Below are 54713 nucleotides of genomic sequence, written 5' to 3' on the forward strand. Positions count from 1 at the left end.
ACTACAAACAATCTCTCTCGCAGTGAAGTATTCTTGAAAAGTGATATGGGAAAAAGAGTAAATGCCTCTAGCTCTTTCCACTAGTAATCCGTGTTGAGCTTCTATTGACTTTAGCACCTGAACGCTATCCATTTGCAATTCCCAATCGGAGGTCTTAACGTCAAAGAGGTTGCAAATATAGATAGTAATTTGCTCTTCAACTTCTTTCTGCTTGAAAAAGTATTTACCTTTCTCAAAGGTATTGAAGGCTATTTGGCTAAGTAAATCTTCTTTGCGCTGTAAAGACATTTTTCTGTAAACTCGATCGCGCTCAATGTTGCGCTTGACATCCCATTTCTTGAATAACACATCTAATCCTTCTTTATAAAGCTCCGATCGATTTGTCGGAAAATCAGCTCTCTCCTCAAAAACTAGACATAGCAAAGTCAATAGTAGGGGATTAGTTGCTAGCTCTTTGATTGGTTGGCTATCTTGCAACTTTTGCATGAAGAGTTTTGCTTTAACAGCATCTTCTTGTACTTGAAACCATTTGTTGACAAAGTCTGAAATCTGTTCATTATTAAAATCAGCTACTTCAACTTCAACGAACTGTTCAAAAGTGTATTCTCGTGCTGCAATTCGGCAAGTAATGACAAACTGGTTGTTGTAATATTGCTCAGAAAATTGCTGAATTTGACTGATAACTCGGCTACTATCTTCCTCCCTAACTTCATCTAAACCATCTAGTAAAATCAAAAATTTGCCATAATTTATAAGTTCAATTATTAAATCATCTGTTATAAAATTGTTATATAGCTTAAGTAATTGCTGAATAATAAATTCTTTTAAGTCAGGTTGTTGAGGGGTTTCAGCAAATTCTTTGAGAGTAATAAACAAGGGAATCCGAGCGCTTTGAAACTCACCGTTTATACATCGGATAGCTAAATACTTTAAAAAAGTTGTTTTACCTGCTCCCGGTTTCCCCAAAACCATTAACGCTGAATGATGTTCTACCACCTCTAATGCTAGAACGCGCTCTTGAGTTATCTTGCTGAGTCCAGAGCGATCAAAGCTATCTGATTCCGGATCGAAGTTTTGCAGTAGTTCCTCAATTTCTAACCACTTACATCCGGTGATTTTCTCTAAAATATTTACATTAACGTAGATGCTATTTAATTCCATAGGCTTAGTCATATCTAGTACCCGTATAGTACCGCAGCGTTTTTGGATACTAGGTTTTATTTTTTCACGAACCTCTTGCACTAAAGTGTCAATATCAGTATGAGCAAATGCTTGAGAAATAAAAAAGGAAATAGGGGGTGTTTCTAGTAGCAACAATTCTTGGGCAATAGCTGCTAACTCAGAATTTCCAGAATTTTCTTTCCGTGCAGCTTGAACTAAGTCAACAAGCCATCCCTGAGCCTGCGCTATTTGTATCAATTGGTAGATAACGGTTTGTAAATTACTATCTTGAGTGATTTGGTTAAGTTTTTTGTCTAGATCTAAATCTAACAATTGTTCTAGTGATGAATAATTAGGAAAAGCACTGATTAAGGCATCTCTTAATCTTTTACGTTGCTGACCAGATAAGTTCATATTTTTCAGATAAATTACTTAAATATAAAAGCTAGAGTCAGTTGAGAATGTTGTTGCTGAGTTCTTTTTTAGTGCTGAATCCCCCTTGACCGAATAATTCGTAATTCGTAGTTCATAATTGTAATTTTAATTACGAATTACGAACTACGAATTACAACTTTTGAGAATCGACTTGACTACTTTGTCTTTAACACCATGAGCCGAGACCTCAGATAAAGAAGTATCATGAGCTTTCCCCCATTGCTCAATTAACTCTGCTACGACTTGGCTCATCTTCAGCCCTTTGAGAGCGCAAGCTGCATGAAATTGTTTCTTGAGGTCGTCTGCAATACTAATGTACATAGCTTTTACAGAGATGGCGATATAAAAATAGTACTTGTAAAAATCTACAAATGTATAAATTATTATTCCGGATAAGTGTTATCAAATAAGCGCGATTAAACTTGCAATTGCCGTGCAGTTGTAGGCAGAGCGATCGCTTTGAGTGGGTTGTCGAAGCTGATATTCGACCAACTACTCTCAACTTAACTTCACAAGAAGGCAAGCAAGTCTACTTTTTACACTTCTGGGCTCTTGACGGTACTAATTTAAGCGCAGCAGCTCGTGTACGTACAGATAGTTCGGGGTCAATTCTAGCAGGGATTGCAGCTGAGCAACCGGATAGAAGCAGGGGCGGTAATAGTACGTTCGTGATTGTGCCTTTAAGTTGTCGTCATTGGAAACTCCATCTGCGGCGCGTCGGTACGAGGGAGACAACAGCGGAGCTTTATCTAGACGATGTTGAAGCAGCACGGCTCTTGTGGAATCCAACAACTACGTATGAACCGCGTCAGGTGCGCGTTGGAATTGGTCGGAGCTTTTCACAGGTGAAAGCCACTCTTAACACGGATAATGTTTTGGTATCTGAAAAGACTTTCTAGAAGGTTGCTGTCAAATCATCAAGCAGTGAAAAAGGTGCAGTTGTCGCAACTGCACCTTTTTCTCTTCTAACTGTCAACTTGTTAATTAACACTTGTCAATATAAGTATTATCGAATCAGGAAACCTGTTGAAGAGTGACCCCTTTTTTGAGTACCCGTCTTCCTGTCACCTTCGGCGAAATTCGTTCTTGGTCTGTGCCAAAATAACAGGAATCCATATCAAACAATCATAGTGCATATTAAGATATGAGTCAAACACAACAAATCATTCCCACTGTGCGCCCTTGCAAAATCGACAGCGCCACAGCAAGCGAGCCTGTGGATTTGGTAGTCGTTATCGATACTAGCCCTTCAATGAAAGATGAAGCGAACGACCTTAGCAATGCTGCAACAGCAGCTATTGCTAGCGCCTCTTCTAGCTGTCCAAGCGATTTGAGAGTCATTTGGCTTGGAATTGAAGGTACTTGGAAAGGGACAAATTTTCATCGCACAGTAAGGGATTATCTCTTGACAGAGTGCCAAGTTTCCAAAGGAGACCTGCGAGCCAGAAAACGAGGACAATTACCTGATGCGGGAGCGCAGGAAGATGCGGCTCGGACTGTAGAAGATATCTCAACTCATTTTAATTGGCGACCGGGTGCAGCCCGAGCGATTTTCTATTTGGGAGATGAAGCCCTCGAAGCAGGAGGAGATAGAACGGAAGAGAAAGATATTATTGCTGCAAATAAGGCGATCGCAAAAGCTCAGCAGGCATTCGTGAAGGTTCATACTTATTTTGGTACCACCAAGAGCAAGTTTAAAGATAGTTTGGAGCAAGAATACGCCAGATTAGCTAAAGAAACAGGCGGACAAGCGTTTAGCGATCGCGATTCTATTGGTGGCTTTACAGAGATTCTTCAAAAAATAATTTGCAATAGCCGTCCAGTTGGGATTCAGTTAGAGATTCAGCAGCCACTACCATGTTTCGAGTTAAGGAGCAATCGTCAGCCATTAGCGATGCAGGGATCGGAAACTATTGCGATCGTAGCGTCTAACTGTTACTCAAATGTCACCTTTAGAAGTTTAACCGCCGTGGTATCGGCAGTGCTAAAAACCGATGGAACTCCCATTCTCAATTTAGCCGATGGAACGCCAGCTGTTACGATTAAACCATCCATAGAAATAGCCTTTGGTGACTTACTGCCCATTGGTTCTCATAACTCTGAAGCTTCTGGAGAAATCTTGAGGGAAATAGTAATAGAAACCAATAGTCCTAATAGTGCAGACTATACACTGAAAATTGAATATTCCTATCGGGCAGAGTTTAATTTTAAAGGTGGTGATGACTTTGCGTTAGAAATTTCCTCTTGAAGAAAGAAGAAGGAAGAAGGGGGCATATATATGGTGATTCTGACTCAAGATAATGCGAGCAACGCATAGGCTTTGGGGTTTTCCCCTATTTGAAGAAGTTTGTTCGTGTAGCGTGGCGGAGGCATAGAAATTCCTACTTCGGTCTTTTCTTCAAACTTCTTCCTTCAGATAAAATCAGATGAATCTGTAGGGACGGTTTTGAATTAGTTAGATAATCCTAATTCAAAACCGTCCTGGCAACAGTGGTTTCGATGGGTGAGGCTTACTTAACTCACAAACAAGGAAATCGCATCAAATACAAAGACTTACGATAAAGTAGAATTAATCTTTGGTAGCTGATGAGTACAAATAGCATTTTGAGCCAAACCGAACGCCAACGAGTGAGTGATGGAGCCGTTGTATATATTTTGAGCGGTTGCGAATCCTCACTAAAGCAGCTGGTGCTAATACTGCCACAATTAGGAGATTTCGACAGTCTTGAATATGCTTGGTGGTTGCGACGAGATACCAAACGCCTTCAAGCACAAGGGATAGCAATCCGAGCCGTGGGAATTGGGAATCGCACTTCTGGTGAGCGATTCTGTAGTTATACTGGATTTCCGGCAGATTGTTTGTTTGTCGATCCCACCGCCCAACTGCATCAAACGCTCAACCTGTATGAAGGTCTATCCCTCAAAATACCTGGTTTATCGTCCGGAGTGAATGCTTGGCTCAACCTCATGTTGATGTGTGCTGGAATTGGTAGCCCTGGTACTCTAGCAGAGTATTTCGTGGATATAGGGGCGATGCAAGATCGCCTCAGTTAATTGGCGATGAAGAAATCGTTCAGGCTCCCCCTTTGCCGCTCAATAATGTCTACCCAAAATTACCCACAAGTGGATAAATCTGGTCAAACCGGAGGAATAGCGGTCAATTCCTCCTACCCTGAAGGATTCACACCTTCACTAACTGACGGAGGTAGAAGCCTCGTCCTTGTGCCTGAGCTTTGGTTATCTCTTGAAAACCTGTGTCAACCAAGGCGTCGCCAGTAGAACCTGTTAGATTGGGTGAAAGCTAACAATACCAATGCTTACACTAGTATTGCTATTAAACCTTGACTTGTATGCAAAGACGTGTTTACGAGTATTTGGTTTGACCCAAAATCTGCAAAGCGTTTCTCGCATGTCTTGGTTCAGAAAAGATTATAAATTAATCGCTGACAGAAAGTCAACTTTTCGTCCGTTAACAAATATTAAGGTTGGTTCAGAAGCTGGTTTGACCCTGATGTTAACGAGGTCAACGAACCTTCTCAAAAAGGGGAGTATTGGGTAAATGTGGGTAGTAATTAAGTGACAGTTACCAGCCCCCACTGAAAGGTTCATTCTTCAAATGGGCAGGTGGTAAAGGTTTTCAGCGCCCGTTTGAGTTAGCAACTTTGCGATTGCGGAATATGGGAGAAGTGCTGAGTAACTGGAAGACATATGTTCCCAATTCTGCCTATCTTACCCAACGAGGAGCAACTTTCCTGTTTGATGCTCAAGGAGAATTGCTTTACGAACATCGAGATCGCGCCATCCTTGGTTTTGCTGCTGATATGAGTCATCCCCTATCTTTTCTCCAAAGTCTGTAGAGGAAAGCTGAAGAAATGTAGCAATCTTATTGGCGTATTGAGTCAATTTTACGGCACGACTGGTCAATGAGTTTTAAGGATGCACTGCGTATTCTTGAAGTGTGAGTTGAAACGCAAATGAAACCAAACGCTGAATACGCAGGGAGCTTTCTCATGACCTTTACAAAACTAAATTCTACAACAAATGTAATTGTGACCCCCGAAGTCATCACCAACCCAGTCACAGGTGACCGCATGACAATTACGCATTCCTCTCTCCGCAATCACCACGAGAACTTTCAGTGTTGTTTTGACTTGCCACCTGGGGCGCACGGTGCTCCACTTCACTATCATAGAGGCATGGCAGAGACGTTTGAGGTGTTGGATGGCGAATTAGAAATGGAGTTGGGAGCAAAAGGCAATGTTAAAATTTTGCGCCCCGGAGAAGTGGTTTACGTTCCACCTAGAATGCTTCACAGTTTTCGCAACTCCTCTGACAATTGGACGACCTACAGAACTGAAGTGCGATCGGGTGCATCCTTCGAGCAGTTTATCAGAGGGATGTTCGGTTTGGCAATTGATGGTAAGGTTAACTCTACTGGAATGCCATTGAATCCTCTGCAATTTGCTTTATTGATTGAAAAAGCAGATTTGGTGATGGCTGACGTACCTGGGTTTGTAGAATCAATGGTCAAAAGACTGGCTCAAATGGCTAAGTGGCTGGGTGTGGAAAAATCCTTGGTCAAGTATTGGTAAATCCGAGCTGCTTTGTAGAATTTGGGTGGTTCTCAATTGTATTCTTATGATGACAATACGGATGCAGGCGATCGCAATCTTTGTCCCAATTTTTTGTCATAATAAGCACACAGATGCAATGGTGACTCTCGAAGTCATCACCAACCCAGTGACAGGTGATCGCCATTTTTGAACTAGCTTTGTAATAATAAGCACTTTGCTTCGGAATAATTCTCAGCAGTCTTGTTTCTACCACAGCAATACCGAATTACACTTTGCTCATTTCAGATATAGTCTCTGTACGCTTAGTCTTTTAGCGGTGATGTGAACTGAACAAAATAACAGCCGTTCCAAGCAGGGAGATTGTAATGCCAAGTAAGTCCCACTTATCTGGTTTCACCCCTTCAGCCAACCACAACCAAACTCCAGATGAGAGAATGTAGATCCCACCGTAAGCAGCGTATACTCTTCCAGCATTTGAAGCGTCTACTCGAGTGAGAACAAAAGCAAAGACGATTAGAGCTAAGACTCCTGGAATAATCCACAAGATACTATGACCAAGTCTCAACCATGCCCAGAAGCTGTAGCAACCAGAGATTTCTCCTAGAGCAGCAATGAAGAAGAAAACAAGTGTTTGCATTTTTAGCAAAGATTTAAAATAGCTCCCTACAACTATTACCCCGCTTTTTGTTGTAACAATAGGCACAATGTAGGACATCGTATACCAACGTTATGTCAAGTTTTGTAAGGAGCACCTTCTTAACATATAGCTAAGGGTGAGCGATAAGCGAGCGATTACGGCTTTAGCCGTATCGCATCACTGTCATAAGCGCTGGCTCGATCCAAAAGCTGGATCGAGGCTGAGTCAAGTTTAAGATCGACCGCTTTGATAATTTCCCCTAGTTGCTCGAGATTTGTCGCACTGACGATGGGAGCCGTGATGCTCTGACGCTGGATGAGCCATGCGAGTGAGATTTGGGTGGGAGTCGTATTATAAGTTTTTGCTAACTCATCGATTGCCTCTAAAATTCGGAAGCCACGAGCGTTTAAATATTTCTTTACATAACCTCCACGGGAACTCTTGGATAAATCTTTTTCCGAACGATATTTCCCGGAAAGGAAACCACTGGCGAGCGAGAAATAGCTAATAACGCCAATTTCCTGTTCGATACAAAGCCCTTCGAGGTCTTTTTCATAGTCGGCTCGCTCATACAGGTTGTAGAGGGGCTGAAGGCTCTCATAGCGAGGATAGCCATGCTGTTTGCTAATTTGCAATGCTTTGACAAGACGATCTGCGCTATAATTCGAGGCACCGATCGCACGCACTTTCCCTTTACTGAGTAACTCTGCATAGGTTTCAAGGGTTTCCTCAAGTGGAATACTTTCATCGTCGATATGTGATTGGTATAAATCGATGTAATCAGTTTGCAACCTGTGTAGCGAGTCATCAATAGCTTGCAGGATGTGCGAACGAGAAAGCCCTTTACCGCGAGCGCCCATATCATTACCAACCTTGGTTGCGATTATCACCTTGTCACGATTACGGCGCTGCTTCATCCATTTCCCTAAGATCGTCTCGGATTCTCCGCCTTCATTACCCTCAACCCACCTAGAATAGACATCGGCGGTATCAATGAAGTTACCCCCTGCCGCAACAAAGGCGTCTAGAATTTCAAATGAAGTGGCTTCATCAATCGTCCATCCAAAGACGTTACCGCCAAAACATACAGGTGATACTTCTAGTTCAGAACGTCCGAGTTTACGTTTGTCCATAGTCCATACAATATTTACTTTACTCGTTCTTTACTTCTTTAATTTAGACGAAGGATGCACCGTCGTTACTTGATTCGGACGAGAGATTTTTATCGTTCGGATGTGATATCAGTGACTTGCATTGTACTTGGGGGAATGAGGAACGATGCACGAAGACGTGCCGAAGAGCGATCGCCCCCCCTGAACGGATACCTTTATGAAGTCTTATGCGATACGGTAGTAAGCGTTGTAATCGAAAATCTTGCTTGCAGATGATTATACTTTGCTTTGTGAAGGTGATAATCTCCCTTGAAGAATCTTCCAACGCGCTTACCGATGAGGAATTATGAGGGCGATACGGCTTCAGCCGTTAGCTTTGCTATCGTATCATTCTCCCAGTGCAGCCCCAGTATTATCCGCGTTTGTCAGCACTACAGTGGCACAGGGAAAATGTGTTTGGGGAAGCTTGAAGTGTAGGACTGGGGGAATGCAAAGATGCAGTATGAAGAGCGATCGCCATTCGCGCAAAGTGCTATGACCCTACAGTGAAATGCTGATTTTATCCTGGTCAGAGGTGCTGTTACAAATATTAATAAAAATCAGAAAGCTTTATATATTACAATTTACAATTCTCCACGCGAGAGAAGAAAAATGAAAAATAGATAATATCATCAAAAAAATCTAAACAATCATCGGACTCTACACCCAATTGGAACATATAATAATAACCTGTTAGGACAGGGAGATGCCCATGGGGAGCAGTAGTATTAAATGTAACCTGTTCATCAATATTAATCCAGCTTTCTTTCACTCTCCACCCCACGCGATCGCCAAATTTTTTCCATGCTTCTTCATAGTATTTGCCGTCGGGTAACCCTCTGACTTCAAGGTAGATTTGTTTTTGAACGCTAAAGCCAAAGTGTCCATTGCTATATTTTACCCAAAGTTGGTCAATAGTGCGTAAGTCAGTGCAAGGAAAATTTTCGATATCTTCGACATCTAGCCAGCCTTCTTTTTCTCTATCAGTCACTTTAAGCATAACAGCGAGAGTTTCGTCATCTGCTTCTTTCCACTGTCCTGCTTTCAGGAAATCTTGGAGTTTGGTGTAGTCTATGTTGCGATCGCTCGACAGGTCATGCGGGGGTGCGGGTTGTGGTCGAAGTTTTACATCTTCAAGTTGTTCGGCTTCCTTAAATAGAAGAGCTATATCCTCATCTTTAAGCTGATAATGTTCTTGTAGTTTTTTCAAATCAGCTTTAGCCTTATTTTTCGCTCTTTCCTCCATTTGAATTACCCGGCGTATTAATGGCACATCATCAGCGCAGCCCAGGTAATGTGCCAAAGCATCAATCATGACCTTAGTTTTCGTTGTGCCAGCTTGCGAGTGCATAAGCATTAAGCCGTTCATCCAGTTCTGGTGGGATTCGGACGCTAAATTGAGGTGAAGCCATGGAGTGTATAGCAGTACATTCAGTGAATGACAATTATTATTGTGTACTCAAGAGCAAGAAATTTGCAACGCAGAAGAAAAGCTGTTGAGCGTGTTGTAGTCTGATGAGAAACTGGCATTTCCCCACGGTTAAGAACCTGCCTTTGATAGACTAAACCACAAGCAGTTCATTTGAACTATAAAAACCGTGCGATACGGCTTGAGCCGTTAAGCCAAGGGTTTATCGCTCTCCCTAATTGGTTCAAGTCGAAAACAATCTATGCTCTTGCGCGGAAGGATCGGTCACCAGATTAGGAGATATAGTAATGAAAAGTGTTAAAATTTCCATGGCTAGTTTTGAGATTAGTATTAAATTAAAGTTATCTGCAAATAACAATAATTAAAGATGGCAACACGTAAAAAAAGCGAAATTCCAATTATTCAAGTGGGAACTTGGATTGTCGTTCAGTGAGAGATCGGCATTGCTTCACAATTAATAACCCTGCTTTGATAAACTAGAGCCTGCATACAATCCCTGCTTAAACTATGGAAACTTCAGATCGCATTGACCGCATTGAAAGACAACAAGGGACAACTGACTTCCGTGGTCACTGAGCTGACAACGAACGTCAGAGGGAATACGGTGATCGATCGCACGAGCTTTGAGAGTCTCTCGATCTAGCCAATGACCGGATTATCAATAATGTACAGCAGTTGGCTGGGTTAATGGCAAGAGCGAGCCAACGCACACAGGGGATAGAAACCCAGATGCAACAGATGCAAGCGAACATTAACCAAATACTCGAATATTTATTTCGTCAGTCACAGAACGGTAGTAACTAGTGCAAGGAGCGATCGCCAGCCGCTTGGCTACCTGCTGGTATCTCGTCGTTCCTAGGCTTAGGCCACTCTGCAATAAATGTCACTATAACTGGACCAGTAGAGCCTTGTTGAAATTTCACATTCGTACTTGGAATTGGCTCAAGAACAGTAGCAGTTGTGCGACACACGCGATCGTTTCCAGTCGTTGTTGCTGTGGTGCTACCCACATTGGACGTGACGCTATCCGCACTGGCCGTAGTAGTGACAGCGTCAACAACGGTCAAACAAGCGTCAGAATCCGGCGGTAATGCCCATGACCACCCATCTTCGTTTGTTAGCAATCATTCTATCTCGCCTCCTGAAAGATATCTTGGTTGCAAAGTGAATAACGATGCCGTTTTACTGGATAAATTTAAAAGATTGATACAGCGCTATTGAGATTTCAGGGTTAAATTCATGGATTATTCATTTCTTAATAAAACTTAACAGCTTCGACCCACTGTTAAACAGCTTCTGCGCCACAAACAACTCAACTTTCTGTTAGATAAAAAACTGAACTAAAGACTAGGGACAAAAGCAAGGTTTTAGTTGTAAATTATACCTTGCTATTTGGTGGGAATTTTGCACGGATATATACTGATTGCTACAAGACTTGGTAATCTAAAAACACTATAAATTCCAAGTTGACCGACACTGCTTTGATTGAAAAAAATACGTAGGAGAAGTGAGTATGACCGGAGTGCTGAGGCGTCGTCAATTTCTTCAGGGTACGGTAGCAGCTGCTGCAAGCGTTGGTGTGGCTAGCCTGAGGGCATCCGCAAGTAAGTCTGATGAATACGTTGAAGCGCTCGTCATTGGTAGCGGTTTTGGTGGAGCCGTTGCATCATTACGCTTGGGTGAGGCAGGAATTGAAACTCTCGTATTAGAACGCGGGCGACGGTGGACTATTACGGACGCAGGTAATACTTTTAGTACGTACCAACAACCAGATGGTCGTTCTGCTTGGCTGAGTCCGACGACAGTCATATTTAACCAAGTTCCTATCGATATCTACACTGGTGTCCTTAATGAATACTGTCTGCGACACATATGGGCAAGTCTACGGATACCGTAACTTGTTTGTTGTTGATGGTTCCCTGATTCCTGGCTCCACAGCCTGTGTTAACCCCTCACTGACCATTGCGGCTTTAGCCGAACGCAGTATGGATCGTTTTCTCAATGAAATAAGTAAGTATAAAAAGGTATAAGTAGAAAAACGAAACATTTTTCCATCTTGAAGTTGTAGCCTACGTATAGCAATACCGTGCGTAGGCAAAGTTTCTTCGTACTGTATGAAGAAAACTTGAGTAAATTTCAATAGACTGGTTGGAACATAACCGCTGTGCAAGTTGCACGGGGAATAGTGAAGTTTTGTAGCTAGCGATACGCCTTCAGGCGTTAAGCCTCCCTTGGGTGCTTCGTTCCATCAGATATTTGTAGCCACCTCATGTTTTCATGCGAGAAATTTCTTGTCAAATTCTCATCGTCTACTGGAAAACTAAAACGGTTGAAGTGCATATTCTTTCAACTTCTCCGATCCCAACCTTTGAGCAGTAGAAAGGGACATAGTTTTCCCATTACGGAATAATATGTATTCAAACCCGGTTTCATCTGAATTGACATCCGCAATTATTTCATTTCTCACATCTGCTCCCCAATTTTTCTTTGCTGACTCCCAAAAAAGTTCGCAAGGGCTTTTAAAGTTAGGATTGTTCAAGTACTCATCTTTCCAGTAACGGGAATCCCATTGCTCGCGTATTGCTTGAATGATGCAAGGGTTAGGGTAAAAAGGTTTAGAGTTTTCTTCTAGCCAATACCAATATGCAATTGTGGCACGTAGAGCATCCTCGAAACCATCAACACAATTAAGAAGCGCTTCTTGAACGTCTTGTTGAGAAAAATCCACGCCGATATATGTCAAAGCGTACTTATATTTACTGAAGATTTCGTCTAAGGCTTCGAGTTCAAGAGCATCAAATTCATCAGATCCATCAAATGACTTTAAGCAGATCATTTATACATAGACTGCCACACTTATCTGTAATTATACAGCTTTTGGGACGCGGGTGTAACTCATGCTCGATGTTTTCATGAGGCGATCGCATCTAATGTACCTATGCGATAAGCGAGCAGTGTCAATTATCCCACTCAACTTCTGGATCTTCTAACTCTTGACTCATCACCCACCAAAGAAACTCAGTTTTTAAATCTTGAGGCAGGTACTGACGATATCCGGGTTCTATTGAAACCAGCGCCCACAGGTCAACCCAGATACCAACGTCTCTGGCACACCGATAGATTAATGGGCGCTTTAACGCTTCTAAAAAGCAGGTGTACAAATGATTGGCCGATTTGCGACTCCCCGTCTCTTGTAGTTTTTTAGCATGATAATAACCCGCGTTTAAGTTGCTTTTAATTACCGATTCTGCAACGAATGGTAACAACTGATAAGCGTATTTCTGTGCCGATTCCTGACACGCTTGACGTAACTGTTTAAGGATTTCTTTTCTTTCTGGGTTCATCTGGGAAAACCTCTCTGGTAGAAGATGAGCGATTCGGCAGTATAGCCGTAATCGCTCGCTTATCGCGTGACTACTGACTCAACCTATTCAACAACTTTCTTTGTTCCCGAATGCAGTTGTTGCCATTTTTCCCACAAAGGATGCACATCCTCTGGCTGCCCCTCATAATTAAGCATGGAGCCTGAAATTGTTACCCAAGGTTGGGCGCTACGAGTCCATAAGTTGCCTACTGGATGTAACCAACTTGTATCATCTAACGTTCCGGCTTTGATATTGATAGTTTGTTGATTATAACTCCGCTCGTGGAATAATCGCGTCCCACAATTGTTGCAAAATAAGCACTTCACCTCACGTCCGCTATCTGCTCCACGAGTCCAAGCTTTGGGGCTTCCTCGGACAATAACAACAGCATCTCTTGGCACAGTCAAAGACATACCAAAAGCACTTGATGATTGCTTCTGACATTCAGTGCAGTGGCAAAGGTAAAGCGTTAACGGTTCGGCACGAATTTCATAACGAATACTGTCACATTGACAGCCCCCAGTGTAAATCACGGTACAGGTGTCCTCCTTTTTGGTGCTTAAAGATTGTAACAACACTGTTATTGCTATGGAGTTTATACCCACGGCTTAAGAGTACCTCGTTTCACCAACACTTGCTTGCCGCTTGGTAATTCCACCCACACTTGTTTGCCATTATCCTTCCACCCTGTAATCTCTACTTTTTCACCACCATAGTCTGCATATCTCCCCACGGCGATCAGCCTGCGGCACAAGCCGCACTCGATCGTGAAGATTTTGGCGATGCTAGTGGTCTGTCAAGTAAAGCCGATAAGTTCCAGTTGGTTGAGGTGAATTCGCGTATTGTCAGATTAAGAAAATGCAACTTAGATCCGTTTGAGGTTGAAATCCTGCTCCTACTAGATAGACCCGTGGTATTTACGCCAATCGAGTTGGAGTATCTTGCCCATATCGAGCGGCGTTATGGAATCATTTAACTAGCTGACAAATTGAGGAGTGCAATGTTTTTTAGGCATTAAAACGAGATGCCTAAAAACCAAACAATTTGATGGTAGTATCTATGTAACACGCCGTCAGCACATAATGTCTCTATGCGAATTGAACCATACGATCCCTGCCACCAAGATGCTGTTATTCGTCTTTCGCTTCGAGCATGGACTCCAGTCTTTGATTCGATTCAAAAAGCGATGAACGTTGATGTGTACCGGGCATTCTATCCCGACAATTGGCGTGTGAGCCAGCAGAAGGCTGTGGAGGATGTATGCGCTTCTCCAGACACAAATGTATGGGTTGCGATCGATGCCAGTTCTACTGTGGGCTTCGTAGCCGTGAAATTACACTCAGAGGACAGCATGGGTGAAATCTACATGGTCGCTGTCGATCCAGACTATCAACGTCGAGGCATTGGCAGCGCTCTGATAGAATTTGCTCTCTCATGGATGAAAGATGCTGGTATGTCCGTTGCTATGGTCGAGACCGGAGGAGATCCCGGCCATGCTCCGGCACGTCACACCTATGAAAGGGTGGGCTTCGGGTTGTTTCCTGTCGCCAGATACTTCAAGAAGCTGTAAAAGGCATTGCTTACAAGCAAAGGGCGCATCGTGATTCAACTTTCACCGGAATTGCAGAACATTTAACTCCTGTCCTGAAGAAAAAATACTCGCTAAGTGAAAAATGCTCTTGAGAGAGTATCAATAATCAGCGTAAAGCAGTTAAGTATGAGCTACAACTATGGAGCAGCGTTACAGAATTTAATGAGGAGGTGCGATCGGCTCCGCTTAACGGCTATACTGCCGTATCGCTTTGTCGCTTTTTGCTGACAGTTGGCGATCCGGTTGTACTCCGCAATCGCTCGCTTATCGCCGAGTCAAATTCCGCGATATGACTTACCTTGAAGATGCAGCCCGCGCTCACTGAGAGCACCTTCATCGTTAGGTTGAGGCTTCGCGCAAGAAATACTTTAAGGAGTCATCAATGGAATTGCTTTTTCAGATTTCGTTTTTAATTCTTTCTTCTCTTTTTACTGGAATCGTACTATTTCTTTCTACAGTTCTTCTTGAAACATTTAACGCATTAACAGAAGAACAGTATTATTCCGTTTATTCGGAAATTATTGTAAGAGGAAGAAAATCGATTGTTATTAGCACGATTGTGCTAGTGCCAATTTTGATATTTTCAACATACATTATTTATGGCTTTAGAAACTTGTTCTTTCTTATTGGAGCATTGCTATACATATTAGGTTCTTTTGTCTCATCAAGATTCATAAATGAACCAGCATATACAAAATTACTCAAAATGGATACAAATGATCGAGCAGCAATGATTGAAATTCGTGACTTACTCAATAAAGGTAATATAACCAGAACCGTTTTCTCTCTTTTTGGTATACTATTAGTCGGAATCTCAATTTATTGGAATGGGCAATGAAAGCAGAACAACTCAAAAATCTGATTATTAATATTCTGAACGAGCGACCAAGATTTTTTGATGGTGTTTGTGCTAAAGATATTAAAAAATTGCTTCTAGAGCATGATGATATTTCTGTCAGTGAAAGAACCATCATTAAAGTGATGATGGAAATAATAGAAGAGGGTCAAAACAAATTTGGTGGCAATGTTTATGTTTGTGGTGATGGTAGTACGCTAACCTAGTCGGATGAACGCGGAAACGCGGATTCAAAAATGAAAGGACTACATAAGTATTGGTGGTTCAATATGTAACCCAATTTGCTGGTGTGTTATTAACCCCCCTTCCGCACCCCCTACTGTCATAATCGGTTTTTTCGGATTTTTACTAACTATAAAGGCTGTATTTTATACAAAAATGGGAAAATGGCGATGGCGATCGCTAACCCCAAATCCTCAAACGTTCAAAATTCGTAGTGTGACAATGCGCGGGTGCGGAAGGTAGGTTAATATCGTGGCGAGTGGTAAGCGCTCGGTTCAGAAGGCCGCATTGAAGTGATGGATAACTTTGTAATTGCGATCTTGCACTCAACAATGTAGAGTATTTGCGCTCGGATTGTACAATTGCTTTAAATTAGAATGAATTAATAAGTGTAGAAGTTCCCACTTTATGTACTGCCCAATGGGTTTAAATTGTCGAGAGATGGTAGGAGTCTCCTACAAATGTCCCAATATCTCGACCTGCATGGAAAATTCTCGCAAGCCCTCAATGCTCAAAACTGTCTTTTTTGTCCTCAATCAGCAAATGTGCCAACTAGAAGATATTAAAGTTAACGATCGCTCACTTGATGAACTGTTAGCAGAAACAAACCAAGATATAGAATCTTTGACGATCACTCTGGATAACTTTACAATCGCTCAACGCCGGAGGGATTAATCGGGGACTACTCGTGCATAGAAATGAAAGTATTAGCAAGCAATTACGACACCCATCTGTATCGCACGGGGAGAAACTGAGGTGTAATTTGTAATATAAAAAACACAATATGCTTTTGTGGCAGTTCTGGGGGATGGAGTGCGATCGCCTTCTTTGGCAATTGTTGTGCAACCGAAACAAAAAAACCCGCTTCGGTAGAACCAAGGGACGAGCGTACTTGTAAAAGTGACTTCATTTAAGTTGGCAGTGGGCATTCTAAAAGAGTTACCCCTATGTCAATCTCTTATATAGAAGTTATGGAATGGAAAAATTGGTCAAATGTCAGATTTAACGAACGGCATCTTTTACCTTCAAGTTCTGGAATATACGTAATTGCGGATGCTCATCATTGTGTGTGGTATGTAGGTCAAGCTGCCAATCTAAAAAATAGATGGGCTGGCAGAAGCCATCACAGGTATCCCCAGTTGATTCGGTCAAACCGCAAGTTGTGCCACATAATTTATTGGAAACAAGTTCCTGTTAACTGTTTGGACGAACAAGAACGGTATTACGTGGACTTATTTCAGCCCGAACTGAACGGTTGTAAAGTGAAAAAGTATTTACCGAAACAGCCCCAAGTAGAACGCGAGATTAAGCGATTATTAAAAGTTCTCAACAAACCAACATCTCTTTTTCCTATCATCCGTTCCATCGTGGCTGGTAAGTATGAAGATAATGAGGGAAGACATTGCATAATTATTTTGATAAATATTAACGACTATGAAATTTTAGAAAATTCAATGAGAAAGCGGTATGCAAATGAAATCAAGAAAGCTTGGACTTATAACAGGAATTCTTGCGGTAAGAATGAGCAAGTATACAGCCCAGCATGGATAGCAACATATAATTGGAATTCTTATAAATTTGAATTTCTTATTGTAGATTGGGAATTGTTTAACTATTTGGAAAAAAATCCCGATGCGAACTTGCATTATATAGGGGTTGCCGAACTTCTTGGCATCCAGGTAAAAGCATTAACTAACTTAAAGATTTTTGATGAATTCTCTTTAGAAGAGGCGTGCGGGTACCTAGATTCTGAAGGTAAAAAGCCCCTAAAATCTGTTGCTTATATCAATTATCGTAAAAATTTCCTTAAGTGCTTGGTAGAGAGGTCAGAGCGATCGCTCTGACACTTTTACAAACTTCAGAAGCCGTTTCTAGGGAGCGCGATCCCCTTTAAGCAAGAATACGCACGCAATAATATGACTGGTGTAATGCGATCGCTCCCCCAAACAACACCAAACGCGATCGCGCTCTTTCAATTGTAGGAGCAGTCTCATGGTGTCTCTAAAAAAATTTTAACTGTCCATTGATTGTTTTTAAGTGCGATCGCTCTCCTTAAACAGATTCCAAATATTCGAGATAAACGACGTTGGTTTCTTCAGATTTTTAGTGTTTTTATCCGCAGGGAGAGGGTTAATTTGATTTAAGATCGTTGTTGGATTTTCTTCTGGAACGGAGATTATATTTTGGCTCAAAGTCTCTGTTAAATCTGGAAGATAAACCTTGATTTGATTCAATAATATTTCTCGTTTCTCAATATCTAAAGCATCACAAATTCGCTCAATATTCCAGTGTTCTATTCCTTGTTCATAACCTTGCAGATGCTCTTTTGGAGTCGGTAATGTATCAATTATTTGAATTTTCGGATTGCTTTGAGTCCATTCCAAAGTTGGACTCGTACTCATCAACCAGAATCCATCTTCGATCCACACTACACGATGCTGCCAATCACGGCTATGCCAGCGTGCTGCTAAATACTTATCACTTGCATTGGGAAATAATCTCAAAGCTTTATTTTCTTCATCTTCATTTAATGGGTAAGCACTGTCCCAATATCGCGTATTAGACCATTTATTCCATACATATGATTGGCATCCCCAAGAAGAAATCCATAGGGGATGAATCCAGCTACAGTTATCTATTAACTGCAAGAATTCTTTAGCTCCAGGGACAGGATATCCTATCTCCTGATTTGAAATTTTTTCTTCTGTTGTTTTAGTATTATCTTTAACGTCGATTACACCATTAATGTCGAGAAAAAGCAGTACGGGTTCAGTCATAACTTTAATTTTTTTTAAGATACCGTAGAGTTTGCGTTTAGTTCTTTTCGCAAGCTATGCCATCACGATCTCGATCGCGAGCTGCTGTATAGGCGTGGCTCTCCTTTTGGGAAAGAGTGTAAACCTTGTTTTGCCAACTCTTTACATGAGCCAGGAATGTAATGTGTTGTTGTCACAGCTAGCACGGGAGATGCAAAAAACAGGAAGAGTATGAAGATAAAAGACAAGAAAATTTTCATTGTTGTGTTTCTCGCAGAATGAAGTCTTCACATTTTATTGTTAAGGATTAACTTTGTGGTTGGGGGAATATACTTAACTTAAAAACCTTCACATTAGACACATTAGAATTAAGATTGAGATAAAATAACCGCTACGCTTCACTTATCAAGTGCGCTTCTTCTGGACATCAATGGTCAAAACTGTCTTTTTTGTTCTCAATCAGCAAATGTGTCAACTAGAAGATATTAAAGTTAACGATCGCTCACGCTTATGAACTGTTGGCAGAAACAAACTTGGAAAATTCAACGACAAGCTATGAATAGCGATAGTAGCGCTTCTGAGAATACACAGTGCGATTCGTAACGAAAAATTTCAGTAGAAAGGATAGCTGCTTTCGCGAAACATTGACTCCTGTACTGAAGAAAAAATAATCCAAGGTACGTGCATTGTGTTCGCTGCTCTTTTACACGCACAGCACACCCAAGTGTCCTGCAACAATTTGTCTGTTCTGCTAAAAACTAAATTGAACGTGCATGAAGTGCGTCGTAGAGTTGTTTGTCACGCTCGATGTCAAAGGAGTATACCTAACGATCCATGCGATAATTAACAAATTGATTTCCCAATATTCAGTCAACATGATTATTGACCCAACAAACGTACCAAAGGAAACGGGTTCGCGCTACCCACAACAGTTTCAAGAGGTTGTCGCCGGACGGATACGACAGCGATTGGGTAATTTTGCTGGCTTGAAAAATTTTGGTGTGAATTTAGTGACTCTAGAACCGGGAAGCGCTTCTGCATTACGGCACTGGCACTCTCACCAAGATGAATTTATTTATGTATTAGATGGTGAAGTCATTTTGGTGACAGATGCAGGCGAACAAAGGCTAACTCCAGGGATGGCTGCCGGGTTTAGAGCAGGTGACGGCAACGGACATCATTTGCTCAATCGTTCTAGTACGGTGGCAATATATTTAGAGGTAGGAGACCGGACTCCAAATGATGCAGTCACTTATCCAGATGACGATTTATTAGCACAAGTCAATGTTGATGGTAAATCCTGGGTTTTTACTCATAAAGATGGCACTCTTTATTAATTGTTCTTTCACTTCAGGCAAGCGCGATTTCGATGAAAAATCAATCCCCAGTTTCTTACATCTACTTGCTCGTTTCTCTTTAAGCAAAGTTTGATCGCTTGTCTGCTAATACAAAACTATATCATTTCTGCTGACCCCTCTAAAACCGGAAAACTGACGGCTATTACTGTATAACGATGTATAAGGAAACATTTCGCGTGCTCGTTATGCCCCTGGATAACTCATGTCAAAATCTCCGTGGGTGCTCCTTCAAAGGTCAACATCTTGAAGGGGCAAACTTTAGTGGTGCAGATATCCAAGGTTGCGATTTTACAGACGCTAAGCTAAAAGGTGCAAATTTCACTGGTGCTCAAGCTGGACTACAACGGTGTTGGACGATTGGTTTAGTCACAAATTTATGGTTGATATCGGGACTATCAGGGGTTGTTTCAGGCTCCACAGCTTATCTCGTATCGGTTATATTTGACAGCAACATGAAAAATTCAATCACTGGCACACTCAGCCTAATTTTGATTGCAGTTTTCTTTGTCATGACTACTAGGCAAGGTCTAAGCGCAGGTTTGAGTGCTGTTGCGATCGCTGTTGTTGTCGCTATTACTGGAGCTTTAATTGCCAATCTCGTCGCCGGAGCTTTGGGTATTGCTGCAGCGGTAGCTGTACAGTTGGTTGAGACTGTTGCCCTGGCTGGATTGTTTGAGTTATTTGCCAACACGGTAGAATGTGTCATCCTCAACGCCTGTTACTCAGAAGTTCAAGCAACTGCGATTTCCAAGCATATCCCTTATGTTATTGGGATGAAGAAGGAGATAGGCGATCGCACAGCCATCAAGTTTGCCACAGGATTTTACAGTGCGCTATGTGCTGGGGAATCTGTTGAATTTGCCTACAAGCTTGGGTGCAGTGTGATTCAGTTGGATGGCATTGCGGAACATCTAACTCCTGTATTGAAGAAGAAACAGCCATGAAGCGAAAATGATGAAGAGCGCCATCGCACTTAGCATTAACTACCTAACAGCAGGCAGTATATTTTCTATACCTGCTTCTGGTCGTTGTTGTATCCGCTCGTTTCTCCTCTGGAATTCGTTTATGTACGGTTCGCTAAACTGTTTGATTTCTCTTGCTTCTTCAAGCCTGTACTCAATGTCTGCATTCCACTGGCGCACTTGCTGGTTGAGGCGTAGCTTGAATCGAACATCGGGTTCTGGCTTTTGTTCACTCGGAATATTTAATCTATAAATTTGTGACTCTTGTTGTTGTGCTAGGGTGGTTGCAGGTGTAAGAATTAAAACCCAAGCTAATAATAATGTTGCTATCTTCATAACATATCACTCTCAATTAGGAGCTTTCTTCAATCCTTCGCGACAAAACTTACTTCTGTTAGCTATTTACTCATCCAATGTCTCGCCTCTCTGTTTATATACCTAATCTCAACTTACCTGTTAAGTATTTCTCTATTAAGTTTAAATACAGTCCAACTGCGCTCGACAGGAATTTCTATACTCCTTGTTAACCTCATAATTTCACTCACCTGTTACATCTGTGACAGTAACTTAGTACTCCGTTAACTTCTGTTATCTATCAGGTCATACATAAATGTTTTATGTAAGTTGTTGATTTTTTGTAACTTGAACGATCGCTGGCTCGGTAGCAGCAAGATCGCAGCGAAGCGATCGCTATACCTCTAAAACCCAAACTACAGATTGCACGAAGGCAAAAATTGAGACTCTTGATTGATGGCAACTGAACGCGAGAAATCAGTACACTGGAGGAAGTAGCCCTGCGGGGATTCACGTCCGGTAAATCAATGACTCAACAACCTGCTAGAATCTGTATCCTTGGAGGAGGCTTTGGTGGTCTCCATACTGCACTGCGCTTAAGTGAGTTGCCTTGGGAAAATTCACAAAAGCCGGAAATTGTTCTGGTAGATCAAAGCGATCGCTTCCTCTTTTCTCCCTTTCTTTACGAACTACTAACTGGCGAATTGCAAACTTGGGAAATTGCTCCACCATTTGAAGAACTTTTACAAGGCACAGGTGTGCGATTTTGTCAAAGTGTTGTGTCGGGAATTGATATTGACCAACGACGCGTACACCTACATGATGGACCGGAATTATCTTATGACCGATTGTTATTGGCATTAGGTGGCGAAACACCCCTAGATCTAGTACCGGGAGCAACATCTTACGCCTATCCATTCCGTAGTATTACAGATGTTTATCGTTTAGAAGAACGTCTGAGAGTGCTAGAAGAATCAGAAGCAGACAAAATCAGAGTAGCAATTGTTGGTGGTGGATACAGTGGTGTAGAGCTAGCTTGCAAACTAGCCGATAGGCTTGGGGAAAAAGGAAGATTTCGACTGATTGAACTGAGCGATCAAATTTTAAGAACATCCCCAGAATTTAACAGAGAAGCAGCAACCAAAGCTTTAGAAGAACGGGGTATATTTCTCGATTTAGAAACCAAGGTAGAATCAATCGGACAGGATAGCATCTCCTTAGAGTACAAAAATCAGATTGACACCATTCCTGTAGACTTAGTGATTTGGACGGTGGGAACGAGAGTATCACCCGTGGTAAGAAATTTACCCCTCAAACAAAACCAACGAGGTCAAATTAGTGTGACATCAACTCTTCAAGTTGAAGACCATGCCGAAATTTTGGCTGTAGGAGATTTAGCAGATTGCCGTGATGCAGACAGTCAACAAGTCCCTGCAACAGCCCAAGCCGCTTTCCAACAAGCTGATTATGCTGCATGGAATATCTGGGCAACTTTAACCAATCGTCCTTTGCTGCCTTTCCGCTACCAATACTTGGGTGAGATGATGACATTAGGGATAGATAATGCCACACTCACTGGGTTGGGAGTGAAATTAAACGGTCCGCTAGCATATGTTGCCCGACGTCTTGCCTATCTTTACCGACTGCCAACCTTAGACCAAAAATTTAAAGTTGGTTTTAATTGGCTCGCCCGTCCTATTATAGAAACATTAATAAAAAGCAATTAGCGAGCGGCGCTAGTTGCTGATTGCTAATCGCTAATAGTTTTATGATGGAAAGACCGAAAGTTATCTTTTTAGATGCTGTTGGGACGCTCTTCGGCGTTAAAGGTAGCGTGGGCGAAGTTTACAGTCAAATAGCACAAGAGTTTGGCGTTGAAGTGCCTTCTGAAATTTTGAATAAAGCATTTATTCAAAGTTTTAAAACTTCCCCACCGCCTATCTTTCCAGATGCAGAACCACAAGATATCCCTCAATATGAGTTTGAGTGGTGGTATCACATTGCTCGAAATACCTTTCAAAAAGCAGGTGTTTTAGAAAAATTCACAGACTTCTCTACTTTTTTTAGCGAAGTTTACATCCACTTTGGAACAGCAGAACCGTGGATTGTTTATCCTGATGTTCTACCCGCTTTAGTAAACTGGCGACGACTGGGCATAGAACTAGGTATACTGTCTAATTTTGACTCTCGGATTTATTCAGTGTTACAGGATTTAGAACTCCGAGAGTTTTTTGGGTCGATCACCATTTCTACCCAAGCGGGTGCTGCTAAACCAGACCCTAAAATTTTTGCGACTGCTTTAGAAAAACATAACTGCCCACCTGAAGCCGCATGGCATATTGGTGATAGCGTTGCAGAAGACTACCACGGGGCTAAAGGGGCTGGCATCAAGGGGATTTGGATAAATAGGAAGGGTTAGTTGTTAGTGGTTAGTGGTTATTGGCTACTAACCACTAACCACTAACCACTAACCACTAACCACTATCTACTATCTACTAACTCTTATGCAATCTGTTTTGCTTCATCTTCAAGCAAGCGAATGAGATTTTGATCTCCGTTTTCTTTAGCAACTTGCAGGCGATGTTCTAAATTACGACGGATATTGGTGAGATGGGCTTTGGCTATCTCATTTGCACACTTTTTGACGCTGCCAGACTCTACCACACTGGCATCTTTACTGCGTTGCTTGGACAGCATCATCAATTCTACGTCTAATGGATCGCCGATAGAATAAGCTACACCACGATACTTTAACTCAGCTACAGGTTGAGTTTGAGGAATGTGTCTTAGGTAGTTTTGTGTCCAAGTCTTACCCCGATACTTCCCACCAGTTTCGCCTGCGATGACTTCGGGATTTAGGGGACTGTGTTCATAATGAGTACCACGATATGTGAGTTTCATCTGTCTCGCCTCTGAATCGAAATGAATTGTTTGAGTTTTTGGGTAAAATGAGGCGCGTTCCTTGGGGATATTTCCCTACTTCCGTCTTTACAAGAAATTTCGCTGAAAAATCAATTCTCCAGCACTTCATAAAGATGAACGATTTATTTCTGTATTCATTGTAACCGTTTTAGCAATAAGTGGCCAAAACATGACAAAATTTCATATAAATATTTTATATATTTCTTAAGCTATAAAAGTTATCTCTATCCCTCTTTCCAAAGGTCTAGTGACGCAATCAGAAGGTAGAAGAATGAGAATAAAGTTATAAAATTTAATAATATATTGTCTTGTTTCTCGTTTTTACCTTAAATTGCAGGGACTTCAAATGCTTGCATCGTTTGCAGCCCAGTCATCCTGGTGTTATTATTTGCACAGATGATGCAAAGCGAGTGAAGTGGGTGAGCAGAAAGAATTTCAGTTAAGTAAACAGCATGGGTAAAATTTACAAAATTTATCTCGATGTTTGTTGTCTGAATCGAACCCTAGACGATTTAGAACAATTTCGGATTCGTCTGGAGGCTGAAGCAGTAACGAAGATTATTCAGAATTGCGAAGATGGCAAGTGGATATTGATAAATAGCGATATTATTGAATTTGAGATTAGTCAACATTCAGACTTATTTAAACTTGAACAGATCAACTCAATTCTAAATGTAGCAAACATTTATATTCAATCAACTGAAGATATTGAATTGAGAGCGGAAGAATTAATGAAGTTGAGCTTCAAGTATCACGATGCGTTACATCTAGCTTTTGCAGAAGCGGGAGATGCCGATGTATTTTTGACGACTGACGATCGACTTCTTAGGAAAGCAAAGCAATCTCAAAATATTTTCCGAATAAAAGTCGAAAATCCTACGATTTGGTTAATGAATATTTTGCAAACAGAGGAAGAAAATGATGAAAATGACGGAAATTAGACAGAAAGGATATAAAGCCCTAATTGATACTTTAGGGGTAGCAGGAACGCTAAGGTTTTTACAGCAGTTAGGCGTGGGGTATGGTGATTATACCAAAGAACGTTATCAATGGCTCGATCAACTCACTATAGATGATTTTCGTAACTATGTTAAACAAAAAAAAGTTGAGGAGCAATAACCTAAAGTTAATATTACGCGCTCGCTTTCTTAGATAAATTCCTGATGAAATACCATATAAATCTTTTAGAACTCGGTTATTTTTTGAAAGGCATTGCTCTTACCGCATTATTTACCCCATCTCCCAAAATTTTTGCTCTCGCGTTTGGCATCGCAGAATTTTTGCACGAAATCCGCAAGCTTAAATATCATGCAGTCACAGGTGTACGTTGTGACTCACAATCACATTTGTATCGAAAACGTAACAACTTGATCTCTCCCCATGCAGAGCATGGGAACGAGAGTATAGTCACTGGTCACTAGTTACTGGTCACTGCTCACTGAATTAAAACTTGAATCTCTTCACCAATAGCAACTCGTGCGATCCCCAATGGCAAAATAGCTAAACTATTTGTTTGAGCTAAATTAATCAGATTTCCAGAATGTTGAACACCACTTGCTGGATAAAAGTCATAAATTCCATTGCTCAAACGCATTTGACCCCAAACGTAAGTTTCACGTTTACCATCGGAACGTAACTCTTGAGATGCACGCGCCTTGACAAACTTTGGTTCCCAACCCTCAGCTAGCCCGGAAAGCTTTTTGATGGCTGGTTGCACAAATCGCCAAAATGTAACTAAGACGGCTGCGGGATTTCCCGGTAAGCCAAAGTATATTAGGGAGTGGGGAGTAGGGAGTAGGGAGTGGGGAGTGAGGAGTGGGGAGTGAGGAGTGGGGAAGGTGGCGACAGTGAGGGGTTTACCGGGTTTCATGGCAACAGAACGAACGTGTATTTTTCCGCCTAAAGACTCTAGTATTTGTTCCACATAGTCATAATCTCCTACTGAGACACCTCCAGAAGAGATAATGATATCGGCTTGAGTAAGAGCATTGGCGATCGCTTCTTCAAGAGCAGTTGGCTCATCTCTCACAATGCCTAACATAATTGCTTCCGCACCCATCTGTTGAACTAAGGCTGCAATAGCATATTGATTTGAATCTACAATTTGACCCGATTGCAGTGGTGTTTCGGGTGTCACCAGTTCATCACCAGTAGATAAAATAGCTACACGAGGACGGCGGAAAACATTTAATTTTGTGCATTGACAAGCCGCTAATAATGCTATTTCTTGAGCATTTAGGACAATCCCTGTAGGTAGTAATTGTGATCCAGCTTTATAGTAAGATGCTTGCTGCCTAACAAATTCTTTCGGTTTTGGGGTTGCAAGAATAAAAACTTGATTTCCCTCACGGCGAGTTCGTTCCTGCATGACCACAGTATTTGCCCCAACAGGCATAACTGCGCCGGTCAAAATTCGTGCGGCTTTTCCCGATTGAATGATAGACTTGGGCTGAACTCCGGCAGGAATTTCTTCGATAATCTCTAATACAACTGGCTTTTCCTCGTTACAGTCCTGCACATCTTCGGATCTCACTGCGTAGCCATCCATGGCTGAGTTATCCCAATGAGGAAAATCCAGTTGACTAGTGACTGGAGACGCCAGAATGCGACCATTTGCTGTGAATAAATCTATAACTTCCGTATCTATAAGGCTATCTAAGGGTTGCACCAACTGTAGAATAATAGCTTCTGCATCACTGACTGAAAGCATGGCATCACCTCCGGCTCTGTACCGTTTGATTTTAAATGAGGAGGAAACATGACTTGTTGAGGCACTAGGTAAATAGCTCAACAGATTCAGAGGTTGAAAAGTTTTTTATTATACATGGTGATTCAAGATGGAAGGAGCGTCTAAAAGAATTCTTACAGGTGGGTTTGCCTTGGTAATACATTTATTTAGCCGAGTCAGTCAATCCTCTAATGTTGTTATTATCGAATATTTGCTGGGTTTCAGTCTTCTATTGGGGATGTTTTTTTTGGTAAAGCGGCGAGTTAATCGATGGCAAGCCGTGTTACAGGAACGCCAACTTCTAGAATTAGAAGTACGAGCTCAAGAACGTACCAAAGAATCAAACCGTTCTTTAGAGGAGCTTTATCGCACCCTAGCCAGCAATTTTCCCAATGGTGCTGTTTTGTTATTTGACCGAGATTTACGCTTTACTCTGGTTGAAGGTGCAGATTTATTAGAAATTGGTTTAAGTAAAGAGTTATTGGAAGGTAGAACTATTTGGGAAGTCTTCTCTCCGGAAACTTGTTCTCGGATCGCACCATTTTACCAAGCTGCACTAGTGGGTGAGACAAGTGTTTCAGAAGTTGCTTACTGCGATCGCATTTATAAGTTATACACCCTTCCTGTAAAAAACGACAAGGGAGAAGTGTTGGCTGGAATGGCAATGACACAAAATATTACACAGCAAAAACACATAGAGCAAGACCTAAAAAATGCGAAAGAAGAGTTAGAAATTAGGGTTCAAGAACGGACAAAAGCACTGACTGCAGAAATTGCCGAACGAAAACAGGCGGAAAAAAAATTAGAACAAACGATGGAGCATCTCAAACGTTCCAATCAGGAACTAGAGAGATTTGCCTTTGTCGCTGCACACGATCTACAAGAACCATTACGTGCAATTACTGGTTACACCCAACTTTTAGCACAAGAATACCAAGACCATCTCGACTCGTCTATTCGAGAATATATGGGTTATATTGTGGACGGGTCAACGCAGATGCAGCATTTGGTTCGCGATTTGCTGATTTACTACCGCGTTGGTTCAGTTTCCAGATCCTTTATCCCCACTGACTGCAATGCTATACTGCGGCAGGTTGTAAGTGACTTACAACCTTCTATTACTGAAAGTCAAGCACTCGTTATTTATAATAATTTACCAACCGTGACTGCCGATCGCACTCTCTTCCTACAATTATTTCAAAATCTAATTGACAATGCAATTAAATTTCGGAGCCAAGAAACACCGCGAGTTCAGATAACAGCAGAATTCACAAAAAGTAACGAATGGTTATTTTGTGTAAGTGATAATGGAATTGGGATAAAACAAAGGTATTTGGAGCGAATTTTTGAAATTTTTAAACGGCTCCACAGCCAAAAAAAGTTTCCCGGTACTGGCATTGGGTTAGCTATTTGTCAAAAAATAGTAGAGCATCACGGAGGAAAGATTTGGGTAGAATCTGAGATGGGAGTTGGCACAAAGTTTTACTTTACAATTCCCTCATCAAATCAACCCATATTTGAAAAGACAGACAGATAATACTTATAAATAACAAGTAATTATGAGTGACAGCCAGAACTTGCGACCCGTTGAGATTTTGCTCGTTGAGGACTCATACAGTGATGCCAATCTCACTATCAAAAGCTTGGGTAAAACCAGTATCGCCAATAATTTACATTGGGTAGAAGACGGGGAGGCAGCAATTGAGTATTTACGACACCAAGGTGAGTATATCACAGCTATACGTCCAGATCTGATTTTACTCGACCTTAATCTTCCGGGATTAGATGGTCGGGAAGTCCTTGCAGAAATCAAAGCCGATCCAGATCTCAAACGAATCCCTGTTGTGATTCTCACAACGAGTGGAGATGAACAAGATGTACTTAAGTCTTATGACTTAAATGCCAACTGCTACATCACTAAACCTGTTGATATTCACCAGTTCCTTAAAATCGTGCATTTGATCAATGACTTTTGGCTAGTAGCAGTTAAGTTACCACCTAAATAAGCTTATTGTTATGAACGATACTTCAATTAACATACTTTTAGTCGAGGATAGCCTCAGCGATGCCAAACTGTTGCAGCAAACCCTATCGTGTTTGGGCGGTGAAAGATGGCAAGTGAGCCACTTTGAGCGATTGGGTGATGCGATCGATGCTTGTAGCGACAAAGGTTTTGACATAGCTTTGTTAGACCTCTCGCTACCTGATTCTGATGGTTTGAATACTGTTGCTGAATTTCATGCCGCCGCACCAAATATCCCAATTGTGGTATTGACAGGGTTTGATGATGAAGAAATTGCTTTACAAGCAGTAGCAAAAAGAGCACAGGATTATCTTGTTAAGGGACAAATTACCCCCCAACTCTTAGGGCGTGCTATCCGCTACGCTATTGAGCGGGGGCAAGTTCTGAAAAAAATGGAGGAAAGCGAGCGGCGCTTTCGAGGTATTTTTGAACAAACATTCCAATTAATGGCGTTGCTGTCTCCTGAAGGTATTGTCTTAGAAATTAACAAAACGACCCTCGATATATGTGGTGCTAAATTAGAAGACTGTGTGGGTAAGCCTTTTTGGCAACTACCGCGATGGAGTTGCTGTGCTGCAAGCGCGTGGTTAAAAGCTTCGGTCGCGAAAGCAGCTGATGGAGAATTTATCCGTCAAGAACAGCTAGTTTGCGGAAAAGAAGATACGGAAGTATGGATAGACTTCTCCCTCAAACCATTGAAAGACAACACGGGGAAAGTGGTATTGTTGATTGTTGAAGGTCGGGATATTAGCGATCGCAAACGCGCTGAAGCAGAAATTAGGAACGCGTGGGAAGTAGAACGGGAACTCAACGACCTGAAATCTAAATTTGTGTCGATGGTTTCCCACGAATTTCGTAATCCCATGACTGTTATTCGGACTGCAGTAGAAATTCTAGAAACCTATAACAAGGAATTAAGCGATCAGCAAAAAGGGAAGTACTTTGGACAAATTCAAACTGCTCTTCGCCAAATGTTGCAACTCTTAGATGAAGTTTTGTTACTAGGCAGAAGTGATGCTGGAAAATTAGACTATGAACCGGCTGCGCTAGATTTAGAAAATTTCTGTAACGAACTTGTACAAACTTTACAACAGAGTGCTGGAGAAAATTACCAAATTAACTTTAGCGTCCAAGGAGAACAGCCTTCAGTAGAAATGGACGAAAGTCTATTGCGTCATATCCTTACGAACTTACTGTCCAACGCCATTAAATATTCTCCTAAAGGCGGTACTATTCAATTTAAATTAACTTACCAAGGTAATATTGCTCATTTCCGAATCCAAGATTCAGGAATTGGGATTCCATTAAAAGACCAACAACGATTATTTGAAACTTTCCATCGCGCCAGTAATGTGGGTCGAATTCAAGGGACAGGATTGGGGCTTTCGATTGTGAAAAAATGTGTGGATTTACATCAAGGTCAGATTCAGCTAGAAAGCGAAGTAGGAGTTGGAACAGCGTTTACAGTCACGTTACCGTTGAATTCCAATAACACCCAGTCTTTGGAATTGACCGACGATCCTTGGGACTCGCAAAAGTCGGCTTGAAATCGCTATTAATATAGAGGTGAAAGCTAATTCCACACCTAAATGTATGTCTATTGAGCGAGTTCCCCCCAAGCACTTTCCCAAAGTTGAGTTTGGACGGCGAGGTATGGCGTTGGGAGTTGATTTCCTCATTGTCTGGGTAGTCAGTTCTTTGTTGGGTGGTTCTCAACTCGGCGTTCAAATTGTTCAGATACTTGTCTTTATTGTGGGATGGGCAATTTTACGCGTCATTGTACCCTACAACAATCAAGGGCAAAGTTTGGGGCGCTATGCTTTTGACATTAAAGTACTAGAGGTGGAAAGCGCTCGAGTTCCCGATTTACAAACATTGTTGCGGCGAGAAGGGATCATCTGTTTGGGTGCGCTGTTGATTTCTATTACCCTGAGTAACATCATACGCAATCCCACTGCTATACTTCTATTGATTCCCTTGGCTATTGACTGCGGTGCGGCTTTATCCGACACGCAACTTCGCCAAACTTTGCATGACCGTTTTGCCAAGACTATGGTGATTTCGTCGCGTCGTGGCTATTCGCTTGATATAAAAGTTAAACAAATAGTTGATAAAGTGCGACGCAATATGAGATAATAGGTATTTGTGTTAATTCTCAACAAGCTGTATTTTTTGATAAGCTTATGGCTAAGAGTAAAGGTGTCCGTATAGTAGTGACACTAGAATGTACTGAGTGTCGTACAAATCCAGAAAAACGCTCTCCTGGTGTTTCTCGTTATACCAGTACGAAAAATCGTCGCAATACAACCAACAGGCTAGAACTGAAAAAGTTCTGCCCCCACTGCAACAAGCACACTGTTCACAAGGAAATTAAGTAGAGATGAGCTATTATCGTCGTCGTTTATCTCCCATCAAGCCAGGAGACCCCATTGATTATAAAGATGTAGATTTGTTGCGTAAGTTTATCACCGAACGAGGCAAGATACTTCCACGTCGGATTACAGGGCTTACAGCACAGCAACAGCGAGAGTTAACGTTAGCGATTAAACGCTCCCGGATTTTAGCTCTGTTGCCCTTTATTAACGCGGAAGGCTAATCAGTGACCAGTGACCAGTGACCAGTGACCAGTTAATGATTGGGAATTGCATTCCCAGTCTCAAGTCCCCGGTCTCTAGTCTCTATTTTTCGCATGGCTCAAAATCTAGAGTCTTGGCGAAAAATCTAAAATTAGAGCCAAAAATACTAATATTATTTTGGAATTTGATACCATAGGTATCCAATCCAAAATCTAAAATCTGAAATCCAAAATCTAAAATGGAATTTGATACCATAGGTATCCAATCCAAAATCTAAAATCTAAAATCTAAAATATTGCGAGGCTTGTGGAGAAGGGGACGCTGGTTGAATTTAGAGTAGGTAGCGATCGCCGTTTGGGTGTAGTAGACCGTCCAGACGGGAAAGCTCGTTGGTTTGTAGTGGATGAACGTGGTCAATCCCACAGTCTCGCACCTCGGCAAATTACCTATACAGTAAGCGGACAAACCTACAAGCCTTCGCAAATTCCTGAATTTTTGGAAGCAATTAAGCCTTATTTAGATCCATCTAGCTTGGAAGTCGCATGGGAACTCCTCGCGGAAACAGGGGATACAGCAACTCCGGCAGATATGGCGAATTTGCTATTTTCAGAATCAGAAGCGCATCATTGTTATGCTGCTTACTACTTGCTATCAGATGATAAGATTTACTTTAAACAAAAAGGAGACGTTTACGAGCCGCGAACATCTGCGGCTGTGTCAGAGCGCAAACACCAACTCGAAGTAGAAGCGCTCAAAGCGAAGGGTCAGCTAGAGTTTTTGACGCGAGTAGAAGAGGCACTCAAAGGAGAGCCGGTGGAGTGGCAGCGCCACGACCGCCATCGACTAGAAGCCCTAGAAAAGTATGCCTCACTCCTCGCAGATATTGTTCGTGTGGGTTTAAGTTATGACACTCTTGCTCGCGCTTATCCACCACCCCAACCAGTCCAAGAAACAATGAACTTACTGGGACGCCCTGCAACCCCCCAAGGAGCTTTTCAACTCCTAGTAGACTTGGGTTGGTGGAGTGAGCATGAAAACTTATTTCTACGGCGTTCGTCAATACCTATACCATTCCCTAGCAAGGTAACAGAAGTGGCGCAACAGCGATTAGACTCACATCTACCAGACCGAGATATTAATCGTCTGGATCTCACACACCTAAAGGTATATACAATTGATGACGAAAGTACCACTGAGATAGATGATGGTGTGAGTTGGGAATCACTTAATGATGGCAGGGAAAGACTGTGGGTACATATTGCCGATCCCACACGCTGGCTGTTACCAGAAGACGATTTAGATTTAGAAGCCAGAAAGCGAGGCAGCACTGTATATTTACCGACGGGCATGGTACCCATGTTCCCAGAAGTCTTGGCAACCGGACCGATGAGTTTGGTGCAAGGGAAAATTTGTTGCGCCCTAAGTTTTGGGATCGTTTTAAATGAAGCAGGATCTGTAGAAGAATACAGCATTCATCCAAGTCTGATTAAACCAACCTATCGCCTCACTTATGAAGATGTAGATGAAATGCTACATTTGGGCTTAGAAGCAGAATCAGAAATTGCTGCGATCGCTGAATGGTCAAGTAAGCGCAAAGCTTGGCGGTATGCCCAAGGAGCCATCAGCATCAATATGCCAGAGGCAATGATTAAAGTCAAGGGAGAAGATATCAGCATCGATATCTTAGAAGATTCTCGGTCTCGGCAATTAGTGGCTGAAATGATGATCCTTGCCGGTGAAGTTGCTGCCAAATACGGTCAAAAGTATAACATACCTTTACCATTTCGCGGTCAACCACAGCCAGAGTTACCACCAGAGCAAGAACTGGTACAACTCCCCGCCGGATTTGTACGTGCTTGTGCCATGCGTCGCTGTATGCCCAAGAGCGAAATGAGCATTACCCCTGTACGTCATGCGGGTTTGGGTTTAGATACATATACCCAAGCGACTTCTCCCATTCGCCGTTATAGTGACTTGCTCACCCACTTCCAACTAAAAGCACATTTACGCGGTGATGTGCTACCGTTTTCAGCAGAACAACTCAAAGAAGTTATGCTGTCTGTATCTACCATCACCCAAGAAGTGACAATGGTCGAGCGGCAAACAAACAGATATTGGGCTTTAGAATATCTGCGCCGCAATACAGATAAAGTTTGGGAAACAGTCGTTTTAATGTGGCTGAGAGAAGACAGTGGTTTAGCGCTGATTCTGTTAGAAGAATTGGGCCTGCAGTTACCAATGGTATTCAAACGTTCTGTGAAGTTAGGCGAACAAATCTTAGTCAAAGCGGCTCATTCCGATCCGCAAAAGGATGTAATTCAGTTCCAAGAAATTATTTATCAGGAAGCGTAGCGATGCAACCAACGTTAGAGCAGTTACGAGAATGCTATAGAATATGTAGTGCTCTAACTAATACGTATTTGCACGCTCTAGTTAACAAGGTTAGAGAGGAGTACGTGAACTGGAGTAATCCAAAGTAAATCGGAGCAATTCGACTTACTGACTCCACCATGACTCAGCACAGAATACGGATTCTGTGTTACCCCGCAAGGGGTTTCAGTCCGCTTAAGAGTCAAGACTTAATGAGGAAAGCTGTGCCTCAAGCGTCGGAGAAGGAACATGGCTACGTCACGATAGCGCAACACCGTAATCCATTAACAAACTCTTAAGCCGTGTCGAGGCAAACAATACCCCTTTTGGGAGCGCTCAAATGAGCAAATGGTGTAGTTTGGGGTGACGGTTAAGTCCGATTAACCCCAAATTACTCCAAATAATTCCGAAATAATGAAACCTAGTAGCACGACGTTACGATATAGAGTAATACGAATTGGATAAAGGTCATGGATATTCCTTTAACACCAGTGTTAGAGCAGTTAATTAACGAGAAAGTAAACAGTGGTAGATATTACTCAGCTAGTGAAGTGATAGGTGAGGCATTGCGGTTGTTAGATGAACGCGATCGCACTCAGGAAGAGAGACTTGCTGAGTTGAAAGGAAAAATTCGAGTTGGAATTGAAGCTTCAGAACGTGGGGAAGTAATTGATGGTGAAGAATTCTTTGCAGAACTAGAGGAAAATATCCAACGTATCGAAGCAGAAATGGAACAAACAAAGGCAAGTTAAATTATGAGTCGGTATATTTTAACCACTCCTGCGAAAGAAGATATCAAGGACATTATCACTTACATTGCCCGCTATAACTCTGGATCTGCAAGAAAATTCAAGGACAAAATTAAACAACAGTGTAAGCTATTGGCGAGTTTTCCTGATATGGGTCAAAGCTGTGATCATTTTGAAGTTGGTTTGCGGAGTTTTCCTCTAGACAATTATTTGATATTTTATCGCTCAATTAGTAACGGTGTTGAAATTGTGCGTGTTTTGAGTGGCTACCGAGATTTGGAAACGCTTTTCTCTGTAGATGGTGATTGATAGATAATACACCTCCATTTTATGAATGGAACGCCAATTAAATCTTATGATGCTTCACCTTGGATGTGTGCTATTTGAGATGCATTTTTAGATGCCGTCTAGAGCGCCGATTGAGTCTCTATGTGTCTGTGGGCTGAATCATGGATTGAAAGCTTAATTTTTCTTTATCACTTGCGGGAGAGGTATTACAGGCTACTTAAGAGGAAATATATAAGCATCTAGCGCTGAACTCACCGACAGTAATTTAGATAGGTTCTACCCATTTAATTTACTGGGGACAAGTATTGAAAATACTTGTTCATTAAGAGCTTTGCGATTTTTACTTTTTACTTTTGAACCGCTTATGTCCCGTATCGCAAATGCTGAAAGAAAAAATACACAGATAGAGGAAACAATAAATACAAATTACGATCGCGCTGAGCGGCAATTTGTAGACCTGCTTGCGACAGAGGGTTTAGATAAAAAACTCGAAGCCAAGCCAGAACTCAAGGCTGAGTTTGAAAGTACCCTCTCTGGAGCAGTTCGTGCTGCTTACCAAGATGGTGCAGGCGATGATGCAGCTCACCTCTTTCTTCAGCGAGTACTTTATCGTATTAATCGTCTAAATTTATTTTGGTACGATGACTTGCGGCATTATGTAAATGAGCGCTCCTTTTATTTGTATAAGGTACGCGACCAAATAGAATCAGCTTGGCAACAGTGGGAAATCTCACAGATCGATGTGAAAGCATTACGACAATTGGATGTTAAAAGTATTCAGCAAGCGCTAATTGAGCGTTCTGCATATGACTTAGATCCCGAATTGTCGGAAGAAAGCCTCTATATACGCAATTCTATGAGTGAGGCTGGCTACCGTCATTTACTTGCTATTGGTTCATTTGACGGTCTGGTGGAAGGTAGTCGTCTTTCCCGAATTCTAGGCGGTGCTGCTAATGAAGTGCAATGTACTTTAATACGGGTGCTGCTAGAAGAATATGGCAATGGACGTTTTTCTCGCAAGCACTCTACCTTTTTTGCCCAAATGTTAGATGAGTTTGGGATGAACACCGAACCAGAAGGATATTTTGATTTGGTTCCCTGGGAAGTACTTGCTAACGATAATAATAATTTTTTACTGACTGAATGCAAGCGCTATTTCCTGCGATATAACGGTGGGCTGACCTATTTTGAGGTAGCCGGACCTGCGGCTTACAGAAATTATCTTACTGCAGCACAACGATTGGGGCTTTCGGAAGCAGCAATGGGTTATTGGGAATTGCACATCCGGGAGGACGAACGTCACGGACGTTGGATGTTGGATAATGTCGCTTTGCCTCTAGCAGAAATGTATCCCAATGAAGCATGGCAACTTTTACTTGGTTACGACCAAGAAAAACTTATGGGCGATCGCGCTGCTCATGCTGTTGTGCGATCGATACGGACAAATAGCTAATGGCTAATGGCTAATGGCTATTAATACTTATTCTTTGGGATGGGCATTGCCTATCCTCTAAATTGTCATTCAGTTCTCTTAGAAATTTATGAAAGTTGAAAGTCCAATGAAAGAAGTCTTTTATTGCCCAGAAGAATCTCATTTCTATTCAAATTGTTTGGAAAACTTGGTTCTGAGAAATTGTTATGAATCAGAGTGCATTGTTGAATTTGGTTCGGGGGATGGAAGCCCTGTAATTAACTCTCTTTTAAGAAACAGATTTGAGGGTTTAATACAAGGATTTGAATTAAATCCTGCTGCTTGGAAAACTGCTAATTCACATATAGATGAATATAATCTAAATCATAAATACATTATTCATAACTCATGTCTGTTCGAGTCTTCTCAACCAGAAGCAGAATATTTAGTGGCTAATCCTCCATATCTACCAGCACCAGACCAAGATATTTATATGCCTTTGTTATTTGGTGGCATAGATGGTGCAACAGTAACCAACAATCTTTTATCGTTAGATTACCAAAATGTGTTACTTTTAGTATCCAGTTACTCCAATCCACAAAGTACAATTAATCATGCAAAAGCTAACGGTTATTCTGTCACTAATTTTTTTGTTTTGCCTTTAAAGTTTGGCTACTATAGCTCTGAACCAAAAGTTAAGAAGCATATTGAAGAATTACGCAAGCATGGAATGGCTTTTTATTCTGGAGATTATTACTATCTATCAGGAGTTTTATTTCAAAAATCATCTAATTCAAAAGTTGATTTATCTCAGGAGTTAGAGAAGTTGATGACGAGTTTGTAGATATCAGAGTTTTATTATTTATGTCAACCTGATACTTTGCTCTATAGTCAGATCTGTGTCCTATTATGGTTGAGCCAGATACACCTGCTCAGATGGATCGCCTTGGTAGGCTAAATGCGTGTCCATGCGCCCTAGCGATTGAAATCGCGGCTATACAAGCTAAGTCCACGAAGGTGGACTTCATATAAAGTCCTTGTCTTGCGGACGAGCGTTTGTGTAGCCTCAGAATTCTATTCTTGAGGCAATTTGCCAAAACGGGATGCTCCCCTGCAATCTCTGACTCCACGAAGGTTTTAGTATTATTTGAACCGTATTGTACTTTAATTAACTTGATTTAAACTAAGACAAGAGTTTTTTTGGAAGTAAAAGCATATGTCAGATTTACTTAAAAGAATCACAGTAAATCCCAAGCAGTGTGGTGGTTGTCCTTGTATTCGGGGTATGAAAGTATTCCGGTTATGAAAATTCGGGTTTCAGATGTGCTGGACTTATTTGCGGCTGGACTAAGTGTCGAAGATATCTTGGAAGAAATGCCCGATCTGGAAATGGATGATCTCAAAGCAGCACTTTTATATAGCTACAGCAATTATTGTAATATACTCACATTCTCAAAAAGTGTTGATTACCACTGGTTTGGGGGTCTTTAATGGCTATTGCTGCATGACAGAGTGGGCAAGATGCCCCCTATTGTACTTTAACTAACTTGATTTAAACTGAGACAAGAGTTCTTTTGGAAGTAAAAGCCCATGTCAGATTTTCTTAAAAGAATCACAGTAAATCCCAAGCAGTGCGGTGGTCGTCCCTGCATTCGAGGTATGAGGATTCGGGTTTCAGATGTGCTGGACTTATTTGCTGCGGGACTCAGTGCCGAAGATATATTGGAAGAAATGCCCGATCTTGAAATGGACGATCTCAAAGCAGCACTTTTATATGCGGCGCGTAAACTCGATCATCCGGTGCTAGTTGCATGACGATCTGGATAGATGCACATTTGTCTCCTGCAATAGCTGGCTGGATCAACAGTACATTTGGGGTCATAGCATTGGCTTTGCGCGATATTGGATTGAGAGATGCTGAAGATCGTGAGATTTTTGAAGCAGCAAAGGCGCAAGGAGTCATTATCATGACCAAAGATAGAGACTTTGTTGATTTGGTCGATCGCTAAGGAACACCACCACAAATAATTTGGATAACTTGTGGCAACACCTCAAATGCTAAATTGAAAGAAATTCTAAGTGCAACCTTAAAAGAAGCACTGGAGCTTTTAAGCTTGGGAGAAGCATTAGTAGAAATTAGTGGAGAATGAGAGTAGATCTGACATCCTGAACTTCAACTCTATTCTTCGAGAGAAGTGAGCGAGTATTGGGTAGCTGATTGGCGATCGCGCAAACTCAAGATTTATCACACAAAAATGGGGCTGACAATTATGCCAGTCCCATTGAAATATGACTCAAAAAAGCAAAAACCAAGTTTCTAGACGAAAAACCAAGGGTGATAGGTTGCACGTTTTGCAAGAAACCCAGTTTTTTTACCTCCTGTTAAGAATTGTGTGAGATGTGAATTAACCTGCTCGATCTGCAAGGCGATTTTCACTCAGAAGCCCTTTTTCAAGCACTTCGGCTCGATTTTAGCTGAGATTCATACGATCGCGCTCTGTTGGATAAGGTACATTGTCACCTTGAATTCCAGTCCAGAGTACGCGGTTGAATTTCTCAGGATCGAGCTTATCTTCAACTCCAAAATAAAATCCCTTTGTTGCTTGCGCCCACCACTGTTTGTTATGCAGCAAGGGTTTTGCGGCACTTTTTTGTGCATTAGGGTCTTTGCAAGCTGGTACGAGGTTGGGATCTACAGGTGTACCGCACAAATTACCAGGTACAACAGCTGTGTAAGGAGTAAAGTCGGGCTGTTGGGTAAATGCGTCTGACATGGGTGTGGCATTGGCATCATTGATTCCTAAGTAGCCAATTCCCAAAATATCTTCCATCGTCCGCACCATGCTAACAGTGTTGTAGTTGGTGCTGACAAGAGCTTTTCGCTTGGTGTAAGGCGAAATTACATAAGCTACCGAGCGATGACCGTCAACGCGATCAGGGCCATTTTGGGAATCATCTTCAATGACAAAGATGGCTGTCTCTTTCCACAGAGGGGACTTAGAAATTTTTTCCACTAACAAACCAACAGCATAATCATTATCAGCCATTTGTAGTTCGGCCGTGTTCAAACCAGCCACAGCATTGTTGAAGTTACCAAAGTGGTCGTGATGCAAACGTACCAACGATAAATTGGGCAGCTCGTTCTTTTTTAAATAGCGATCAATGTCACGCGCCCATTCGTTGTACGGATAAATATCTGGATGCTTCTGGTCGTAACCTCGGAAATAGATGTCAGTATTATCCTGCAATACGACCTTACCGACTGGAGATTGAGGAATATTATCTGCGAAAGGCGTTGGAGAAATGGGAATGTAGAGTGGGTTATTAGGATCGGGCTTAGTGGGATCGACCTGTGCGTTACTAGTGTTGTAGTAAGCAAGATCGATGAAAAATCCGTAATTACGGACACTTTTACCAGCACGTAGCGCTGCATCTTTGTCATTGGTCTTTATAAAAATCTATTATTTTTTATATTTTTTGATAAATTAGCCAAGGTTGATAATCATAATAGAAAGAAAAAGGAGTGGGGAGTAGAGAGAAAAAAAATTTTCATTGGTTTTTGTGTAAGAAAGTACATGATGGCTACTTCTATGATGAAATTAATTTTAAAAACCGCAGAGGCGCTTCAGAACGCAGAGGAAAATAATATCAATTTGAAAAGAGAATGCAACAGGTAGTTGAGCGAACATATTACTAGGCAAGACTTTCTCAATCTAAAATATAAAATATAAAATCGTTAGACAAATGACTGTTTAATTGGAATTTCAATTATGAATTCTGTACCTTTTCCACGGGTAGATTGGCAGTAGAGATTGCCACCGTGTTTTTTCACAATAATTTCATAGCTGATAGATAACCCCAATCCGTTTCTTTCAACAGGTTTTGTTGTAAAGAAAGGAGCGAATAATTTTGCTTTGGTCTCTTCATCGATTCCTAAACCGTTATCAGTAATATGAATAGCTACTTTATTGTCTCCACTCATTGTTGTGCAAATTTTAATTCGACTGGGTTCCTGTTTAATTTCTTCAAACGAACGCTGTTGATTGTATTTCTCTAACGCATCAATGGCATTGGTGAGAATATTCATAAAAACTTGATTGAGTTGCCCAGCCCAACATTCAACAAGGGGCAATTCACCATATTCTTTAACAACTTCGATGTTGGGACGCTTGTGTGTTGCCTTGAAGCGGTAATTTAAAATAGCGATCGCACTATCAATTCCCTCATGAATATTGACGGCTTTCATGTGAGCTTCATCTATCCGGGAAAAATTTCGCATTGATTTAATAATTTCTTGAATGCGTTGTGCGCCTGATGTAATTGAATTAAACAGCTTTAAAATATCATTTTGAACAAAATCGATGTCAATTTTTTCCATTTTTGCTTGAATGCGAGGAGTTGGATTTGGGTAATCTTCTTGATAAAGACGCAGGAGATTGAGTATATCGTGGGTGTACTCGCTTGCATAAAGAAGATTACCGTAAATAAAATTCACGGGGTTGTTAATCTCATGAGCAATTCCAGTAACCATTTGTCCTAAGGTGGACAATTTCTCATTTTGAATCAGCTTAATTTGCATTTTTTGCAAGTCATCATAGGCTTGAGTCACTTCTACAACTTTTTTCTCTAACAAAGCATTTTTCTGTTCTAGTTTTTCAGACAGATCGTGTAGCTTTAAGTGTAATTGAACTCTTGACAAAACTTCCTCTTGCTGAAAAGGTTTGGTGATATAGTCTACAGCACCAACTTGAAAACCTTCAACTTTATTGGCAGTGTCGGAAAGTGCTGTCATAAAGATGACAGGAATATCTTTGGTTTCTGGAGATGCTTTTAATTGACGACAGGTTTCAAACCCATCCATCTCTGGCATCATCACATCTAATAAAATTAAATTGGGTAGAGCATATTTGACCCGTTCTAAAGCTACTTTTCCGGATTTCGCTACCCAAACTTCTAAACCTGCTTGGTCGAGAGCATCAGATAAAACACTTAAGTTGGCAGGATTGTCATCAACAATGAGAACCGTCGCATTTTGCTCAGTTACAAGATTCATATCACTTATACCATTTTGGATTTTGGATTTTAGATTTTGGATTGAGAAAGTCATGTATAGACTCGATATTGACCAACTATCTGTCGCATTCTTGATTCAATTTGGTATTACTTATACGATTGAATGAATGCCAGAATTTCTTGGTCTTGAAACTCTTTTGCCAGTTGATGCAGTTTTTTCGCAAAGGGAATGTATTTTTCATTCATTTGTTCGAGCAATACTGCTTGTTTAATAATTCCCTTAAAGTTGCCTTTCATCACTAATTGGTAAAGAATTTCTATTTCTGTTGTGGGTGGAGCAACTAGAGTTCGATTGTCTTGCTCTGTGTTGCTTGCAGTCTTCGGCTCTTCATAAACCCATTCCAAATGGAGATGCTGTCGCAATTTCTGGAACAACTCAAGCGCCTGTACTGGTTTGGGAAGAAAATCATTGCCTCCTACTTCCAAACTGCGATGGCGATCGCTTTCAAACACGCTGGCTGATGACACAATAATAATGATGTCTTTGAATGCTTCGGACTCACGAATACGCTTAATTAGACCAAACCCATCTAATTTTGGCATGAGCAAATCAGTGATAACCAAGTCTGGTTGAAATTCCTCAATCTTTTGCCAGCCCTCTTCCCCATCACAGCCTTCCACCACATCAAAACCAATTGGACTGAGCAAATTGACAATCACCGAGCGATTTTCCCATTTGTCATCGATCACAACAACTTTAGGTTGGTAAGCTTGGATACCAACGATTTGTCCGCAAGCGTCAGCTTGAGATGTTTTAACCCACTCATCGGCAGTAGGCAAGTTGACATCGAACCAAAAAATACTGCCAACACCCATCTCACTCCAAACTTGAATGGTACTCCTCATTAACTCTACAATTTTTTGGCTGATTGCCAATCCCAGCCCTGTCCCTTCGGTTTGTCGCCGATTGTCTCCCACTTGCTCAAAAGGTAGAAAAATAGCTTGGAGTTTATCTTGGAGAATACCAACGCCCGTATCGCGGACTTCAAAGCGAATTTTGCCTTCTGAGGTATAGCTGATAGTAAAGGTAACGCTGCCTGTATCGGTAAATTTGATAGCATTGCTGAGAAGATTAATCAGCACCTGTCGCAAGCGTTTTTCATCAGCGCGGATGCCGACGGGCAATTCTGACGCCAGTTGGTGGTGAAACTGAATGCCTTTGAGTTCGGCGCGGATGCGGCACATCTCCGCGACGCCTTGCAAAAATGCTGGGAAGTGAAAGTCAGTGGGCATGAGTTCCACTTTCTGAGCTTCAATCTTTGACAAATCCAGAATGTCATTAATTAAGGTTAGCAAATGCGAACCACACTGGTAAATCACATGAATTTGCGATCGCTCTTCTTCGTTCAAGTGTTTTGAACGTTGCAGGACTTGAGCGTAGCCCAAGATGCCATTAAGTGGAGTCCGCAACTCGTGACTCATATTAGCAAGAAATTCACTTTTTGCATAACTTGCCGCTTCTGCCACTTCTTTGGCTTTGGCAAGCGCTATCTCCGCTTGTTTGCGATCGGTAATATCTCGCGATATCCCAATAATACCGAGAATCTTGCCATGAGCATCCTGCCAAGGAGTTTTTGTTGTGAGAAAGGTTCCACTAGTGTCACCATTAGATACGTCTTCCTCGTAAGTTTCTGCTATTCCTGTTCTAATAATCTGACGGTCTTTTGCCATGATGTCACGCGCATCATCAGGTGGCAACACGTTACAATCGTCTTTGCCGATGATATCTTTAATTGGTTTATCCAGAAAGTTCGCCAAATTAGAATTAAGGGCAACATAACAACCTTCAAGATCTTTAACGACAATGAAACCAGGTGTATTTTCTAAAATAGAGCGCAACAGGGTGTTACTTTCGCGCAGGGCTTCTTCAGCTTGTTTGCGCTGAGTTATGTTTTCGTTGTACATGATAAGACCACCAATTTCACCACTTGTGGTATGCCACGGGCGAAGTAACCAGCGCACCCATTCAATAGATCCATCATTTCGTGGATAGGGGTCTTCATCACTTTGTGCGATCGCACCAGCCAAACACTGTTGATGAATTTGCTTCCTCTCTTCAGATATTTCGGGAAATATTTCATAGTGAGAGCGTCCGATTATGTCATCGGTCAGGTTATAATCATTTAGCCATTTGTGATTCACCTCGAGATAGCGCATTTCGCGATCGAACATAACCATCCCAATGGGAGCATACTCAATTGCTTGCAGTAAGAGGGATGCACTTTCACATAGAGGTGTGACTGCCCGATTGTCACCAGTTATAGCAGTATTTACGTTGGATTGTACTTGATTTTGCTTGAGAGCATCTTGATGGTTTGCTCGGTCTGACATTTTGCTTGCGCTCCTCGGTCTTTTATTTGCATAGTGTTTCCAAATTGACATGATTTATTGACGAGCGATCTCGGCTTTCAGCTTAGATTTCAGGTTTTTCAATAAGGTTAGGATAGTCAATAGAACATTTATAACAAACAAAAACTCCCAACACTCAGTGTGGGAGTTATCTTTAACCAACAAGTTCTATGCTTTTAAATCAATCTTCATCCAGAGACACGACGCTTAGCGTCTCCGTATCTCTAGACTACTTAGCGCCAACTACGCCGAGCTTCTTTTGAATTTCAGTCTTAGCTGCTTTAAATTTGGTTGCGAGTTGTTCGCTTTGATCGGAGCTTAAATTATTGCGGATAGCAGCAAACATTGTGCTTTCTTCTTGACGAATATGATCGCCAACAGCATCCATAAGTTGTCTGATTCTATCCTTGAATTGTTCTACGTTAGAGGGGTTGATAGCCTTGATTTGCTCTAACATTTTCTTCATTTCAGCTTGCTCGTCGTAAAGCTCTTGAGTATCGTTCTGACCATAGAAAGGACGCACTGCAGGATATACAACTTGCTCTTCAGCTTCAGCATGAGTGCTCAGATCCTTATAGATTTGACCAAAGTACTCTTGGATCTTTTGAGGATCCTTGCTAGCCAAAAGTTCAGTGAACAGGGTATTTACCTTGCCATGATCCAGACGGATAGCGTCTTGAATGTTTAGGTCGCTCTTATCAGAGCTTTGAGTAACAGCGCTACCAAACACGCCGCTTAAGGCCGCCATAGCATCTTGAACGCGTGCCCAAATACCTTGATCTGCATCTTGACCGGTGAGTTCGCGAACACCCAAAACTTCCAAAACGCCCTTAAGTTGCTCTTGATGAGCGCGGTTCTCAAAGTTAACAGTGTTCAATGGTCCAATAGCCAGCAATACGTCTGCACCAACTTTTTGTGCTGCTTTGTGAATGGTCAAGCCAGTCATTACTTGCTGGTGTTTCAGCAATTCATGCTGGAAAACTTTATCATACAAGCTTAGTTCAGAGCCTTGTTGTAATTTACGAATCTTATCAATCATTTCCGTAATGGTTTTTTCTGGTTCAGCTTGAATGCCATACTGACCGATTACAGTTTCCAGAATGCCCAGGTTTTTATTGTCATCTTCAAGCATCTTCCGGAAGCGATCGGCAACTTCTGAGTCGCTAATTTGACCTAGCAACTTTTGCTCGTTCTCAATTATTAGTTTTTGAATTGCCTTCATATCTGCCAGTTTAATAGCAAGGGCAGAACGCTTTGTATCATCTAAAGTCGCAACCATTTTTTCGTTCCCTCTCTGGATTTTTTTTGGATCGATTCCAATCTCAAATTTGCACATTTATCAATTTTATTCCATCTTTCTTTTGACCGATAGCTTTCAAAACTTCGGGTAGAAAAAAAGGATATTAGACTCGATAAAAGCAAAAGTATGCTTTTTGATAGATAAGATTTTTTTTTGATTACCCCACAGGATAGATTAATTTTTTACGTCAATTTTCTAGATTGACGCAAGGAAAATCAAATAGGAGATAAAAACGCGATGCCCGATAGTCCGGGACTGGGAGAGCAGGCACTAAACAAAGCTGCAGAGATAGGGTTAACCAGCCAATTAGATGAAGTAGAGAATTTGGATGTAAATATTCAAACAGATCCCTTCAAACTCATGCAGGGTGAAGTTGATACGGTCACTATTGAAGGCGAAGGTTTGGTTATGCAAAAAGACCTTCGCATGCAGGAATTGGAAATGCATACAGGTAGCGTAGCTATCAATCCCCTAAGTGCTGCTTTTGGAAAGATAGAACTCACCAAACCAACAAAAGGGACTGCCAGGGTTATTTTAACGGAAAAAGATATTAATCATGCCTTTAACTCTGAATATGTTCGCTCGCAATTGCAAGAGAACAAAATTCATATCAACGGGCAATCGAGGACAGTTGTTCCCCAACAAGTCGATTTTCGGTTACCCGGAAATAATAAAGTCACGTTAAGCGCTAATGTGATTTTGCAAGAAACTCATGAAAATCATAAGGTAGCCTTTTCAGCAGTACCCAAAGTAAGAGCAAATGGACAAACAGTTAGTTTGGAAAATGTTGAATACGGCGATACTCAAGAAGTCTCTCCCGAACTCACAAAAGCTTTGGTAGATGCAACTAGTGAAATTTTAAATTTGAGTAACTTCGATTTAGAAGGAATGACACTCAGAATTAAACAATTAGAGGCTGAACAAGGCAAACTTATCATCCAAGCAGAAGCTTTTGTAGAGCGAATGTTTACAGAGTAAGACCCCTAATCCCTTTCATACAATTAAAGGAAGAGAAATGACGGAAACTCAAGAAAGAGACACAACACCCTATCCAAATATTCCTGCTTTTCTAGAAAGTGATAGCAGAGAATTTCGAGACACTGGTATACCTAGTACGGTTTCAGTAGTAGGACACCCAATACATCCAATTCTCGTTCAATTCCCCATCGCTTTCCTTGTAGGAGCACTGTTAACTGATGCAGTTTTCTGGTTAACAGAAGATGTATTTTGGGCAAGAGCTTCTTTTTGGTTAATAGTTGGTGGATTGGTAGGCGGTCTCGCAGCCGCTTTGACTGGTTTACTGGACTTTCTAAGAATACCTAGAGTCCGGAAGCGTACCGCAGGCTGGGCGCATATGTTTCTTAATGTTGCGGCTCTTTTACTGACTGTTATTAACCTTGCAGTACGATGGAATAACCCTATATCGGCTGTACTGCCTTGGGGACTTGTTATCTCAGTTCTTGTCGCTACTCTTCTTGGTGTATCTGGCTGGTATGGTGGAGAATTGGTTTACCGCCATAAAATCTCAGTCATTGGCAATGGTAACCCAAATTACCCCTAGTCCTGAAATGATGCTGTCTAGAAAAACTCTAAACTTTCACATCCTCTTATCTTTGCTCATCGTCGTCACGATGGGCTTTTTCTTTAAGTATTATGTCGGTCCTGCTGACCAATGGTTGAACAATTATGGGGCTGCTGTTTTTTACGAAATATTTTGGTGCTTGTTTGCATTTTTATTTTTTAAAGGTCAATCGGCTATCTGGCAAATCCCCTTATTGGTTTTTATTATCACTTGTATACTGGAATTTTTACAACTTTGGCATCCGCCTCTATTAGAGCAGTTCCGCGCTACCTTGATAGGGAAGTGGTTGATTGGCACGACTTTTACTTGGTGGGATTTTCCACATTACGTGTTGGGCTGTTTTTTGGGGTGGTTGTGGTTGCAAAAATTACCAGTAAGAAATGATGCAAAAAAAAGTCAAAGTTAAACCTAATTCAAAAGTTCCCAAAATTGAGGAAAAAGTTGATGGGAGTCTGACGGTGCATTTGAAATCTCCGCCTGTGGATGGTAAGGCTAATCAAGAGTTAATTCGATTACTTGCAGAAAAATTTGATGTGCCAAAATCGTGTATTAGAATTAAGTTGGGTTTATCGTCGCGGCAAAAGTTAGTTGAAATTGATACTCATCAGTGACCAGTGACCAGTGACCAGTGCCGTTGTTACCCATATTTAAAAAGAGGGGATTTGAACCGCAGATGGACGCAGATGAACGCGGATAATAGCCTGTTCTATCTGCGTATTTATGCGTGTGTAGTGTAGTGTGGGGTATTAAGTAATAACTCACTACTCGACAGTTTGAAATGTTTTAATTTCTTCTGTAATGGTGATATGTCCTGGTTGTGCTTTCACTCGTTCTATCCAAGCTTGTATTTCGGGAAAGGGTGATAGGTTAAATCTTCCTTCCTCGGCTACATGAGTGTAAGCAAATAAACCAATATCAGCAATTGTGTATCGATCTCCTACAAAAAAATGGTGATTTGATAGATGGTTTTCCATGACTTTAAGAGCTGCGTAACCTTGTTCGCGTTTTTGCTCTATCGCTGCACTATATTCTTCAGATTTGCCTAGTATGGAAATCCAAAATCTTGGTGTAGCAATGTAAGGTTCATGGCTGTACTGCTCAAAAAACAACCACTGTAGTACTTGTGCTCGTAAATAGGGATCATAGGGTAAAAACTCTGTTCCTTCACTGAGATACACCATAATGGCATTTGATTCTGTTAAGTATTTCCCTGGTTGAATTTCCAAAACAGGAATCTTGCCGTTTGGATTTTTACTTAAAAATTCTGCTGTTCGAGTTTCACCATTGGTAATATTAACCTCTACCCTCTCAAATGGTATACCAATTTGTGTCAATAAAAGACGTATCTTGTAGCCATTGCCTGAGGGTAAAAAATCATACAAACGCAGGGTTTCCATGCCAAAAAATATTGGGATGAATTTGTTGAATGGTCATGCAGTAAAAATACAGCATATCTTTGGAAAAGACAAATGAATATGATAAAATTTATATACATAAAGTATTTTAGTAAAAAAAAGAATTCTCTGAAAAATAAAAAATAAAAGTAATATTTGATGCCATATGTTTGGAGTTTAATATTAATCATTGGTTAAGGAAAAAGTATGTGTGGAAGATTTACTTTGAGTCAGTCAGCAACAGCTTTAGCAGAAAGCTTCCATGTGGAAATTTCCGACTTGGAGGCGAAATATAACATTGCCCCTACGCAAATGGTATCGGCGGTGTTATATAACCAAACAAGTGACCGACGTGAATTACAGCAGTTACAATGGGGTCTGATTCCTTCATGGGCAAAAGACCCAAGAATGGGAGCCAAACTGATTAATGCTAGAGCAGAAACAGTGGCAGAGAAACCCGCTTTCCGTTCAGCGTTTAAACGTCGGCGCTGTTTAATCGTGGCAGATGGTTTTTATGAGTGGCAACAGAGTGAGGGGAAAAAGCAGCCGTTCTATTTTCGCCTGCAAAATGGAGAGGCTTTTGGGTTTGCTTCCTTGTGGGAGGAATGGCGATCGCCTGAAGAGAAAACAGTATCTTCTTGTACAATTTTGACAACAAGGGCAAATGAATTACTCGAACCAGTACACGATCGCATGCCAGTGATTCTCCATCAGAAAGATTACGATTTGTGGTTGGCACCGCAGGTGCAAACGCCAGAGATGGTACAACAACTATTGCAACCCTACCCATCTGAAGCAATGGCTGCCTATCCTGTAAGCACTGCAGTGAACAATCCCAAGCACAATAGCCCAGATTGTATTAAGCCATTAAGCGCGAAAATGTAGCTGCAAATCAGTTAGATTAGCTATTGAGCAGTAGGTTTGTGGTGAGTACTGAGTACAAAGAGTGCCTACCACAGGCTTGCAAACCGCAATTATATTGGCTTCCGTATCATAATAAACTCAATATGCCAAGAACTCAGAAAAACGATAATTTCATTGACAAAACCTTTACAGTTATGGCAGATCTGATTCTCAAGATCCTGCCAGCAAATAAGAGAGCCAAAGAAGCCTTTGTTTACTACCGAGATGGAATGTCGGCGCAGTCAGAAGGAGAATACGCCGAAGCCCTGGAAAACTATGAAGAAGCTCTGGAATTAGAAGAAGACACCAACGATCGCAGCTACATCCTATACAACATGGGGTTAATTCATGCAAGTAACGGCGAGCACGACAAAGCGCTTGAATTGTATCATGAAGCTTTAGAATGCAATCCCCGCCTACCCCAAGCTTTAAATAACATTGCCGTTATTTACCACTACCAAGGAGAAAAGGCGAAAGAAGCCGGAAATGAAGACCTTGGAGAATCGCTGTTTGACCAAGCTGCTGATTATTGGATTAGAGCGATCCGCTTGGCTCCCAATAACTATATTGAAGCCCAAAACTGGCTAAAAACAACCAAGCGCTCTCAAATTGACGTATTCTTTTAGCTAGTGACCAGTGACCAGTGACCAGTGACCAATGACCAAATTATGATTGACCGCGAACAAGTTCGGAAAGTAGCTCTTCTGGCTCGGTTAGAATTAACACCAGAAGAGGAAGAGCAATTCACTACACAGTTGGGGAATATCCTTGACTATGTCCAGCAACTGAATGCATTAGATGTGACAGATGTGCCACCTACAACACGGGCAATTGATGTCAGTAATGTAACACGAGCAGATCGACTGCAACCCTATAGCGATCGCGAAGCCATTCTTCAGAGCGCTCCCGAACAAGAAGGCGAGTTTTTCAAGGTTCCCAAAATACTCAATCCTGAAGAATAGTTACTAACCACTAACCACTAACCACTAACCACTAACTAAAAATATGAGCTTGGGAATTCTTAAAGATGGTAAGTGGGTATCACAACGGGAGCAAGAGGACTCACAAGGAAAATTTATCCGTCCCTCAACAACCTTCCGCCACCACATTACAGCTGATGGTTCTAGTGGGTTTAAAGCTGAACCGGGACGCTATCATTTGTACATCTCTTGGGCATGTCCTTGGGCAAACCGTACTGCCATTCTCCGTGAACTGAAAGGGCTGCAAGATGTTATTGGGATCTCGGTAGTGGCACCAGAAATGCGGGACAATGGCTGGGAATTTTCTGATGAACCAGGATGCATTCCCGATACCATTAACAGCACTCAGTATTTATGGCAACTTTATCTCAAAGCTGATTCTAATTACACCGGACGAGTCACGGTTCCGGTTTTGTGGGATACACAAAATAGCACAATAGTCAATAATGAATCCCGTGAAATTATCCGGATGTTAGACACGGAATTTGATACTTTTGCTAGGCATGATATCAATTTTTACCCAGAACACTTGCAAAAAGCTGTTGATGAGACAATTGATGCCATTTACCAACCTATTAATAATGGAGTGTATCGGGCTGGATTCGCTACAACTCAGTCAGCTTATGATGAAGCAGTGACTGAATTATTTGATGCTCTCGACCATTGGGAAAATGTTTTAGGAAAACAACGCTATTTGTGTGGAGAGCAAATCACTGAAGCGGATTGGTGTATGTTTACGACTCTATTTCGCTTTGATGCAGTTTACTACGTGCATTTTAAGTGTAATTTGCGCCGGATTACGGAGTTTCACAATCTCTGGAACTATCTTAAAGACCTCTATCAACAGCCAGGGGTTAAAGAAACTTGTAACCTTGACCACATTAAACGGCACTATTACAAAAGTCATCCCAAGGTTAATCCTACTCGGATTGTTCCAAAAGGACCGATTATTGATTTTGATGCTCCCCACGATCGCATGACAGTGACCAGTGACCAGTGAGCAGTGACCAGAAATAATGTAGAGACGCGCCATGGCGCGTCTCTACAACCAACAACTAACCACCAACAATTAACCTTTGTTGTAATGTAGCAACAAATTCTGGGTAAGAGACTGCAGCCGCTTCCGCACGCTGGATGTGAGTGGCTCCAGATGCGTTCAAGGCTGCAATAGCCAAACTCATCGCGATGCGGTGATCTGTATGGCTATCGACTTCAGCACCTGAAAGGGGAGTACCTCCAGAAATTTCCATACCATCAGGTAACTCTGTCACTTGTGCTCCCATTTTATTAAGTTGATGCGCCATCACAGCAATGCGATCGCTTTCCTTCACCCGCAACTCTTCAGCATCTCGAATTACGGTCGTTCCTTCAGCAAAAGCTGCTGCGACTGCTAAAATAGGAATCTCATCAATCAATCTCGGTATAAGATCGCCTGCAACGGTGCAACTCTTCAAAGGGCTGGAACGTACCCTTAAATCTGCTACTGGTTCTCCTGCTACCGTGCGCTCATTTTCTTGCTGAATATCAGCACCCATCATTTGCAAAGCTTCTAAAATCCCTGTACGGGTGGGATTGACACCCACATTTTCGATTGTCAATTCAGAATTGGGTACGATCGCTCCTGCTACCAGCCAAAATGCAGCAGAACTAATGTCTCCCGGTACAATCACTGTTTGTCCGTGAAGTTGAGATGGACCTGTGACAGTCACACTGTTGGTTTCGGGGTCTACAGTTAATTCTGCTCCAAAAGCCTTTAACATTCGTTCGCTGTGATCGCGGGAAAGTGCTGGTTCGGTGACTGTTGTTTTTCCCTCTGTTAATAAACCTGCAAGTAGAATGCAGGATTTTACTTGTGCTGAAGCAATGGGAGAATTGTAGTGGATGGGTTTGAGAGATGTTCCTTGAACTGCTAGAGGAGCTAGAGAATTTCCCTTACGTCCCCAAATTTGTGCTCCCATCTCTTGTAAAGGTTTAACAACACGGGACATGGGACGCGATCGCAGTGAATTATCACCTGTGACAGTAAAAAAACGTCCCGGATGAGATGCGAGAAGCCCTAGCATGAGACGTATTGTTGTTCCAGAGTTCCCAGCATTGAGCACATCAATAGGTTCTTGTAAATTCCCCAGCCCAATACCTTTTACGCTGACTAGTTCCGTATTTAATTCGGAGATTTCAGCCCCCATAGCTTGGAAACAACTTGCTGTGCTGCAAGGGTCTTCCCCCAAAAGCAAACCTTTAATAGTCGTTTCCCCGGACGCTAGAGCACCTAACATTAATGCTCTATGAGAAATGGATTTATCCCCAGGAACTCTGATACGACCTTGTAAAGATAACCCAGTAGTGGGTCGCTGAATGATTAAGTTTTGAGAAGTATTTTCCCTAGTTTCTAGAGTTATAACAGAAGCTGACATTAGAATAAACTGACCTGTGACTGCGCTAGTATCCTATCGCTTTCCCAGTACCGCCAGATCTACCGATGTTTATTAATTTCTGAAACGTTTATTGCCTTTTAACCCTTTTCGCTCCCATGCTTACTCACCATCGCAAGCCCGTGTGCTTATCACTTATTTCTACAGACTTACCAGTTTGGTCTGTTGTTGAAACTGCTGCAACTCTTTATCAAAAAGACCGCGATCGATTCCACTTACTGTTAACGACACCACCTGTAAAGAATTGTAAAACAGAAAGCTTTCATAACGAACAGAAGGATTTATCCCAAGAACCAAGCAATGCTATTCCCAATAGCCCTAGAGTCCTTTGGTTAGAGATTTCCCCTTATCGAGTGATTATGACGATGCAAGGTAACAATCAATTGAGTTACCGTCATTTTTGGGAACAAGGTGTTTACGGAATCACTCGGTACTGGTTGCCTAGTGAATCCATGCAACATAACGAACCCATTCGTATGCGTAATTTTACTCGCGACCTAAAATTGGACGGACATCCTTTTCCCAAACATTTGCGAGTAGAGTACGAATTGTGGACTGGAGAAGTCCAATTGGGAAATTACATCCTTCAATTAGATATTAAACATTGATTGCTAATTGCTAATTGCTAATTGCTAATTGCCAGGTATTATTAGCCATTAGCCATTAGCCATTAGCCAAAATAACTCGGTTCGTTACCAGGTTTCCATTTAAGATTACAACCCACACTTGGCTTTTGTTCGCTTAAGAGCGATCGCTTAGCCAATACAGCCTCTACAGCAGCACGCAAATCTGAACCTGTTACGGGTTTCCCATTACTTGGGCGACTATCATCTAATTGTCCCCTGTAAGCAAGCCTGCGATCGGCATCAAATAAGAAGAAGTCTGGAGTGCAAGCTGCAGTGTAAGCTTTTGCAGTTTCTTGGCTTTCATCATAACAAAAGGGAAAGTTAAAATCTAGCTCTACAGCCATTGCCTTTAATGACTCAGGTGCATCATTTGGGTAGTTTGTGGCATCATTGGCACTGATAGCAACAATCGCCAAACCTGTATTGAGATAATCTTTACCCAATTGTGCCAATTCTTGCTTTACGTGCTTGACAAACGGGCAATGTTGGCAAATAAACATCACTAATAGTGCTTTCTTACCCGTGAAGCTAGAAAGCGAAATTGTTTCCCCAGATCTGACATCGGGTAACTCAAAATCCGGTGCTTGAGTACCTAGCGGTAACATCGTGGAAGCAGTTAAAGCCATAATTCACCGAATCCGTTATTTGTTAACAATTATTATTGTACGAAAAAATGGTTGGTGGTTGTAGTTAGTGGTGTAGTGTGGGTTCGCGCATTTATCAAGTGAGAGAGTACCTTCGCCAATAAAAACTGATGGCGTTTAATATAGGGAGTTTCTTACCTGATCGCATTTTTAAGGTTATTGTTGGCGTTCTAGAAAAATATCCCCAATTTATGATTCCTCGGAGTGCAAAAAATTTCTCAACCACCTGATTGCCTCACTTGTTGTCTCTTCACTTGCAATTAGAAGGCATTGCCGTACAATTTCTGAAATGTTAGGAAAATAGCTACTTTCTGCGATTACGTAAGTTTCTCCCTGCAATCTGTAAATTAATAATTCGTTATTCTTCAGCAACCAAACCTCTGGCACTTGATAGGGTAAATAATCATTGATATCTGTATAACTGGTAATATCTACTTCAATTACCAAATCGGGGGGAGGGTCATTCTGCCAGTCAATACGGGCTTTACCTACTACGGATCTCCAATTTTGAATATAAAAGCAACAGTCGGGTTCAACTCCACTGATTTCAGGCAAGCTCATGGTGATGGGTGTGAATGAGTCATATCTTTGCCCCAAGCGATCGAGCAAAACCTTAGCAATATCTGCCAGCAAGCTCGCATCTCTTCCGTGTTTTGGTAGCGGTGCCATCAGCCAAATCTCTCCTAGCCTATATTTGATGCGAGGTACAATGCGCGAGCCTAGCTGTCTTTGCAACTTCATGTAGTCTTGCCAATTCCCCAATAGTTTCAGGACAGCGCCAGGGGGCAATTCAATTTTTTCTGGCGTAATTACGGTATTTATTTTAGATCCAATCATAAAAAACCTCGCTTTATATTTATCACGGAAACGCGATACGGCTTAAGCCCGTAGGCAGTCGGCTTATCGCTACCTTAATAAAAAGGTAGATTGGACTTATCGCGTCAATATTAGAGGATACCTTAATTCCGAAAGTCATGAAATTACCATACAAGAACATCACGTCCTATGAGAACCTTGGTGGTCTTCCCCCACTCCCCACTCCCTATTTACTTGTTAACGCCAATTACGTGACTGGGGCTGGATGGGAAGTTTTGAAGGATGGGTAAAGAATCTCTCTCGAACGAGGAGCATTGGTAGACTCAGTAATCCAAAAAAGATGACAAATCCAGTCATTAGCCAAACAGTGAAGCGTTTTGGTTGATAATTTCCCTGTTCAATCTGCCAGAAAACCTGATTGTACCGCCATGCTGCCAAAGCAATAGTCATAATACCAAATAAAACTAAAGAAATACCTAAATTCTCTGAGTTAAACACTGGATGTGGTGTGGGTTCTTGTTGAGTCAGAGTAGAGCTAAGCTGGCGTAAAAATAGACCAAATCGAGCCAGAGCAAAACCAAAGCCGATCAATGCGATTGAAGTGCGTAGCCAAGCTAGAAATGTTCGTTCATTAGCTTGGTGCTCCCTTTGGCGATCTATATTGGGCATTTTACTCATACCGCATTTTGTACCTTTAGGCACTCTCTCTTGAAGCGCTTGTACAACAAAAAGACGCGATAGTATCACGTCTCTTTG

General features: G+C 41.6%; 67 protein-coding genes, 3 pseudogenes and 1 riboswitch (1 of these 71 only partly in view). Of the genes and pseudogenes, 44 read left to right on the forward strand and 26 right to left on the reverse strand.

Annotation, left to right across the window (positions count from 1 at the left end; all coding sequences use genetic code 11):
- Positions 1–1575, reverse strand: partial view of an NACHT C-terminal helical domain 2-containing protein gene (locus WA1_RS19260; RefSeq protein WP_017741930.1) — the 5' portion only. It extends 945 nt beyond the left edge of the window; 1575 of the gene's 2520 nt are visible here — the first part of the coding sequence; it begins with the start codon at positions 1573–1575; its stop codon lies off the left edge, out of view.
- A 144-nt stretch (positions 1576–1719) separates the two neighbouring features.
- A complete protein-coding gene (locus WA1_RS19265; protein ID WP_017741929.1) occupies positions 1720–1917 on the reverse strand; it encodes a hypothetical protein in 198 nt (65 codons plus the stop codon).
- Between the two features lie 107 nt (positions 1918–2024).
- Between WA1_RS19265 and WA1_RS19270 the strand changes: the two genes are divergently transcribed.
- The 6 genes and pseudogenes from WA1_RS19270 (at position 2025) to WA1_RS59960 (ending at position 6360) form a co-directional block, all read left to right on the forward strand.
- Positions 2025–2495 (forward strand): hypothetical protein, encoded by a 471-nt coding sequence (locus WA1_RS19270; protein ID WP_158516660.1) that lies wholly within the window; start codon positions 2025–2027, stop codon positions 2493–2495.
- Between the two features lie 245 nt (positions 2496–2740).
- A complete protein-coding gene (locus WA1_RS19275; RefSeq protein ID WP_017741926.1) occupies positions 2741–3844 on the forward strand; it encodes a hypothetical protein in 1104 nt (367 codons plus the stop codon).
- Positions 3845–4182: 338 nt separating this feature from the next.
- A complete protein-coding gene (locus tag WA1_RS19280) occupies positions 4183–4650 on the forward strand; it encodes a peroxiredoxin-like family protein (RefSeq protein WP_336389810.1) in 468 nt (155 codons plus the stop codon).
- Between the two features lie 536 nt (positions 4651–5186).
- Positions 5187–5453: pseudogene (locus WA1_RS52920) on the forward strand (AhpC/TSA family protein); the annotation flags it as partial.
- A gap of 153 nt (positions 5454–5606) precedes the next feature.
- Complete coding sequence (locus WA1_RS19290) at positions 5607–6188, forward strand: cupin domain-containing protein (RefSeq protein ID WP_026134495.1); 582 nt, start codon at positions 5607–5609, stop codon at positions 6186–6188.
- Between the two features lie 46 nt (positions 6189–6234).
- Positions 6235–6360 (forward strand): hypothetical protein, encoded by a 126-nt coding sequence (locus WA1_RS59960; protein ID WP_272819177.1) that lies wholly within the window; start codon positions 6235–6237, stop codon positions 6358–6360.
- A 120-nt stretch (positions 6361–6480) separates the two neighbouring features.
- Here the strand turns inward: WA1_RS59960 and WA1_RS19295 are convergent, their stop codons facing one another.
- Positions 6481–6807 carry a YnfA family protein gene (locus tag WA1_RS19295; protein WP_026134494.1) on the reverse strand — a complete coding sequence of 109 codons (327 nt, stop codon included), beginning with the start codon at positions 6805–6807 and terminating at the stop codon, positions 6481–6483.
- Between the two features lie 155 nt (positions 6808–6962).
- Positions 6963–7940: an aldo/keto reductase gene (locus WA1_RS19300; RefSeq protein WP_017741923.1), complete on the reverse strand. Its 978-nt coding sequence runs from the start codon at positions 7938–7940 to the stop codon at positions 6963–6965.
- 54 nt (positions 7941–7994) lie between these two features.
- Between WA1_RS19300 and WA1_RS57075 the strand changes: the two genes are divergently transcribed.
- Complete coding sequence (locus WA1_RS57075) at positions 7995–8195, forward strand: hypothetical protein (protein ID WP_158516661.1); 201 nt, start codon at positions 7995–7997, stop codon at positions 8193–8195.
- Between the two features lie 340 nt (positions 8196–8535).
- Here the strand turns inward: WA1_RS57075 and WA1_RS19305 are convergent, their stop codons facing one another.
- Positions 8536–9327, reverse strand: a complete 792-nt coding sequence (locus WA1_RS19305) for a GUN4 domain-containing protein (RefSeq protein WP_017741922.1) — start codon at positions 9325–9327, stop codon at positions 8536–8538.
- Between the two features lie 860 nt (positions 9328–10187).
- Positions 10188–10511 carry a hypothetical protein gene (locus tag WA1_RS19310; protein ID WP_017741920.1) on the reverse strand — a complete coding sequence of 108 codons (324 nt, stop codon included), beginning with the start codon at positions 10509–10511 and terminating at the stop codon, positions 10188–10190.
- 389 nt (positions 10512–10900) lie between these two features.
- Here WA1_RS19310 and WA1_RS19315 point away from each other — a divergent pair.
- Both WA1_RS19315 and WA1_RS61735 read left to right on the forward strand, forming a co-directional pair.
- Positions 10901–11239, forward strand: a pseudogene (locus tag WA1_RS19315) (FAD-dependent monooxygenase); the annotation flags it as partial.
- Positions 11238–11417 (forward strand): GMC oxidoreductase, encoded by a 180-nt coding sequence (locus WA1_RS61735; RefSeq protein ID WP_081402906.1) that lies wholly within the window; start codon positions 11238–11240, stop codon positions 11415–11417. The pseudogene WA1_RS19315 and the gene WA1_RS61735, both read left to right, overlap by 2 nt.
- Before the next feature lie 290 nt (positions 11418–11707).
- Here the strand turns inward: WA1_RS61735 and WA1_RS19320 are convergent, their stop codons facing one another.
- The 4 genes from WA1_RS19320 to WA1_RS57080 form a co-directional block, all read right to left on the reverse strand.
- Complete coding sequence (locus tag WA1_RS19320) at positions 11708–12223, reverse strand: hypothetical protein (protein WP_017741918.1); 516 nt, start codon at positions 12221–12223, stop codon at positions 11708–11710.
- Positions 12224–12344: 121 nt separating this feature from the next.
- The gene (locus WA1_RS19325) at positions 12345–12731 is read right to left on the reverse strand and encodes a hypothetical protein (protein WP_017741917.1); all 387 of its coding nucleotides are present in this window, start codon (positions 12729–12731) and stop codon (positions 12345–12347) included.
- Between the two features lie 83 nt (positions 12732–12814).
- The gene (locus WA1_RS19330; RefSeq protein WP_066613393.1) at positions 12815–13285 is read right to left on the reverse strand and encodes a GFA family protein; all 471 of its coding nucleotides are present in this window, start codon (positions 13283–13285) and stop codon (positions 12815–12817) included.
- 62 nt (positions 13286–13347) lie between these two features.
- On the reverse strand, positions 13348–13485 hold the full coding sequence (locus tag WA1_RS57080) for a hypothetical protein (RefSeq protein WP_158516662.1): 138 nt from the start codon (positions 13483–13485) through the stop codon (positions 13348–13350).
- A 357-nt stretch (positions 13486–13842) separates the two neighbouring features.
- Here WA1_RS57080 and WA1_RS19335 point away from each other — a divergent pair, with 357 nt between their 5' ends.
- The 4 genes from WA1_RS19335 to WA1_RS57085 all read left to right on the forward strand — a co-directional run bounded on the left by WA1_RS19335 (position 13843) and on the right by WA1_RS57085 (position 16096).
- Positions 13843–14322, forward strand: a complete 480-nt coding sequence (locus tag WA1_RS19335; protein ID WP_017741914.1) for a GNAT family N-acetyltransferase — start codon at positions 13843–13845, stop codon at positions 14320–14322.
- Between the two features lie 403 nt (positions 14323–14725).
- Positions 14726–15181, forward strand: coding sequence for a DUF1772 domain-containing protein (locus WA1_RS19340; protein ID WP_017741913.1), 456 nt, complete (start codon positions 14726–14728; stop codon positions 15179–15181).
- Positions 15178–15405, forward strand: coding sequence for a hypothetical protein (locus tag WA1_RS19345; RefSeq protein ID WP_017741912.1), 228 nt, complete (start codon positions 15178–15180; stop codon positions 15403–15405). The genes WA1_RS19340 and WA1_RS19345 overlap by 4 nt, the downstream gene beginning before the upstream one ends.
- A 499-nt stretch (positions 15406–15904) precedes the next feature.
- A complete protein-coding gene (locus WA1_RS57085) occupies positions 15905–16096 on the forward strand; it encodes a hypothetical protein (RefSeq protein WP_017741911.1) in 192 nt (63 codons plus the stop codon).
- Between the two features lie 43 nt (positions 16097–16139).
- Here the strand turns inward: WA1_RS57085 and WA1_RS19355 are convergent, their stop codons facing one another.
- Positions 16140–16331: a hypothetical protein gene (locus WA1_RS19355; RefSeq protein WP_148662723.1), complete on the reverse strand. Its 192-nt coding sequence runs from the start codon at positions 16329–16331 to the stop codon at positions 16140–16142.
- Between the two features lie 37 nt (positions 16332–16368).
- Here WA1_RS19355 and WA1_RS52930 point away from each other — a divergent pair, with 37 nt between their 5' ends.
- Complete coding sequence (locus tag WA1_RS52930) at positions 16369–17265, forward strand: GIY-YIG nuclease family protein (RefSeq protein WP_017741909.1); 897 nt, start codon at positions 16369–16371, stop codon at positions 17263–17265.
- A gap of 27 nt (positions 17266–17292) precedes the next feature.
- Here the strand turns inward: WA1_RS52930 and WA1_RS59965 are convergent, their stop codons facing one another.
- From WA1_RS59965 to WA1_RS61740, 3 genes are read right to left on the reverse strand one after another with little or no spacing between them, the layout of a single operon-like run.
- Positions 17293–17415 carry a hypothetical protein gene (locus WA1_RS59965; protein WP_272819178.1) on the reverse strand — a complete coding sequence of 41 codons (123 nt, stop codon included), beginning with the start codon at positions 17413–17415 and terminating at the stop codon, positions 17293–17295.
- 39 nt (positions 17416–17454) lie between these two features.
- Positions 17455–18198, reverse strand: coding sequence for a hypothetical protein (locus WA1_RS19365; protein ID WP_017741908.1), 744 nt, complete (start codon positions 18196–18198; stop codon positions 17455–17457).
- Between the two features lie 37 nt (positions 18199–18235).
- The gene (locus WA1_RS61740) at positions 18236–18361 is read right to left on the reverse strand and encodes an excalibur calcium-binding domain-containing protein (RefSeq protein ID WP_081403133.1); all 126 of its coding nucleotides are present in this window, start codon (positions 18359–18361) and stop codon (positions 18236–18238) included.
- Between the two features lie 691 nt (positions 18362–19052).
- Here WA1_RS61740 and WA1_RS19370 point away from each other — a divergent pair.
- Both WA1_RS19370 and WA1_RS52940 read left to right on the forward strand, forming a co-directional pair.
- Entirely contained in the window at positions 19053–19514 is a 462-nt protein-coding gene (locus WA1_RS19370) for a cupin domain-containing protein (protein ID WP_017741907.1), read from the forward strand.
- A 176-nt stretch (positions 19515–19690) separates the two neighbouring features.
- Positions 19691–20479, forward strand: coding sequence for a pentapeptide repeat-containing protein (locus tag WA1_RS52940; RefSeq protein ID WP_081402907.1), 789 nt, complete (start codon positions 19691–19693; stop codon positions 20477–20479).
- A 39-nt stretch (positions 20480–20518) separates the two neighbouring features.
- Here the strand turns inward: WA1_RS52940 and WA1_RS19380 are convergent, their stop codons facing one another.
- Positions 20519–20833 carry a hypothetical protein gene (locus WA1_RS19380; protein ID WP_017741905.1) on the reverse strand — a complete coding sequence of 105 codons (315 nt, stop codon included), beginning with the start codon at positions 20831–20833 and terminating at the stop codon, positions 20519–20521.
- A gap of 485 nt (positions 20834–21318) precedes the next feature.
- Here WA1_RS19380 and WA1_RS19385 point away from each other — a divergent pair, with 485 nt between their 5' ends.
- Both WA1_RS19385 and WA1_RS19390 read left to right on the forward strand, forming a co-directional pair.
- Positions 21319–22518 carry an NAD(P)/FAD-dependent oxidoreductase gene (locus tag WA1_RS19385; protein ID WP_017741904.1) on the forward strand — a complete coding sequence of 400 codons (1200 nt, stop codon included), beginning with the start codon at positions 21319–21321 and terminating at the stop codon, positions 22516–22518.
- Positions 22519–22562: 44 nt separating this feature from the next.
- Positions 22563–23210 carry an HAD-IA family hydrolase gene (locus WA1_RS19390; RefSeq protein ID WP_026134492.1) on the forward strand — a complete coding sequence of 216 codons (648 nt, stop codon included), beginning with the start codon at positions 22563–22565 and terminating at the stop codon, positions 23208–23210.
- A gap of 83 nt (positions 23211–23293) precedes the next feature.
- Here the strand turns inward: WA1_RS19390 and pirA are convergent, their stop codons facing one another.
- A complete protein-coding gene (gene pirA / locus WA1_RS19395; RefSeq protein WP_017741902.1) occupies positions 23294–23692 on the reverse strand; it encodes an arginine synthesis PII-interacting regulator PirA in 399 nt (132 codons plus the stop codon).
- A gap of 51 nt (positions 23693–23743) precedes the next feature.
- Positions 23744–23835, reverse strand: a riboswitch (Glutamine riboswitch).
- Positions 23836–24165: 330 nt separating this feature from the next.
- On the opposite strand from pirA, the gene WA1_RS19400 reads away from it, so the two are divergent.
- From WA1_RS19400 to WA1_RS19410, 3 genes are read left to right on the forward strand one after another with little or no spacing between them, the layout of a single operon-like run.
- A complete protein-coding gene (locus tag WA1_RS19400) occupies positions 24166–24654 on the forward strand; it encodes a PIN domain-containing protein (protein WP_017741901.1) in 489 nt (162 codons plus the stop codon).
- Positions 24641–24832: a hypothetical protein gene (locus WA1_RS19405; RefSeq protein ID WP_272819179.1), complete on the forward strand. Its 192-nt coding sequence runs from the start codon at positions 24641–24643 to the stop codon at positions 24830–24832. Before WA1_RS19400 ends, WA1_RS19405 begins: the two co-directional genes overlap by 14 nt.
- Positions 24833–24876: 44 nt before the next feature.
- On the forward strand, positions 24877–25134 hold the full coding sequence (locus WA1_RS19410) for a hypothetical protein (protein ID WP_017741899.1): 258 nt from the start codon (positions 24877–24879) through the stop codon (positions 25132–25134).
- A 14-nt stretch (positions 25135–25148) separates the two neighbouring features.
- On the opposite strand, the gene WA1_RS19415 is transcribed toward WA1_RS19410, so the two are convergent.
- Complete coding sequence (locus tag WA1_RS19415) at positions 25149–26423, reverse strand: molybdopterin molybdotransferase MoeA (RefSeq protein ID WP_017741898.1); 1275 nt, start codon at positions 26421–26423, stop codon at positions 25149–25151.
- Positions 26424–26550: 127 nt separating this feature from the next.
- On the opposite strand from WA1_RS19415, the gene WA1_RS19420 reads away from it, so the two are divergent.
- From WA1_RS19420 to WA1_RS59970, 14 genes and pseudogenes are all read left to right on the forward strand, one after another.
- On the forward strand, positions 26551–27978 hold the full coding sequence (locus WA1_RS19420; RefSeq protein ID WP_017741897.1) for a sensor histidine kinase: 1428 nt from the start codon (positions 26551–26553) through the stop codon (positions 27976–27978).
- A 22-nt stretch (positions 27979–28000) separates the two neighbouring features.
- Positions 28001–28447 carry a response regulator gene (locus WA1_RS19425; RefSeq protein ID WP_017741896.1) on the forward strand — a complete coding sequence of 149 codons (447 nt, stop codon included), beginning with the start codon at positions 28001–28003 and terminating at the stop codon, positions 28445–28447.
- Positions 28448–28457: 10 nt separating this feature from the next.
- The gene (locus tag WA1_RS19430) at positions 28458–30011 is read left to right on the forward strand and encodes a hybrid sensor histidine kinase/response regulator (RefSeq protein WP_017741895.1); all 1554 of its coding nucleotides are present in this window, start codon (positions 28458–28460) and stop codon (positions 30009–30011) included.
- Between the two features lie 46 nt (positions 30012–30057).
- Positions 30058–30600, forward strand: a complete 543-nt coding sequence (locus WA1_RS19435; protein ID WP_017741894.1) for an RDD family protein — start codon at positions 30058–30060, stop codon at positions 30598–30600.
- Between the two features lie 47 nt (positions 30601–30647).
- A complete protein-coding gene (gene rpmG, locus WA1_RS52945) occupies positions 30648–30842 on the forward strand; it encodes a 50S ribosomal protein L33 (protein WP_081402908.1) in 195 nt (64 codons plus the stop codon).
- Positions 30843–30844: 2 nt separating this feature from the next.
- Entirely contained in the window at positions 30845–31060 is a 216-nt protein-coding gene (gene rpsR / locus WA1_RS19440) for a 30S ribosomal protein S18 (protein WP_017741893.1), read from the forward strand.
- A 286-nt stretch (positions 31061–31346) separates the two neighbouring features.
- The gene (locus tag WA1_RS19445; protein WP_017741891.1) at positions 31347–33392 is read left to right on the forward strand and encodes a ribonuclease catalytic domain-containing protein; all 2046 of its coding nucleotides are present in this window, start codon (positions 31347–31349) and stop codon (positions 33390–33392) included.
- A gap of 488 nt (positions 33393–33880) precedes the next feature.
- Positions 33881–34162 (forward strand): type II toxin-antitoxin system ParD family antitoxin, encoded by a 282-nt coding sequence (locus WA1_RS19450; RefSeq protein WP_017741890.1) that lies wholly within the window; start codon positions 33881–33883, stop codon positions 34160–34162.
- Positions 34163–34165: 3 nt separating this feature from the next.
- Positions 34166–34468: a type II toxin-antitoxin system RelE/ParE family toxin gene (locus WA1_RS19455; RefSeq protein WP_017741889.1), complete on the forward strand. Its 303-nt coding sequence runs from the start codon at positions 34166–34168 to the stop codon at positions 34466–34468.
- A 343-nt stretch (positions 34469–34811) separates the two neighbouring features.
- Positions 34812–35900, forward strand: a complete 1089-nt coding sequence (locus WA1_RS19460; RefSeq protein ID WP_017741888.1) for an iron-containing redox enzyme family protein — start codon at positions 34812–34814, stop codon at positions 35898–35900.
- A 106-nt stretch (positions 35901–36006) separates the two neighbouring features.
- A complete protein-coding gene (locus tag WA1_RS19465) occupies positions 36007–36702 on the forward strand; it encodes a class I SAM-dependent methyltransferase (RefSeq protein WP_026134491.1) in 696 nt (231 codons plus the stop codon).
- Between the two features lie 372 nt (positions 36703–37074).
- Positions 37075–37349, forward strand: a pseudogene (locus WA1_RS19470) (DUF433 domain-containing protein).
- Between the two features lie 99 nt (positions 37350–37448).
- Positions 37449–37673: a DUF433 domain-containing protein gene (locus tag WA1_RS19475; RefSeq protein WP_017741885.1), complete on the forward strand. Its 225-nt coding sequence runs from the start codon at positions 37449–37451 to the stop codon at positions 37671–37673.
- Positions 37670–37867 carry a DUF5615 family PIN-like protein gene (locus tag WA1_RS59970; RefSeq protein ID WP_017741884.1) on the forward strand — a complete coding sequence of 66 codons (198 nt, stop codon included), beginning with the start codon at positions 37670–37672 and terminating at the stop codon, positions 37865–37867. The genes WA1_RS19475 and WA1_RS59970 overlap by 4 nt, the downstream gene beginning before the upstream one ends.
- Before the next feature lie 462 nt (positions 37868–38329).
- Here WA1_RS59970 and WA1_RS19485 read toward each other — a convergent pair whose 3' ends face one another.
- From WA1_RS19485 to WA1_RS19500, 4 genes are all read right to left on the reverse strand, one after another.
- Positions 38330–39106 carry a hypothetical protein gene (locus WA1_RS19485; RefSeq protein ID WP_017741883.1) on the reverse strand — a complete coding sequence of 259 codons (777 nt, stop codon included), beginning with the start codon at positions 39104–39106 and terminating at the stop codon, positions 38330–38332.
- A 488-nt stretch (positions 39107–39594) separates the two neighbouring features.
- The gene (locus tag WA1_RS19490) at positions 39595–40911 is read right to left on the reverse strand and encodes a sensor histidine kinase (RefSeq protein WP_026134490.1); all 1317 of its coding nucleotides are present in this window, start codon (positions 40909–40911) and stop codon (positions 39595–39597) included.
- Between the two features lie 107 nt (positions 40912–41018).
- Positions 41019–43262, reverse strand: a complete 2244-nt coding sequence (locus WA1_RS19495) for a PAS domain-containing protein (RefSeq protein ID WP_017741881.1) — start codon at positions 43260–43262, stop codon at positions 41019–41021.
- Positions 43263–43509: 247 nt separating this feature from the next.
- Positions 43510–44559, reverse strand: a complete 1050-nt coding sequence (locus WA1_RS19500; RefSeq protein WP_026134489.1) for a hemerythrin domain-containing protein — start codon at positions 44557–44559, stop codon at positions 43510–43512.
- Positions 44560–44817: 258 nt separating this feature from the next.
- Between WA1_RS19500 and WA1_RS19505 the strand changes: the two genes are divergently transcribed.
- Genes WA1_RS19505 through WA1_RS19520 form a run of 4 tightly spaced genes read left to right on the forward strand, consistent with a single transcriptional unit; the run spans position 44818 to position 46773 of the window.
- The gene (locus tag WA1_RS19505; protein ID WP_017741879.1) at positions 44818–45558 is read left to right on the forward strand and encodes an LmeA family phospholipid-binding protein; all 741 of its coding nucleotides are present in this window, start codon (positions 44818–44820) and stop codon (positions 45556–45558) included.
- A 37-nt stretch (positions 45559–45595) separates the two neighbouring features.
- Positions 45596–46141, forward strand: a complete 546-nt coding sequence (locus tag WA1_RS19510) for a DUF2231 domain-containing protein (protein WP_017741878.1) — start codon at positions 45596–45598, stop codon at positions 46139–46141.
- Between the two features lie 10 nt (positions 46142–46151).
- Complete coding sequence (locus tag WA1_RS19515; RefSeq protein WP_201789207.1) at positions 46152–46568, forward strand: ribosomal maturation YjgA family protein; 417 nt, start codon at positions 46152–46154, stop codon at positions 46566–46568.
- Complete coding sequence (locus tag WA1_RS19520) at positions 46546–46773, forward strand: DUF167 domain-containing protein (protein ID WP_017741876.1); 228 nt, start codon at positions 46546–46548, stop codon at positions 46771–46773. The genes WA1_RS19515 and WA1_RS19520 overlap by 23 nt, the downstream gene beginning before the upstream one ends.
- 150 nt (positions 46774–46923) lie before the next feature.
- Here the strand turns inward: WA1_RS19520 and WA1_RS19525 are convergent, their stop codons facing one another.
- Positions 46924–47559 (reverse strand): glutathione S-transferase family protein, encoded by a 636-nt coding sequence (locus WA1_RS19525; protein WP_017741875.1) that lies wholly within the window; start codon positions 47557–47559, stop codon positions 46924–46926.
- A 204-nt stretch (positions 47560–47763) separates the two neighbouring features.
- Between WA1_RS19525 and WA1_RS19530 the strand changes: the two genes are divergently transcribed.
- From WA1_RS19530 to WA1_RS19545, 4 genes are all read left to right on the forward strand, one after another.
- Entirely contained in the window at positions 47764–48441 is a 678-nt protein-coding gene (locus tag WA1_RS19530; protein WP_017741874.1) for an SOS response-associated peptidase, read from the forward strand.
- 122 nt (positions 48442–48563) lie between these two features.
- On the forward strand, positions 48564–49085 hold the full coding sequence (locus WA1_RS19535) for a photosystem I assembly protein Ycf3 (RefSeq protein WP_017741873.1): 522 nt from the start codon (positions 48564–48566) through the stop codon (positions 49083–49085).
- 42 nt (positions 49086–49127) lie between these two features.
- A complete protein-coding gene (gene gatC, locus WA1_RS19540; protein ID WP_017741872.1) occupies positions 49128–49421 on the forward strand; it encodes an Asp-tRNA(Asn)/Glu-tRNA(Gln) amidotransferase subunit GatC in 294 nt (97 codons plus the stop codon).
- Positions 49422–49464: 43 nt separating this feature from the next.
- On the forward strand, positions 49465–50439 hold the full coding sequence (locus WA1_RS19545; RefSeq protein WP_017741871.1) for a glutathione S-transferase family protein: 975 nt from the start codon (positions 49465–49467) through the stop codon (positions 50437–50439).
- A gap of 55 nt (positions 50440–50494) precedes the next feature.
- Here WA1_RS19545 and aroA read toward each other — a convergent pair whose 3' ends face one another.
- Entirely contained in the window at positions 50495–51853 is a 1359-nt protein-coding gene (aroA, locus tag WA1_RS19550) for a 3-phosphoshikimate 1-carboxyvinyltransferase (RefSeq protein WP_017741870.1), read from the reverse strand.
- A 116-nt stretch (positions 51854–51969) separates the two neighbouring features.
- Between aroA and WA1_RS19555 the strand changes: the two genes are divergently transcribed.
- Positions 51970–52479 (forward strand): hypothetical protein, encoded by a 510-nt coding sequence (locus WA1_RS19555; RefSeq protein WP_017741869.1) that lies wholly within the window; start codon positions 51970–51972, stop codon positions 52477–52479.
- Positions 52480–52541: 62 nt separating this feature from the next.
- Here the strand turns inward: WA1_RS19555 and WA1_RS19560 are convergent, their stop codons facing one another.
- The 3 genes from WA1_RS19560 to WA1_RS19570 all read right to left on the reverse strand — a co-directional run bounded on the left by WA1_RS19560 (position 52542) and on the right by WA1_RS19570 (position 54635).
- Positions 52542–53123 carry a thioredoxin family protein gene (locus WA1_RS19560; protein ID WP_017741868.1) on the reverse strand — a complete coding sequence of 194 codons (582 nt, stop codon included), beginning with the start codon at positions 53121–53123 and terminating at the stop codon, positions 52542–52544.
- Between the two features lie 207 nt (positions 53124–53330).
- Positions 53331–53978 (reverse strand): Uma2 family endonuclease, encoded by a 648-nt coding sequence (locus tag WA1_RS19565; RefSeq protein ID WP_017741867.1) that lies wholly within the window; start codon positions 53976–53978, stop codon positions 53331–53333.
- A gap of 216 nt (positions 53979–54194) precedes the next feature.
- Positions 54195–54635, reverse strand: a complete 441-nt coding sequence (locus tag WA1_RS19570; protein WP_017741866.1) for a YidH family protein — start codon at positions 54633–54635, stop codon at positions 54195–54197.
- Positions 54636–54713 lie beyond the last annotated feature (78 nt).

Origin of the sequence: Scytonema hofmannii PCC 7110 (assembly GCF_000346485.2) — a bacterium.
GTDB lineage: Bacteria > Cyanobacteriota > Cyanobacteriia > Cyanobacteriales > Nostocaceae > Scytonema > Scytonema hofmannii.

Excerpts from the sequence above, each read along its gene's own strand:
- WA1_RS57085 (WP_017741911.1), top strand. The coding sequence starts at position 15,905 with ATGGAAAATTCTCGCAAGCCCTCAATGCTCAAAACTGTCTTTTTTGTC.
- WA1_RS57075 (WP_158516661.1), top strand. The coding sequence starts at position 7,995 with ATGCACCGTCGTTACTTGATTCGGACGAGAGATTTTTATCGTTCGGAT.
- WA1_RS19505 (WP_017741879.1), top strand. The coding sequence starts at position 44,818 with ATGCCCGATAGTCCGGGACTGGGAGAGCAGGCACTAAACAAAGCTGCA.
- WA1_RS19370 (WP_017741907.1), top strand. The coding sequence starts at position 19,053 with ATGATTATTGACCCAACAAACGTACCAAAGGAAACGGGTTCGCGCTAC.
- WA1_RS61735 (WP_081402906.1), top strand. The coding sequence starts at position 11,238 with ATGAATACTGTCTGCGACACATATGGGCAAGTCTACGGATACCGTAAC.
- WA1_RS19320 (WP_017741918.1), bottom strand. The coding sequence starts at position 12,223 with ATGATCTGCTTAAAGTCATTTGATGGATCTGATGAATTTGATGCTCTT.
- WA1_RS19510 (WP_017741878.1), top strand. The coding sequence starts at position 45,596 with ATGACGGAAACTCAAGAAAGAGACACAACACCCTATCCAAATATTCCT.
- WA1_RS19365 (WP_017741908.1), bottom strand. The coding sequence starts at position 18,198 with ATGACTGAACCCGTACTGCTTTTTCTCGACATTAATGGTGTAATCGAC.
- WA1_RS52940 (WP_081402907.1), top strand. The coding sequence starts at position 19,691 with ATGTATAAGGAAACATTTCGCGTGCTCGTTATGCCCCTGGATAACTCA.
- rpmG (WP_081402908.1), top strand. The coding sequence starts at position 30,648 with ATGGCTAAGAGTAAAGGTGTCCGTATAGTAGTGACACTAGAATGTACT.
- WA1_RS19290 (WP_026134495.1), top strand. The coding sequence starts at position 5,607 with ATGACCTTTACAAAACTAAATTCTACAACAAATGTAATTGTGACCCCC.
- WA1_RS19555 (WP_017741869.1), top strand. The coding sequence starts at position 51,970 with ATGCTTACTCACCATCGCAAGCCCGTGTGCTTATCACTTATTTCTACA.
- WA1_RS19475 (WP_017741885.1), top strand. The coding sequence starts at position 37,449 with ATGTCAGATTTTCTTAAAAGAATCACAGTAAATCCCAAGCAGTGCGGT.
- WA1_RS19295 (WP_026134494.1), bottom strand. The coding sequence starts at position 6,807 with ATGCAAACACTTGTTTTCTTCTTCATTGCTGCTCTAGGAGAAATCTCT.
- WA1_RS19545 (WP_017741871.1), top strand. The coding sequence starts at position 49,465 with ATGAGCTTGGGAATTCTTAAAGATGGTAAGTGGGTATCACAACGGGAG.
- WA1_RS19280 (WP_336389810.1), top strand. The coding sequence starts at position 4,183 with ATGAGTACAAATAGCATTTTGAGCCAAACCGAACGCCAACGAGTGAGT.
- WA1_RS19430 (WP_017741895.1), top strand. The coding sequence starts at position 28,458 with ATGAACGATACTTCAATTAACATACTTTTAGTCGAGGATAGCCTCAGC.
- pirA (WP_017741902.1), bottom strand. The coding sequence starts at position 23,692 with ATGAAACTCACATATCGTGGTACTCATTATGAACACAGTCCCCTAAAT.
- WA1_RS19345 (WP_017741912.1), top strand. The coding sequence starts at position 15,178 with ATGAAAGCAGAACAACTCAAAAATCTGATTATTAATATTCTGAACGAG.
- WA1_RS19560 (WP_017741868.1), bottom strand. The coding sequence starts at position 53,123 with ATGGCTTTAACTGCTTCCACGATGTTACCGCTAGGTACTCAAGCACCG.
- WA1_RS19565 (WP_017741867.1), bottom strand. The coding sequence starts at position 53,978 with ATGATTGGATCTAAAATAAATACCGTAATTACGCCAGAAAAAATTGAA.
- WA1_RS19420 (WP_017741897.1), top strand. The coding sequence starts at position 26,551 with ATGGAAGGAGCGTCTAAAAGAATTCTTACAGGTGGGTTTGCCTTGGTA.
- WA1_RS19340 (WP_017741913.1), top strand. The coding sequence starts at position 14,726 with ATGGAATTGCTTTTTCAGATTTCGTTTTTAATTCTTTCTTCTCTTTTT.
- WA1_RS19380 (WP_017741905.1), bottom strand. The coding sequence starts at position 20,833 with ATGAAGATAGCAACATTATTATTAGCTTGGGTTTTAATTCTTACACCT.
- WA1_RS19520 (WP_017741876.1), top strand. The coding sequence starts at position 46,546 with ATGCAAAAAAAAGTCAAAGTTAAACCTAATTCAAAAGTTCCCAAAATT.
- WA1_RS19305 (WP_017741922.1), bottom strand. The coding sequence starts at position 9,327 with ATGAACGGCTTAATGCTTATGCACTCGCAAGCTGGCACAACGAAAACT.
- WA1_RS19460 (WP_017741888.1), top strand. The coding sequence starts at position 34,812 with ATGTCCCGTATCGCAAATGCTGAAAGAAAAAATACACAGATAGAGGAA.
- WA1_RS19275 (WP_017741926.1), top strand. The coding sequence starts at position 2,741 with ATGAGTCAAACACAACAAATCATTCCCACTGTGCGCCCTTGCAAAATC.
- WA1_RS19390 (WP_026134492.1), top strand. The coding sequence starts at position 22,563 with ATGGAAAGACCGAAAGTTATCTTTTTAGATGCTGTTGGGACGCTCTTC.
- WA1_RS19525 (WP_017741875.1), bottom strand. The coding sequence starts at position 47,559 with ATGGAAACCCTGCGTTTGTATGATTTTTTACCCTCAGGCAATGGCTAC.
- WA1_RS19490 (WP_026134490.1), bottom strand. The coding sequence starts at position 40,911 with ATGAATCTTGTAACTGAGCAAAATGCGACGGTTCTCATTGTTGATGAC.
- WA1_RS19530 (WP_017741874.1), top strand. The coding sequence starts at position 47,764 with ATGTGTGGAAGATTTACTTTGAGTCAGTCAGCAACAGCTTTAGCAGAA.
- WA1_RS19500 (WP_026134489.1), bottom strand. The coding sequence starts at position 44,559 with ATGGTTGCGACTTTAGATGATACAAAGCGTTCTGCCCTTGCTATTAAA.
- WA1_RS19335 (WP_017741914.1), top strand. The coding sequence starts at position 13,843 with ATGCGAATTGAACCATACGATCCCTGCCACCAAGATGCTGTTATTCGT.
- WA1_RS52930 (WP_017741909.1), top strand. The coding sequence starts at position 16,369 with ATGTCAATCTCTTATATAGAAGTTATGGAATGGAAAAATTGGTCAAAT.
- WA1_RS59960 (WP_272819177.1), top strand. The coding sequence starts at position 6,235 with ATGATGACAATACGGATGCAGGCGATCGCAATCTTTGTCCCAATTTTT.
- WA1_RS19400 (WP_017741901.1), top strand. The coding sequence starts at position 24,166 with ATGGGTAAAATTTACAAAATTTATCTCGATGTTTGTTGTCTGAATCGA.
- WA1_RS19385 (WP_017741904.1), top strand. The coding sequence starts at position 21,319 with ATGACTCAACAACCTGCTAGAATCTGTATCCTTGGAGGAGGCTTTGGT.
- WA1_RS19515 (WP_201789207.1), top strand. The coding sequence starts at position 46,152 with ATGCTGTCTAGAAAAACTCTAAACTTTCACATCCTCTTATCTTTGCTC.
- WA1_RS19435 (WP_017741894.1), top strand. The coding sequence starts at position 30,058 with ATGTCTATTGAGCGAGTTCCCCCCAAGCACTTTCCCAAAGTTGAGTTT.
- gatC (WP_017741872.1), top strand. The coding sequence starts at position 49,128 with ATGATTGACCGCGAACAAGTTCGGAAAGTAGCTCTTCTGGCTCGGTTA.
- WA1_RS19265 (WP_017741929.1), bottom strand. The coding sequence starts at position 1,917 with ATGTACATTAGTATTGCAGACGACCTCAAGAAACAATTTCATGCAGCT.
- aroA (WP_017741870.1), bottom strand. The coding sequence starts at position 51,853 with ATGTCAGCTTCTGTTATAACTCTAGAAACTAGGGAAAATACTTCTCAA.
- WA1_RS19465 (WP_026134491.1), top strand. The coding sequence starts at position 36,007 with ATGAAAGAAGTCTTTTATTGCCCAGAAGAATCTCATTTCTATTCAAAT.
- WA1_RS19570 (WP_017741866.1), bottom strand. The coding sequence starts at position 54,635 with ATGAGTAAAATGCCCAATATAGATCGCCAAAGGGAGCACCAAGCTAAT.
- WA1_RS19425 (WP_017741896.1), top strand. The coding sequence starts at position 28,001 with ATGAGTGACAGCCAGAACTTGCGACCCGTTGAGATTTTGCTCGTTGAG.
- WA1_RS19410 (WP_017741899.1), top strand. The coding sequence starts at position 24,877 with ATGAAATACCATATAAATCTTTTAGAACTCGGTTATTTTTTGAAAGGC.
- WA1_RS19535 (WP_017741873.1), top strand. The coding sequence starts at position 48,564 with ATGCCAAGAACTCAGAAAAACGATAATTTCATTGACAAAACCTTTACA.
- WA1_RS59965 (WP_272819178.1), bottom strand. The coding sequence starts at position 17,415 with ATGAGACTGCTCCTACAATTGAAAGAGCGCGATCGCGTTTGGTGTTGT.
- WA1_RS19455 (WP_017741889.1), top strand. The coding sequence starts at position 34,166 with ATGAGTCGGTATATTTTAACCACTCCTGCGAAAGAAGATATCAAGGAC.
- WA1_RS19415 (WP_017741898.1), bottom strand. The coding sequence starts at position 26,423 with ATGCTTTCAGTCAGTGATGCAGAAGCTATTATTCTACAGTTGGTGCAA.
- WA1_RS59970 (WP_017741884.1), top strand. The coding sequence starts at position 37,670 with ATGACGATCTGGATAGATGCACATTTGTCTCCTGCAATAGCTGGCTGG.
- WA1_RS19405 (WP_272819179.1), top strand. The coding sequence starts at position 24,641 with ATGACGGAAATTAGACAGAAAGGATATAAAGCCCTAATTGATACTTTA.
- WA1_RS19495 (WP_017741881.1), bottom strand. The coding sequence starts at position 43,262 with ATGTCAGACCGAGCAAACCATCAAGATGCTCTCAAGCAAAATCAAGTA.
- WA1_RS19325 (WP_017741917.1), bottom strand. The coding sequence starts at position 12,731 with ATGAACCCAGAAAGAAAAGAAATCCTTAAACAGTTACGTCAAGCGTGT.
- WA1_RS19355 (WP_148662723.1), bottom strand. The coding sequence starts at position 16,331 with ATGAAGTCACTTTTACAAGTACGCTCGTCCCTTGGTTCTACCGAAGCG.
- WA1_RS19450 (WP_017741890.1), top strand. The coding sequence starts at position 33,881 with ATGGATATTCCTTTAACACCAGTGTTAGAGCAGTTAATTAACGAGAAA.
- rpsR (WP_017741893.1), top strand. The coding sequence starts at position 30,845 with ATGAGCTATTATCGTCGTCGTTTATCTCCCATCAAGCCAGGAGACCCC.
- WA1_RS19300 (WP_017741923.1), bottom strand. The coding sequence starts at position 7,940 with ATGGACAAACGTAAACTCGGACGTTCTGAACTAGAAGTATCACCTGTA.